Raw genomic sequence first — 57,671 nt, forward strand, 5'->3', positions numbered from 1 at the left:
AGGTGACCGACGGTCACCGCAGGCTGCCGGCTGCCCGGGCCAGGGTTAGGACTGTCTTACTCGTCTAGGTTCGACGCCCGTAGGTCAGCCGACGAAGGACGATCTCGGCCGGCCCGGCCTGCCCGCGCTTGTCGAGCAGGCTGGCGATCAGCACGGTTGCCAGCCAGGTGCTGACCGCGATGAGGACACCGGTCACCGTGGGGCTGCCGAGGCGCTGGCCCAGGGCGAGCGTGAAGGGGGCCAGGAGGAGAAGCCACGCCACCGACTGGAACAGGTATCCGGACAGGGAACGTCGGCCCAGAGCGCTGAGCGCACCGACGATGGGACCGGGCCGGGTTGCCCGCAGGGCGAGCAGGCCGAAGAGCGCCGCGTAGCCCGGACCGGCGAACATGCCGCTGACACCGTGCAGCATGAGGATCAGGCTGGCGGTCGGCTTGTCGACGTGCAGCCATCCGGCGCTCAACAGGGCGGCCGGCAGACCTCCGGCGACGGCGATGCCGAGCCCCAGGGTGGCGGTCCACCTGAGCAGAGTCCGATGCCGGGCCAGTTCCTCCAGGACGCGGCGGCGGGCGGCCCACATGCCCAGCCAGGCGATGACGATGAAGGGCACGACGGTCAGCGTGTGCATCGGCCATTCGCCGAGACGATCCGCGACGGAGGCGAGGTAGTCGGACGCGGCGAGGGAGTCGACGTGGCCCGCCGGTAGTGGCGCTGATCCGTCTGAACCAGCGATGGCGCTCGCCACGATGGCGCCGAGGATCAGGAACTCGGCCGCCATCAGCGCCCAGAGCACCAGGACGATCCGGTGCAGCTTGTCACCGCGGCGCAGCAGCACGACGGCCATCACGACTCCGACGATGCCGTAGGCGCCGAGGAAGTCGCCGTAGTAAAGCAGTGCGGCATGTGCGAACCCGAAGGCGACGAGCCACAGGTTGCGGCGCAACAGCACCGCGCGGACCTGCCGGGGCGTGGCGCCGGCGGCGTCCTGGCGCCGGGCGAGCTGCACCAGTCCGTAGCCGAACATCACGGCGAAGACCGGGTAGCCGCGTGCGTGGACGAGCTCGAAGAGCAGGAAGTTGAGGCCGCGGTCGATGCCTGCCGGTGTGGCATCCAGACCGGGCTCGCCGGCGAAGACGACCCCGGCGACGTTGGCCAGGGCGATGATCAGCAGCATCGCTCCCCGGGTCAGATCCGGCGCGAGGGCGCGTTCGGCGCGTAGGACCGGCCCTCTCGATGTCCGCCGTGGTGCCGTGTCAACGCTCATGGTCGTCCTCCCCGAAGCTCGCTTTAATATGTCTGAGAAAGTATCACAGGCAAACTAATGCTGTCTGTCATGATGGTGACTGTTTCCCGGTAGGCGAACGAGGGGGCCATGACCAGCGAGGACTTCATTCCGGCTCGGCTGCGCAGGCTGTGGGGCAGGTCGGAGACCTCACGTCTCGGGCGGCCGGCGGGCCTCGACGTCAACCGCGTGGTCACCGCGTCCGTGGAGGTCGCCGACCGCGACGGGCTCGGCGGGGTGACCCTTCCCAAGGTCGCCAAGAACCTCGGCGTCACCGGAATGTCGCTCTACCGGTACGTCGGATCCAAGGACGAACTGCTCGAACTGATGGCCGACGCCGCCCTGGGTGTGCCGCCGAACATCCCCACCGACGACTGGCGTCACGGGCTGCGCGGCTGGGCCTTCGCGCATCGCGCGGTGCTCCAACGTCGCCCCTGGCTGACGCGCGTGCCCACCTCCGGGCCGCCGTCGGGGCCGAACCAGATCGCCTGGATGGAGACCGGGCTGGCGGTCCTGTCCGGCACCCACCTCGACTGGGCGCACAAGATCGGAGTCCTGCAGCTGATCAGCGGCTACGTCACGCAGTCGGTGCGGCAGTACAGCGACCTCGCCGAGGGTAGGGCCGAAGGCCAGGGGCAGGCCGACGCCGAGCGCGACTACGGCCGCGCGCTGGCACGGCTCGTCGAGCCCGAGCGGTTCCCCGAGACTGCCCGGCTGTTCTCCTCGACGCTGTTCGAGGCGCCGCCGTCGGACACTCCCGATGCGGCGATCGCCGACGCGGACTTCACGCTCGGGCTGGACCTGATCCTCGACGGCGTCGCCGTCCGAGTGGGCCGGCCGGCCGAGCGGGCCTGAGTGATCGAGGTCGGGCCGCCGCGCGAGCCGAGCGCGGCCGATGCCGAGCAGCGGCCCGTCGGTGAGGTGCTGTTTCCCGACGTGCCCGCTGCCCGGCTCGGCCCTACCCGGTCAGGCCGGGGTGATGTTGTGGTTGACGCGGAAGGTGTTGGTCGGGTCGTAGCTGCGCTTGATCGCGGCCAGCCGCTCGTACGTCTCCGGCGGGTAGGCCGCCGCGACCCCTTCGGCGTTGGCGTCGCTGGCACCCATCAGGTTGATGAACCGCCTGCCGGTGCTCCACGGCTGGAGGGCCTGGATCAGGTGGGTCAGGTAATCCTGGAACGCCGCGGCCTGGTCGGGGCCACCGATCGCGACGGCGTAGAAGGTGAAGGCGGCGTCTCGCAGGTCGATCGCGTTCGTTGGCTCCGGTCGGCGGTCGAAGGCCCCACCGAGGTGCCGGATCTCCAGCACGGTCAGCGGGCTGCCCGTGCCCGGGCCGGCCTCGGCGATGATCGTGTCGACCAGTTCCGGGGTGAACTCCCGTAGCAGAGCCGAGCGGTCCACGAACGGGATCGGGGTCGGCGGGTCGGCATGGATCGAGCCGACCGCCGTGTACGGCATTTCGGTCACCGAGTCGATCAGGGTCGGGGCGACCGCGCGCAGTGGGGCGATCAGCCGCTCGCCCTCCTCCGCCGTGCCGAGGTAGGCGATCCGTACGTGCGCCACCAGCCGGCCGCGTAGTGGCTCGGGCACCTCGGGAACCGGTGGCAACTGCAGCAACGCAACCGACGAGGTCAGCTCGTCCGGCACGCCGGCGGTCCACCGTCCCCACGCCTTCAGCACCTCGGCCGCCTGCTCACCCGGGAAGAAGAGGCCGCCGCCGTAGATCTGGCTGACCGGGAAGAGGGCGAATTCCAGTGCGGTGACCACGCCGAAGTTGCCCTTGCCGCCCCGCAGCGCCCAGAACAGCTCCGGCTCGTTGGTCGCGGTCACCGTGCGCAGCTCGCCGTCCGCGGTGACGAGCTCGATCAGGTGGACGTGGTCGGCGGCGAAGCCGAAGGTGCGGCCGATCGGGCTCAACCCGCCGCCGAGCGTGTAGCTGACCGCGCCGACTGTCGGAGCCGCTCCGTTGAGCGGCGCCAGCCCGTGCTTGGCCGCCGCGTCGACGACCTGCTGCCACCGTACGCCGGCCTCGATCCGGGCGGTGCGTGCCTCGGCGTCGATGTCTACCGCGTCCATCCGCCGGGTGGTGATCAGGAGCGCGCCGGCCGAGGGGAGCGCGGAGTGACCGGTGGCGAGCACCGCGACCGGTAGGCCCTGCTCGGCGGCGAAGCGGACAGCGGCTTGCACGTCGGCGGCGTTGACGGCGCCGACCACGATCGCCGGTTGCTGCGGGATGGCGAGGTTGTACGACGCGCACTCGACGTCGTACCCCTCGTTACCGGGGAGTAGTACCGGTCCGACCGTTTGGGCGGCGAGCCGTGCTGCGACATCCTCCGTGATCGGAGCGCCGTTGTGGGTCGGATGGTGAATGGGGTGCATCGAGCTTTGCCTTCCGCAGGGACGTGTGACCGTATCCGGAGGCAATGGTGCGCCGATTAGTGTGGAAATTCGGGTTGTATGAGAGTTGTTTCACGCTGCCGGCAGCCGCATCGACCACATATCGAGACAGGGGGCGGCCGGTGGTGACGCCACTTTCGGCGACGACCTGGTCACCTGTCGACCGCCCTGACCATCCGATGGGGACCCCTGCGTTGACCAGCGATTTTCGATGAATCGATCGCATTCGCCCGGCGGTGGATATCTGCCAAAGGAAATGGTGGATCGATCAGGTTCCACCGCGCAGCAGCGGCAGAAGCTGCTCGCCCTGGCGCTGGATTTCCGGCAGGTAGGGCGTGTCGGAGAGCACGAAGTGGTTGATGCCGATGCCCTCGTATTTGCGCAGCGATCTCGCCACGTCCTCGGCCGAACCGACCAACCAGGTCGTGCCGGCCCCGCCGCCGCCGAACCTGCCGGGTGCGGTGTAGAGGTTGTCGTCGAGCACGTCTCCGCGTGCGGTGAGGTCGAGCAGCCGCCGCTGGCCGACGGCAGCCTGCCAGTGCGGGTTGCGTTCGATGCCGCCGGTACGGTGCGCCAGCTGGGCGACCTTCGCCTCGGCGTCGGCCCACGCCTGGTCGGTGGTGTCCCTGACCAGGGTGGTGACCCGTAACCCGAACTCCAACGGGGCATGCTCGCGCCCCAGCTTCTCGCTGAGTTGCCTCAGCCGCTCGATCCGCTCGGCCACGTCGTCGAGTGGCTCGCCCCAGAAGAGTTGGACGTCGGCCTCGGTGGCTGCCACCTCCTCGGCGGCGGCCGAGGCGCCGCCGAAGTACAGCGGCGGGTGTTTCCGCTCGCCGCGGACGACCGGTCGGGCCGCCAGGGTGGAGTCGGTGACGCTGAAGTGCTCGCCACGGTAGGTGACGGTGTCGTCGGTCCACAACCTGCGAACGATCTGGAGGAACTCTCTGGTCCGGGCGTAGCGGGCGGCCTGGTCGCCGTCGGTGTCGCCGTACGCCGCCAGGTTGTCCTTGCCGGACACGATGTTGACGAGCACCCGCCCCCCGCTGAGGTGGTCCAACGTCGCGGCGGCGGAGGCGAAGTTGGCCGGACGCCAGTAGCCGGGCCGGATCGCGATCAGCGGTTGGAATGTTGTCGTGCGGGCGGCCAGCGCGGTGGCGACAGTGAAGGTGTCGGGGCGTCCCCAGCCGGTGCCGATGAGCGCGCCGGACCACCCGTGCCGCTCCACCGCCTGGGCGTGACCGGTGAGGGTGTCGAGACTGTTGTGGTGCTGGACGACGTCGTCGCCGCGGTGACCAGGTTCGACCTGGTTGGGGATGTACCAGAGATACTCGGAACTCATCAGAGGCTCTTTCTGTTCGGTCGGGGGAGCCGGTGTGGTGGCGGCACCCGCCGGTCGCGGAGGCTGGCCGGTCATGCCCGTGCGGTCGGGTGGAACGCGAGAGCGTGGGCATGCTCGTCGGCCCAGTGCGCGGCGACCTCGTCCGTCCGCGCCAACTGCGACTCCCGCACGGCGAGCGGCGGGGCCGGGACCCGCGCGCCCAGTTCGACAAGGACGTCGCGCAGGGCCGCCGCCGCCGCGTCCGCGTGCGTCGGCGAGGCGGCCACGGCGACCGGTACGGCGGTGACGCCGGCCAACTGTCGATGGTCGAACTGGTCGAGGAAGACCTTCAGGAGCCCGGTGTAGCTGCCCTTGTAGGCCGGAGTCGCGACAACGAGCAGCCGAGCCGACCGCACCGTCTCGAACGGATCGGGACCGTCCGTGGCCCCGTACGCCGGTGCCGGCCCGAAGGACACCCCGACGATCTCCGCCAGCTCCAACACCTGGGCGCTGCCGGGCGGCTCGCCGGTCCGGCCGAGCAACGCCCTGGCCACGGCCTCGGCGACCGCGCGGGTACGCGATCCGGCGCGTGGGTTCCCGACCAGCACGACCACGTCGGCGTGCGCCAACCGTCCGCCGGTCACTGAACCACCTCGGCGAGGTGTGGTGACGGCGCACCTCGACGCCGGCCCGCCGGGTCGGCCAGCGACGGCGGCTGGTATCCGGCGTCGGCGGGGTTCAGCGTGGTGCCGGGCGCAACGATGGCGTCGATGCGGTCCAGCACGTCCCGGGACAGCGTCACCTTGGCGGCGCCGAGCTGTGACTCCAGGTGGGCCATCGTGCGCGGCCCGATGATCGCCGACGTGACGGCCGGGTGCTCCAGGACGAACGCGATGGCCAGGTGGATCAGCGACAGCCCGGCCTCGTCGGCGAGGGCGGCCAGCTTGTCGACGGCAGCGAGTTTGGCGGTGTTGGCGGGTCGCGTCGGGTCGAACCGGGCGGGGAGCCGGTCGGCCCGGCGGGAGATCGGGGCGTCGAGCCCGGCGTGGTAGCGCCCGGAGAGCCAACCTCCGGCCAGTGGGCTCCACGGGATCACCGCCAGCCCGTAGCGCTGCGCCACGGGCAGCACCTCGCGTTCGATCTCGCGGGCCAGGATCGAGTACGGCGGTTGCTCGCTGACCACCCGCTCCCGGCCGCGCCGCTGTGCGAGCCACTGGCCCTCCACGATGGCCGACGGCTCGAACGTGGAGGTGCCGATGTAGCGGATCTTGCCCTGACGCACCAGGTCGGTGAGCGCGCCCAGGGTCTCGTCGAAGTCGGTGTCCGGCTCCGGCCGGTGCGCCTGGTACAGGTCGATCCAGTCGGTGCCGAGCCGGCGCAGGCTGTTCTCCACCGCCCGGACGATCCAGCGGCGGGAGTTGCCCCGGTGCTGCGGGTTGTCGCCCACCTGGCCGTGGAACTTGGTGGCGAGGAAGACGTCGTCCCGACGCCCGCCGGCGAGGGCCTTGCCGACGATCTCCTCCGACTCGCCATGTGAGTAGACGTCGGCGGTGTCGATGGCGTTGATGCCGCTGTCAAGCGCCCGGTGGATGATCCGGATGCCGTCCTCGTGGTCGGGGTTGCCCCGTTGGCCGAAGTTCATCGCACCCAGCGTCAGCGAGCTGATCCGTACGCCGGTGCGCCCGAAGGGTCGTTGCTCGACCATGGTTCGTCCTCTCAGGTGGTCAGTGGGAAGCGGCGGCGAGCCGCCGCGCGGACTGGTTGACCGGGCGGGGCAGCCCGTAGTGGTCGCGCAGGGTGGTCCCGGTGTACTCGGTGCGGAAGAGACCCCGGCGTTGGAGGATCGGCACGACGTGGTCGACGAACGTCTCCAGCCCGGACGGCAGGACCGGTGGCATGATGTTGAAGCCGTCGGCGGCACCGCTGCGGTACCACTCCTCGATGGCGTCGGCGACCTGCTCCGGCGTACCGGCGAAGGTCCGGTGCCCGCGTCCGCCACCGAGCCGGCCGATGAGCTGGCGTACGGTCAGCCGTTCCCGCCGGGCCAGGGTGACGATCAGCGTGTACCTGCTCTTGGCGCCCTCGATCTCGTCCTCGCTGGGCAGGTCGGCGGGCAGTTCCCGGTCCAGGTCGAGGTCTTCCGGGGCGACCCGCAGCGTGGTGGCGAGCTGAGCCCGGGCGTACTCCGGTTTGATCAGCCGATCCAGCTCTTCCTCCAGCTTGCGGGCCTCCGCCTCGGTGGCGCCGACCGCCGGCACGATGCCGGGCAGGATCTTGACGCTGTCCGGGTCGCGGCCGAACTGCGCGGCACGCCGCTTGAGGTCGCGGTAGAACGCCTGCGCCTCGGCGAGCGTCTGCTGCGCGGTGAAGACGGCCTCGGCGTACCGGGCGGCCAACTCCTTGCCGTCGTCGGACGATCCGGCCTGCACCAGCAGCGGGTAGCCCTGCGGCGAGCGGGGGACGTTGAGTGGGCCGGCCACCCGGAAGTGCCGTCCGACGTGGCGGGGCGGGTAGATCAGGTCGTCGTCGCCCCACCGGCCGGCGTCCTTGTCGCCGAGTGGCGCTTCGTCGTCCCAGCTGTCCCAGAGCTTCAGCGAGACCTCCAGGAACTCGGCGGCTCGCTCGTACCGGTCCCGGTGGGCGGGCAACTCGTCCAGGTTGAAGTTCCGGGCCGCATCCACGCCGGCCGTGGTGACGATGTTCCAGCCGGCCCGGCCGCCGCTGACGTGGTCCAGCGACGCGAACCGGCGGGCCAGGTTGAACGGCTCGTTGTACGTCGTCGAGGCGGTCGCGATGAGCCCGATGTGATTGGTCGCGCCGGCCAGGGCGGTGAGCAGCACTGTCGGTTCGAGTGTGCCGGCCGGCCGTCGGCCGATGCTGTTCCAGAGGACCGGGCTGTCGGCGAGGAAGAGCGAGTCGAGCTTGCCCCGCTCGGCGATGCGGGCCAGGCGCGTGAAGTGCTCGACGTCGGTCTGCGCGAACGGGTCGCTCTCCGGCAGCCGCCAGGCCGCCTCGTGGTGGCCGACGCCCATCAGGAACGCGTTGAGGTGCAACATGTCATGCCTCCGTCGGGTCGACGCCGAGCGCGCGCAGCAGGGTTTCCCGGTACGCGAGGAATTGCGACTGCCGGTGTGAGCGCGGCGCCGGCAGGTCGATGGCGACGTCGACCGCGATGCGGCCGGCGTCGAGGAGCAGTACCCGGTCGGCCAGCGTGATCGCCTCGTCGACGTCGTGGGTGACGAGGAGGACTGTCGGCCGGTGCCGGGCGCACAGTTCACGCAGCAGGCCGTGCATGCGGAGTCGGGTCAGCGCGTCCAGCGCACCGAACGGCTCGTCGGCGAGCAGCAGTTCCGGCTCGGACACCAGCGCCCGGGCCAGCGCCACCCGTTGCTGCTCGCCGCCGGACAGCTCGTTCGGCCAGGCCCGTTCCCGGCCCGCCAGGCCGACCTCGGCGAGCGCCGCGAGGCCGCGCTGGGGGGCGTCCGGCCCGCGCAGGCCGAGGAGGACGTTGTCCAGCACGCGCTGCCAGGGCAGCAGCCGGGCGTCCTGGAAGACGACCGACGAGTTCTCCGGCACGTCGACCAGGCCGGAGCCCTGGACGTCGCCGTCCAGGCCGGCGAGCGCGCGCAGCAGGGTGCTCTTGCCCGAGCCACTGCGGCCCAGCAGCGCCACGAACTCGCCCGCGCCGATCTCCAGGTCGAAGCCGTCCAGAACGGCCCGTTCGCCGAAGCGGCGCAGCAACCCCTGGACACGGACGGTACGGGTGGCGGTCAGTCCGCCATGGTGCGTCGCCACGACAGCGCCCTCCTCTGTGCGAGCCGGACGGCGCCGTCGGACAGCAGCCCGAGCAGTCCGTACAGCACGAGTCCAACGATGATCACGTCGGTCTGGCCGTACTCGCGGGCCAGTTCCATCATGTAGCCGATGCCGCTCGTCGAGTTGATCTGCTCGACGACGACCAGGGACAGCCACGCCCCGACGACCGCGAACCGCATACCGAGCAGGAAGCCGGGCAGCGCGCCGGGCAGCACGATCCGGCGGATGAAGTCGGTCCGCCGCAGGCGCAGCGACTCGCCCAGTTCGACGTAGCGGGTGTCGATGGTGCGCAGCCCGTTGTGGGTGTGTATGTAGACGGGGACGAACACACCCAACGTGATGGTGATGACCTTCATCTGCTCGCCGATGCCGAACCAGAGGACGAGTAGCGGGATCAGGGCGAGGGCCGGGATGGCCCGCTTGATCTGGATCGGGCCGTCGAGGATGGCCTCACCCCACCGGCTCAGGCCCGCGAGCAGGGCCAGCACCGTGCCGATCACGGTGCCGATGACGAGACCCAGGCCGGCCCGTTGGGCCGAGATGGCCAGGTTGTCCTGCAGTCGGCCGTCGGCGATGAGGTCACCCGCCGTCGTCACCACGGTCCAGGGCGCCGACAGGGTACGCGGGTCGAGCCAACCGGCTGCCGAACCGGCCGCCCACACCGCCAGGAGCAGGAGCGGTCCAACCGCCCCTCCGAACGGGATGGGGCGGCCCGGCTTCAGTCGGCGTCGCGGCCGGCCGGCCGGGACGGTGGCGGCCGGCCGGGGCCGGGTCAGCGTCGTGGCGGTCACCTGGTGCCTCCCGCAGCCAGCGCGTCGGCGCCGACGGATTCGTACCGTCGGTCGTACAGGTCCTCGGCCTTGAGGGGCTTGTTGCCCGTCTCCTTGGCCAGCAGGTCTATGGTCTCCTGGTGCCGGCCGATGGCCTCGGTCCAGTCGGCCGGGATGTCGGCCACGCCGCCGTTCTCGACGAGCCACCGGCCGTCGTCGGCGGTCAGGCCCTGGTCCTTGACGTAGTACCGCTCGATCCACTCGTCGGGATTGGCCTCGCGCCACCGCCAGGCCCGTGCCCACGCCTGCACGTACTCGCGGATCGCCGCCGCCTTGGCCGGATCACCGAGGACGGTGACGGGGGCGTACAGGTGACCGGGGTCGTCCCGTAGTCCGTGGGCGATCGCGGTCGCGCCGTCCCGGCCGTACTTGCTCTCGTAGCGTTTGATCTGCACGCCTCCGATCGGCGCCACCTCGACCTGGCGGCTCGCGAGCGCCGTCGCGTAGACGTCGCCGGTGCTCGGCAGCTCGACCAGCTTGACGTCCTTCTTGGCCAGGCCGGCCTTCTTGAGTACCCGCAGCACCAGCGCCCCCTGTGCCTGCCCCGGGCTGTACGCGATCTTCTTCCCACGGAGGTCAGCGAGGGTGGCGACCGTGACGCCGGGTGCGATGCCGAGCCGGTAGATGGCGTGGTTGAGCGGGTCTTGGCGGTACTTCGAGGCGACGATCTTCGTGGGGATGTTCGTCCAGTGCGAGTGGATCGGCGGGATGTCCGCCACCGACCCGACGTCCAGCGCCTTCGCGCGGAATGCCTCCAGGGTCTGTGGGCCGCCGCTGATGTTCGCCCATTCCACGTCGAAGGTCAGCTTCTCCGCCTCTCCGGAGAACTCGATCGCCTTCTGGTGCTCCTTGTCCCCGATGACGAGCCTGGTGCCCTTCGGCACGGCCTGCGGCAGTGGTGCGGTGGCGGCCAGGGCCGCGGCGGGGGTCTCGTCGCCGGCGCAGGCGGTGAGGCCCAGCGTGACCGCGCCGAGGGTCGCGGACAGAAAGGCTCGGCGATCCAGGAGGGATGGTGACGTCACTTACGACTCCTTCGTGGCTGGTTGCAGGGCCGCGTAGCGCCCCATGTGGTAGAGCAGGGGTGCGCCGTCGCTGTGCCCACCGATCAGTGGCTCGGCGAGCACGATCGCGTGGTCACCGGCGGGCACCCGCTGGGTCACGCGACACAGGAGCCAGGCGACCGGCTCGTCCAGTAGCGGCACCCCGTGCCGCCCGTAGCGCCAGCGCGGGTGGGCGAACCGGTCGATGCCGCTGGTGGCGAAATTCCGCGCGACGTTCTCCTGGTCCGCGCCGAGCAGGTGCACCGCGACGTGCTCCGCACCGGCGATCGTCGGCCAACTCGATGACGATCGGGCCAGGCAGAACGACACCAGGGGCGGGCGCAGGGACACCGACGTGAGCGAGGTGACGGTGAACCCGACCGGCGGCTCACCCGCGGCGGTGACCACCGCGACCGAGGCGGCCTGCCGGCGCAGGAGAGCACGGAAGGTGTCCGGGTCGACCGGGGTCACGGGTTCGGCAATGACAGTCATGACGGTCCTCCTGGGTCGACAACGACGGGTACGCGCCGCCACGGGTAGGCATGGACGTGCGGCGGCGCGCGGATCCGATGATCGGTTCGAGGAGACGGCTGCCGGTCGTCGTCGAGCCGGCGGCGCCGCAGGTGGGAGAAGCGGGGGAACGCTCGCTCAGCGGCAACAGCCGCAGGCGGCGGTCCAGCCACGGCAGCATCCCCGCGACACCGCGATGGCGGTGCCCTGAAGCAGGGTGTGCTGGCTGGTCATGGATACGACGCTAACCCACAATTCCTATGTGTCAACTAGGTTTTCATGCGCTGGGACGGGTCCGATCGATGGCGGGGTCGTCGTCCCGGCCCGGAAGGTCCCGCTCGACCCGCTTGACTACGATAGAAATCTGTCGATGTCTTGCGGAGTTGAAGGAGGCACCACCATGCCCACGCCAGGTCGAGGACGCGTACCCGCCCGGGTCCGCCCGGTCCTCGCCGCCGTTGTGTCCGTCCTCGTCGTGGGGGTGCTCGCCAGCCCCGGGCCGGCCAGGGCCGCCGATCCGCCGCCCAGGCTGGACAACCCGTACGTCGACGCTCGGGTCTACGTCAATCCCGAGTGGGCCGAGCGCGCCGCCGCCGAGCCGGGCGGCGAGGCGGTCGCCGGCCAACCGACCGCCGTCTGGCTGGACCGGATCGCGAGGATCGAGGGGGAGGCTGGGGGGATGGGCCTGCGCGAGCATCTGGACGCCGCACTCGCGCAGCACGCCGACCTCATCCAGTTGACGCTCTACGACCTGCCCGCCCGCGACTGCGGTCGACGGGCACCGCCGGGTGAGCTGTCAATCGAGGATTCCGCACGGTACCGGGCGGAGTTCATCGATCCGATTGTCGAGATCCTCGCCGCTCCCCGCTACGCCGACCTGCGGATCGTCACCTTCGTCGAACCGAACTCGCTGCCCAACCTTGTGGTCAACACCGGCTCCCGGTACACCGCCACCCCGGCCTGCGACGAGGTGCAGGCACGCGGCACCTACCAGCAGGGGATCGGATACGCCCTGGCCCGGCTCGGCGCCATCCCCAACGTCTACGCGTACCTGGACATCAGTCACCACGCCGAAGTCGGCTGGCCGGAGGATTCCGGTCCGCTGACCGCGTTGCTGTTCCAGGCCGCGACCGCCGCCGGCAGCACGGTGACGAACGTACACGGCTTCGTCGCCAACACCGCCAACTACTCCGTGCTGCGCGAGGAGTACTTCCGCGCCGACGACGTCATCAACGGCCAGCCGGTGTACCAGTCCAGGTGGGTCGACTGGAACCCGTTCATCGACGAGGTGCCCTACGCGCAGCACCTGCGCGAACTGCTGGCGGGGGCGGGCTTCTCCCCGGAGGCGGGCGTCATCGTCGACACCTCCCGCAACGGCTGGGGCGGCCCGGCCCGACCCACCGGGCCGGTGACCGCGAGTGATGTGAACACGTACGTCGACGGCAGCCGGATCGATCGACGGGCCAGGGTCGGGAACTGGTGCAACCAAAAGGGCGCCGGCCTCGGCCAGCGGCCAGCCGTCGAACCGGAACCGGGCATCGACGCCTACGTGTGGGTCAAGCCGCCCGGCGAGTCCGACGGCGCGAGTGGCAGCCCGAACACCGGCCAACCGTACGAGCCGCTGTGCGACCCGTACTACCAGCCGCCCCGCGGTTCCTCGTATGGCACCGGGGCGATGCCGGACGCCCCGCCGTTCGGAGAGTGGTTCCCGGCGCACTTCCGTCAGTTGCTGGCCAACGCCTGGCCACCGGTCTGACGGTCGCCGAAGCGGGCCGGTGCGGGCGGCGCATGGCCGCCTGCACCCGTCGTGCCCGTCTCAGCTCGACCGCACCGGGGTCGCCCGGTTCAGCGCCGGCGGCCTAATTGATCAACATTGTGTGAACTGCCGTGGTGCTCGACCTGACCATGCATTGACGAGCTCTCGGGATGACCTGAGCCCGTACGACGCGCGAGCCAGGACAATCCTGGTAACGCTGCGACCGTCGCCAGTTACGATAAGTGCCTATTTTTCGTAGTTGATCCACCCTGGACAGGTGCTGACCTTGCCTCACATTTCGGGTGCCGTGCTGCCGGTGCTGTTGGCATTGACGCCGATCGTGCCGGCGTATGCCACTCCGCCGGAGCCGTCGGACTTCACGCTGACCGTCAGCCCCAGCCGGATGGTCGTACCGGCCGACGAGATCGGGCAGCCGCGGCAGTTCACCGTGACCAACGGCGGTCGGTCGGCGATCGACGTGTCCACACGAACGGCGAGCTTCGTGGTGGACTCCACCGGAGAGTTGACGTTCCGGTCGGACGCGGCACGCACGGCGATCGGCTGGGTCACGGTGGGCCCGGAGCATTTTCGGCTCGCTCCCGGCGCGGCCAAGCTGGTGGACCTCCGGATCGCGGTGCCGGCGAGCGCCGAGCCCGGCGAGCATCAGGTGGCGGTGATCTTCTCGACGCCACCGCCGGCCGGTGCCCGTGGGTTGAGCGTGCGCCGCAGCGTCGGGGCGCCGGTCTACGTCACGGTGCCGGGCGACGCGGTCGAAGCGGGTCGAGCGGGGAGCGCGCGGGCGACGGGTGTCGTCCTCCCGTTGCACCTCGTTGGCCCGACGGTGGGTGGCCTCGTACTCCTGCTCCTGCTCGGCTGGATGTTCCGGCGCCGCCGGGTCAGGCCCGCTGCGGTGCCGCCGGCGGCGTCCACGTTGGCCGGCGACGGGGACCATCAGGCGTCGTCGACGTCGGCCCCGGCCCATCGCGGCCGGTAAGCACCGCTCGGTCCGTCCTGATTGGTTCGGCCGCCCCCGCCGAGCGGTTCTCATGATTTGCGGCGGTTTGTCCTTTTTTTGCCAATTTCACACTGAATGCGCCTATTGGCTGTCATACCCTTACTGCGGCTTACGAAGGGTTGACGCATGCACATGGCGATGGTGAATGGCTTTACGGCGAGCCGGGGTCGGAGCGGTGCGGCCGCGACGAACGGTGTGCGTACCGCCGCGACGGTCACGATCGTCGCCGGCTCGGACCCGGTCCGTTGAACGCCCGCACCCCCACCCGCACCCGGCGCGTGTTCAGCCACGGAGGGGTCCGACGCCGGACCGCCTTCGGCGTCGTCAGCACCGTGCTGGCCACTCTGATCGCCGTGCTCAACCCGGTCGTCGCCGAGGCGGCCGGCACCGTCCTGTTCAACCAGCCCTTCCACAACAACACCCCGGACGGGCTCGGTCCGATCGTCCTGCCGGCCCTGCCCGCATCGTCCACCACCTCGAACTTCGCCTGCCTCACCGCCTCCGGCAACGTCAGCACCGGAGCGCTGCACAGCTGTGCGACGCAGACCGACGCGCCCGGCAGCGGCAAGCTGCGACTCACCGACGCCACCATCAACCGGACCGGTGGGCTCTTCGGGGCAACCAGCGTGCCCACCGCGTCCGGCCTGGACATGACCTTCAACCTCTACCAGTACGGCAACACCGGCGGCGCGGACGGGATGACCCTGGTGCTCGCCGCGGTCGATCCCGCCAACCCGGCCGCGCCGGCCACCATCGGCCAGTCCGGGGGAGGGCTGGGCTACACCGGTACGAGGACACTGCCGGGTCTGGCCAACGGCTACCTGGGCATCGGGTTCGACGTCTTCGGCAACTACAGCACCACCACCTACCAGGGGAGCGGCTGTACCGACCCAGCCTTCGTCACCGCCTCCAGGATTCCGGGTCAGGTGCTCGTCCGGGGACCCGGTCGGGGCACGGTCGGCTACTGCGGGCTGAACAGCACCGCCACCAACGGGTCGTCGCCAGTGGTCCCACTGCGGGCGAACAACCGCGCCGCCTCGGTCGTACCGGTCGAGGTGGTCATCAACCCGACCACCTCGTCGTTCACCACCGACTCCGGTCTGGTGGTGGCGGCCGGACGCTACATGGTGGTCTTCCGGCCGGTCGGCGCGAGCGTCTCGCGGGTCCTGGAGGGGCCGCTTCCCGCGGTCGCCGCCGGCCTCTACCCCTCGCCGACCTGGCTGAACAGCAACGGCATCCCGCGCCAACTCGCCTTCGGCTGGGTTGCCTCCACCGGCTCCGTGGTGGACAACCACGAGGTCGACAACACCAATGTCGTGACCTTCAACCCGGTGCCCGACCTGAACGTCACGCAGACGAGCTACACCGGCCCGAACCCCCAACCCGGTGATCCGGTCAACTACACGGTGGTTCCCTCGGTCGCCGTCGGCGCCAACGAGACCGCCCCGGTCTCGATGACCGCGACCACGCCGACGGGTGTGGTGCCGGTGGGCGCGTTCGGTAGCGGTTGGGTCTGCGCGGCTCCAACGGGGCAGACCGTCACCTGCACCAACAGCAACGGACCCTTCGCCAACGGGACATCGCTGCCACCGATCTCAGTGGTCGCCATCGTCACCGGGTCCGCCGTCACACCGTCGATCATCCAAACCCAGTCGACAGTCACCGCCTCGTCCATCGACGCCAATCCCGCAATCTCCACCACCACGGTCGTGGGCACGCCGCCGGCGACGCCGAGCGGGATCACCGTCTCGCCCGCGACGAGCACGATTGCCGGTGGCGTCGCGGTGACGGTCGGCGGGACGGACATCGCCGGGGCGACCGCCATCGAGATCGGCACCACGGCGCAGCAGCAGGCCGGCACGCCGGTCGTCCTCCTGCCCTGCCCGTCCGGCCCGGCCGCCGGCTGCTTCACCGTGAACGGCGACGGGACGTTGAGCATCTCGTCCATGCCCGCGCGCAGCAGTGCCGCCACGGTGAACGTCACAGTGGTCACCCGGGGTGTCGCCGCCGCCGCCAGCTATGTCTACACCGACGTACCGGCCACTCCGGCCGCGCCCACCGCGACCGCTGGCCTGGCCAGCGCCACGGTGAACTGGACGGCACCGGCGAGCAACGGCAGCCCGATCACCAGCTACGTCGTCACCCCGATCCGGAACGGGGTGGCACAGACCCCGATCACCTACGACACTTCCACCACCAGCCGGGTCATCTCCGGGCTGACCCTCGGAGCGAGCTACACGTTCACCGTCGCGGCGGTCAACTCGATCGGCACCAGCGCGACGAGTCCGGCGTCGAACGCGGTGGTGCCGTACGCGGTGCCCGGCGCACCCACCATCACGGCAGCCAGCGCTGGCGACTCGTCGGCCCGGCTGACCTGGACCGCACCCAGCACCGGCGGCAGCCCGATCACCTCCTACGTCATCACCCCGTACATCGGCGGGGTGGCGCAGACCCCGCAGACCTTCGCCAGCGCGGCAACCACCCAGACGGTGACCGGGTTGACGCCGGGCACGGCGTACACCTTCACGGTGACGGCCCGCAACGCGGGCGGTGCCGGACCACCGTCGGCGCAGTCCGCGCCGGTCATCCCGAACCAGTCGCCCAGCCTCACCAACCCCGCGCCGCCCGCCGGTGAGGTCAGCGTCCCCTACAGCAACCAGCTCACCGTCAACGGTGGTACGGCACCGTTCGCCTGGTCGATCAGTGCGGGCAGCCTGCCGCCCGGGGTGACCATCAACGCGAGCACCGGTCTGCTCTCCGGCACCCCCACGGCCGCCGGGACCTTCGACTTCACCGTCCGGGTGCTCGACGCCAGCAGCCAGGCGGCCACCCAGGCGCTGAGCATCGTCATCGCGCCGCTGCCCACGCTGACCTTCCCGCCGCCGCCGCAGGGGCAGGTCGGCATCGCCTACAGCACCCAGCTCACGGTGAACGGGGGCACCGGCCCGTTCGTCTGGTCGGTGAGCGCGGGCAGCCTGCCGCCCGGGGTGACCCTGAACCCGAGCACCGGTCTGCTCTCCGGCACCCCCACCGTCGGCGGCAACTTCTCGTTCACCGTCCGGGTGGTCGACTCCTTCGGCCAGGCCGCCACCAGGACGGTCGCCCTCGGCATCACCGCCTCACCGACGCTGACGTTCCCGCCGCCACCGCCCGGCCAGGTCGGTGTCCCGTACAGCACCCAGCTCACGGTGAACGGCGGAACCGCACCGTTCGTGTGGTCGGTCAGCGCGGGCACGCTGCCGCCGGGTCTGACCCTGAACCCCAGCACCGGTCTGCTCTCCGGCACCCCCACCACCGAGGGCAGTTCCAGCTTCACGGTGCGGGTCGTCGACGCCGCCGGCCAGCAGGCGACCGCACCGGTCACCCTGGTGATCACCACCGGACCGCTGGTCGTGACGAAGACCTCGAACGTGAACACCGTGGCGGCCGGCGGGACGGTGAACTACACGATCAGCGTGACCAACACCGCCGCTGTCGCGCTCAGCGGCGTCACCATCACCGACCCGCTCGGCGGGGTGCTCGACGACGCGGTCTACAACGCCGACGCGACCGCCACCTCGGGCACCGTGTCGTTCGTCAGCCCGACCCTGAGCTGGACCGGCAACCTGGCCGCCGGCGCGGCCGTGACCATCAGCTACTCGGTCACCGTGGCCAGCCCGCCGACCGGCGACCTGATGTTGACCAACACGGTCACCTCGCCCACGCTCGGCACCAACTGCGGCACCGGCAGTCTCGACGCCCGGTGCACGGTCAACGTTCCGGTCTCCGCGCTCACCATCGTCAAGACGGCGAACAGGACCACCGCGACGCCCGGCGACGTGGTCAGTTACACCATCGCGGTCACCAACACCGGGCAGGCCACCTACCCGGCCGCCAGCCTCACCGACGCGATGGGCGCGGCACTCGACGACGCGGTCTACAACAACGACGCGGCGGCGACGACCGGTGCGGTCTCCTTCAGCTCGCCGAACCTGACCTGGACCGGCGCCCTGGCGGTCGGCGCCAGCGCCACCATCACCTACACGATGACCGTTCGCGTTCCGGACCCCGGCGACAAGGTCATGACCAACACGGTCAGTTCCGGCAGCCTCGGCAGCAACTGCCCGGCCGCCGCCAACGACTCCCGTTGCACCGCGACCGTCACCGTGCTGGTGCCCGGCCTGGTCCTGACCAACACCGCGAGCACCGCGAACACGACACCCAACTCCACCGTCGGCTACACGGTCACCATCACCAACAGTGGGCAGACCGCGTACACGGGGATCAGTGTCGCCACCTCGCTGGCCGGGGTGCTCGGCCGGGCCACGTACAACAACGACGCGACCACCACCGCCGGGGCGCTCTCGTACACCAGCCCGACCCTGACCTGGACCGGTGACCTCGCGGTCGGCGCGACGGTGACCGTGACGTTCAGCGTGACGGTCAGCCCGGCGACCACCGGCGACCCGGTGCTGACCAGCGTGGTCTCGTCCTCGGCGGTCGGCAACAACTGCGCCCCCGGCAGCATCGACCCGCGGTGCAGGGCGTCGGTGACCATCCTCATCCCCGGGCTGACGCTGCTCAAGACGGCGAGCGTGCCGAGCGCGACGCCCGGCGCGGTGGTGGCCTACGAGATCGTGGTGACCAACACCGGCCAGTCCGCCTACCTCGGGGCGAGCTTCACCGACTCGCTGGCCGGGGTGCTCGACGATGCCGCCTACAACGGCGACGCCACCGCCACCTCCGGGACCGTCAGCTACATTAACCCGACCCTTTCCTGGAGCGGTGACCTTGCCGTCGGCGCATCCGCCACGATCACGTACTCGGTGACCGTCGGCAATCCCGTCACCGGTGACCGGTCGATGGTCAACCAGTTGGTCTCTCCGACACCGGGTGCCAACTGCGCCACCGGCAGCGTCGACACCCGCTGCTCGGCGACGGTCGCCGTGCTGCTGCCCGGGCTGACCCTGACCAACACCCCGAGCGCGGCCACCGCCACGCCCGGCGACACCGTCGGCTACACCATCACCATCGCCAACACCGGGGAGACGGCGTACCCGGCGACGACAAGTGTCACGAACCCGCTGGCCGGCGTGCTCGACGATGCCGTCTACAACTCGGACGCCACGGCCGACAGCGGGACCGTCGACGTGTCCGGGTCGGTGCTGACCTGGACCGGCGCGCTCGCGGTGGGAGCGACAGCCACCGTTCGCTTCTCCGTGACCGTGCAGAACCCCGACACCGGAAACCGGGTGCTGACCTCGACGCTCAGCTCGACGGCGGTCGGCAACAACTGCCCGGCCGGCACGCCCGCCGCGGCCTGCACGGCCACCGTCACGGTGTTGCTGCCCGGGCTGACCATCGTCAAGACCGCGGACAGCGCCACCACCGTCCCCGGTGGCGTGGTCACCTACACCATCACCGTGACGAACACCGGTGAGACGGCGTACGCGGCGGCGGCGTTCACCGACTCGTTGGCCAACCCGCTCAACGACGCCACCTACAACGGTGACGCGACCGCCTCGTCCGGCACGGTCAGCTACGCCTCGCCCAACCTGAGCTGGGTGGGCGCACTGGGCATCGGCGCCGCCGCGACCATCACCTACTCGATGACGATCCTCGACCCGGACCCGGGCGACAAGTCGATGGTCAACACGGTGGTCTCCACCACCCCGGGCAGCAACTGCGCGACGGGCAGCAGCGACGCGCGGTGCACCGCCACCGTGCAGGTGCTCGTGCCGGCACTGACCATCACCAAGGCGGCCAGCGTGCCGACCACCACACCGGGTGCGACCGTCGGCTACACCGTCACCATCAGCAACACCGGGCAGACCGCGTACCCGACGGCGACCGTCACCGACGCGCTGACCGGCGTGCTCGACGACGCGGCCTACAACAACGACGTGGTGGCCTCCGCCGGCACGGTCGGCTTCGTCAGCCCCAACCTGACCTGGACTGGACCCCTGGCCATCGGCGGATCGGTGACGATCACCTACTCGGTGACGGTGCACGACCCGGTCGCCGGTGACCTGATCCTGACCAATCACGTCAGCTCGACAGCAGCGGGCAGCAACTGCCCGACCGTCGGCGGCAGCGACGCCCGCTGCACGGTCAGCGTGCCGGTGGCCCGGCTGCTGATCACCCTCACCCCCGACGTGGTCACCACCACACCGGGTGGAGTGATCCGGATCGACGCCACCTACACCAATACCGGCAAGGTCCCCTATCAGGGCGTCAGCGTGGAATTCGACGGCAGTGGCTTCGCCCCCGACGTCGTCGGCAACGGCGACCAGACCGCGTCCTCCGGCACGCTCACCGTCGGCACGACCGGCTCGGTCTGGACCGGTGACATCCCGATCGGCGCGACCATCTCGCTGAGCGGCAGCCTCACGGTGCTCAACCCCGACCCAGGCGACCTGTTGCTGACCGGTGTGACATTTTCGGACGCCCCGGGCAACAACTGCCCGGTGGGCAGCACCGATCCACGGTGCTCGGTCAGCATCGCCGTGCTGGTGCCGGGCCTCGCGCTGGACGTCGTCGCGGACACGACGACCGCCGTACCGGGGCAGACCGTCGGTTACACCGTGACGATCAGCAACTCCGGGACCTCGCCGTACACCGGCATCAGTGTGGCCAACTCGCTGGCGGCGGTGCTGGACGACGCGACGTACAACGGTGACGCGGTCGCCAGCGCGGGAAGTCTGGCCTTCGCTGACTCCACCCTCACCTGGATTGGCGACCTGGCGGTCGGCGCGGCCGTCACGATCACTTACTCCGTGGTGGTGCTCTCACCCGATCCGGGCAACAAGGTCATGGTCAACGTCCTGCAGTCCACGGCCGTGGGCAGTTCCTGTACCGCGACGGCCCAGGCGTCCGGGTGTAGCTCGACAGTGCTCGTCCTCACCCCGGCGTTGACCATCGCCAAGTCGACGACTGCCACGACGGCACTGCCGGGCAGTGTGGTGCCCTACACGCTGACCATCACCAACTCCGGGCAGGTCGACTACACCGCGACCAGCGTCCTCGACGACCTGACCGGCGTCCTCGACGACGCCTCCTACAACGCCGACGCGAGCGCCTCGGCCGGTACGGTCTCCTACGCCGAACCGGCACTCACCTGGACCGGTGACCTGGCCGTCGGCGCCACGGTGACGGTCACCTACACCGTGACCGTCGACAATCCAGCCCTCGGCGACGACGTGCTCACCAACGTCGCCAGCTCCGCCGCGGCGGGCGCCAACTGCCCGGTGGGCGGCACCGACCCCACCTGCACGGTCACCGTCGCGGTCGTCGAAGCGTCCCAACTGACGTTCGCCAAGACCGCCAGCGTGGCCTCGGCCACCGTCGGATCGGTGGTCACGTACACGGTGGTGGTGTCGAACGCCGCGGGCAGCCCGTACCTCGGCGCGACCTTCGATGACTCGCTTGCCGACGTGCTCGGCAACGCCGTCTACAACAACGACGCCTCGGCCGGCGGGGTCGGCACCATCGCCTACACCGCCCCGGTGCTCTCCTGGACCGGTGACGTGCCGGCGGTCGGGTCGGTGACCATCACCTACAGCGTGACGGTGCAGCCGGTCACCGGTGACAACCTGATGGTCAACACCCTGGTCTCCGACTCCGACGGCGGTAACTGTGCCGCCGGCAGCGTCGATCCGAGGTGCACCACGCGGGTCACCGTGTCGCAGGTGACCATCCTGAACACCGCCGACATGGCCACCGTGCTGCCGGGCGGCACGGTCGTCCTCACCACCACCATCACCAACGACGGCGGCACCGCCTACTTCGGCGCGGCCGTCAACCTGGGCGGCGCCAACCTGCTCGACGACGCCGTGCCGATCGGCGACACGGTGACCTCCGGCGCTCTCGTGGTCGGCCCGGCCGGTCTCACGTGGACCGGTGACCTGCCGGTCGGCGGCGTGGTGACCATCGCCAGCACCTTCCAGGTCCGGAATCCGGACCTGGGCGACAAGATCATCACAAGTACGGCCAGCTCGGCGATCCAGGGCAACAACTGCCCGGTCGACGGCACCGATCCGCGCTGCACCGTCCGGGTCGACGTGCTGGTGCCGGCCCTGAGCATCGTCAAGGTCGCCAACACGCCCGTCAGCACGCCCGGCGGCATCGTCAGCTACACCATCACCATCAGCAACACCGGCACCGCGCCGTACCTGGGCGCCGTGGTCACCGACGACATGAGCGGTGCGCTGGACGACGCGACGTTCGGTGGCGACGCTCTGGCCACCGTCGGCGGTCTGTCGTACACGGCGCCGACGTTGACATGGACCGGGGATCTCGCGGCCGGGACGAGCGCGGTCGTCACGTACACCATGACGGTGAACAACCCCGACACGGGCGACAAGTTGATGGTGAACACTGCTGCCTCGACGGTGGTCGGCAGCACCTGCCCGCCGGCCAGCTCCAACCCGGACTGTTCGGTGCTGGTGCCTGTGCTCACCCCGGGTCTGGGCATCACCATCACCGCCGGCACGGCCAGCACGGCGCCCGGCGCGCAGGTGGGCTACACCATCGCCATCGTCAACACAGGGCAGACCGCGCAGACGGGCGTCACGGTGACCAACTCGTTGGCCGGGCTGCTGGACGACGCGACCTACAACGGCGACGCCGTCGCGAGCACCGGCACGGTCACCTTCACCAGCCCGAACCTACAGTGGTCCGGCACCCTCGCCCCGGGGGCGACGGCCACGGTCACCTACTCCGTGTCGGTAGCCAACCCGGACGGCGGCGATCGGCTCCTGACCAGCCGGGTCAGCTCCGCGGCGGCCGGTAGTAGCTGCGTCGTCGACAGCACCAACCCGGCGTGTACGGCCACCGTGACGGTTTCGGTGCTCAGCATCGTCAACAGCGTGGCCCCGTCGAGCGCGGTGCCCGGCGGCACGGTCCGATTCACCACCACGGCGACCAACACCGGGACGACCCCGTTGACCGCGATCGAGATCATGGCCGACTTCGCCGGCTCGGTCGACGACGCCACCTATACCGGCGACGCGGCGGCCTCGACCGGCACTCTGGTCCTGGTGCCGGGTACGGCATCGATCCGGTGGACCGGTGACCTGGCGGTCGGTGCGGTGCTCACTGTCACCGGCTCCTTCACGGTGAACAACCCGGACCTGGGCAACCGGATCATGACCTCGGTCGTCAGCTCCGCCGTACCCGGTAACAACTGCCCGCCCGGCGGCACCGACCCGTTGTGTACGGCGACGACCACGATCCTCATCCCGGCGCTGACCGTTTCGAAGACCGCGGACCGGGCCAGCACCGTCCCCGGTGGCATCGTCGGCTACACGATCACCGTCACCAACACCGGCGAGACCCCGTACACCGGTGCCACCGTCACCGACGACCTGGCCAACCTGCTCGGCGACGCCACCTACAACGGCGACGCCGTCGCCAGCTCGGGTGTCGTCACCTACGCCGCGTCGACCCTCAGCTGGACCGGTGACCTGCCGATCGACGGATCGGTCACGATCACCTACACCATCACCGCCGACGATCCGCAGACCGGCGGCCGCGTCCTGGTCAACACGGTCAGCTCCACCGCCGCGGGCAACAACTGCCCGCCCGGAGGCTCGGATCCGGCCTGCACGGCGACCGTCCAGGTGCTGCTGCCGGCCCTGAGCATCAACAAGCACGCCAACGTCGGCACCACCACCCCGGGCGGCACGGTGGGCTACACCATCACCGTCACCAACAGCGGGCAGACCGACTACACCGGGGCCACCCTGAGCGACAGCCTCGCCGCCGTGCTCGACGACGCCACCTTCAACAACGACGCGGTCGCCACCGGCGGCGTGGTGTCGTACGCCGCGCCGACCCTGACCTGGACCGGTGACCTCGCTGTCGGCGGCAGCGCCGTGATCACCTACTCGGTGGCGGTGCACAACCCCTCCGACGGTGACCGGAGCATGACCAACGCCGTCACCTCCACCACGCCGGGCAGCAACTGCCCGGCCGGGGGAACCGACCCGGGCTGCACCGTCACCGTCACCGTGCTCATCCCGGCGCTCACCATCACCAACGTCGCCGACGTGGCCACCACCACGCCCGGCAGCGTCGTCCGGTTCACTGTCACCCTGACCAACACCGGGCCCACCCCGTACGTCGGCATCCAGGGGACGACCAACCTCGCGAACCGCTTTGACGACTCCCGGCCCAATGGGGACCAGGTCGCCAGCTCCGGCACGTTGACCGTGGTCGGCACGGTCGTCACCTGGACCGGCGACATCCCGATCGGCGGGGAAGTCGTCATCACCGGCACGGTCACGGTCAACAACCCGGACACCGGCAACCGGGTCATGGCCAACACCGTCACCAGCAACGCGCCCGGTAGCAACTGCCCGCCCGCGGCACCCGCTCCCGCCTGCACCGTCAGTGTCGCCGTGCTGCTGCCCGGCCTCGCCATCGACAAGACCGCCGACAACCCCACCGTCACGCCGGGCGGCACCGTCACGTACACCATCACCGCCACGAACACCGGGGAGACGGGGTACGTCGACACGACGATCACCGACTCGCTCGCCGGCCTGCTCGGTGACGCGGCCTACAACGCCGACGCCACCGCCAGTTCCGGGGTGGTCTCCTACACGGCGCCGGTGCTGACCTGGCGCGGTGACCTGCCGATCGGCACCGCCGTGACGATCACCTACACCCTGACGGTCAGCGACAGCCAGGTCGCTGGTCGCACCCTCGTCAACACGGTCACCTCCGGCGCGCAGGCCAACAACTGCGGGGTCGGCAGCACCGACCCGAGGTGCAGCGCCCAGGTCGCCATCCTGATCCCGGGGCTGGGCATCACCAAGGCCGCGGACACCGCCACGGTCACCGCCGGCGGCACGGTCACGTACACGATCACGGTCACCAACACCGGGCAGTCGCCGTACACCGGTGCGACAGTCGCGGACTCGCTCACCGGTGTGCTCGACGACGCCGTCTACAACGCGGACGCCACCGCCAGTTCCGGTGTGGTCTCGTACGCGACGCCGGTGCTGACCTGGACCGGTGATCTCCCGGTCGCGGCGGTCGCGGTGATCACCTACTCGGTCACGGTGAACTTCCCGAACAACGGGGACCGGACTCTGGTGAACACCGTCAGTTCAAGCACCGTGGGCGCCGACTGCCCGGGATCGTCGGCCTGCACCACCACTGTCGCGGTCCGGATCCCCGAACTGAGCATCACCAAGACCGCCGACACCGGCACGGTCGTCGCTGGTGGGACCGTGCGGTACTCGGTGCTGATCACCAACAGTGGGCAGGCGCCCTACAGTGGCGCCACCGTCACCGACTCGCTCGTCGACGTCCTCGACGACGCCGTCTACGTCGGCGACGCCGTGACCTCCACGGGCGTGCTGTCCTACGCGGCCCCGGTGCTCACCTGGACCGGTGACCTGCCGGTCGGCGCCACCGCCGCGATCACCTACAGCGTCGCCGTCAACCAGCCGGTGTCCGGCGACGGAAACCTGGTCAACACCGTGGCCTCCACCACCCTCGGCAGCACCTGCCCGGCGGGTGGGGGCAACGCGGAATGCACAGCGACGGTCGTCGTGGCCGCCCAGTCGATCACCCTGTCCGGTCTGCCGGCCGGATTCACCCTGACCGGTCGGCCTCAGCAGGTGGTCGGCCAGCAGGGAGCGGTCACCATGACCGTCACCACCAACAGCCCCACGGGGTACGCCGTGACGGTGCGCGGGCTGACGCCCGAACTGGTGGGGGCGAATCCCGTGAACCCGTACACGATCCCGATCGAGAACCTGCGGGTGCGGGAGAGCGGCACCAGCGTCTTCCGGGATCTCTCCGATGTGACGCCGGTGGTGGTGCACCGCCAGTCCGGGCCCTCGGCACCCGGCGGGGACGCGATCAGCAACGACTACGAGGTCAGCATCCCCGCGGTCGTAGCCGACGAGTACTCCACGACGTTGGAGTACGTGGCGATTACCGAGTAACAGCCTGAGGAGCATCATGCGAAGGATTCCTGTCCTGGCGACCGTACTGGCCGCCTGGGTGCTGGCCGGGCCGGCGATCTCCCCGGCGCACGCGTCGGCCCCGACGCCGAGGTCTCTCGCGTCGGCCCCGACGCCGTGGTCTCTCGCGTCGGCCCCGACGCCGAAACCGTCCGCGGTGGCCTCGCCGGACGGGCCGTTGCTCAGCATCACGGTGGACGACGGTCGGACCGAGGTCGCCGCCGGCGACGAGTTGACCTACCGACTCACCGTGCGCAATCTCGGCGCCAGCAAGGTGGCCGACATCAAGGTCTCACAGAGCCTGCCGACCGGGTTGACTCTCGTCTCCGCCGACCGTGGGGGCAAAGCCCGCGACGGCGCGGTCACCTGGGCCACCGATCTCAAGGTGGGTCAGGAGTCGACCTTCACCACCGTGGCCCGGGTCGGTGAAACGCCGAAGGAGGTGCTGCGACTCGCCACGGTCGCCTGTGCCACCGCCAAGGGCGGTACGAAGCCACTCGTCTGCGCGACCCACTCCGACCTGCTTCCGGCCGGCGCGGTCGCCCCGCCCGCCAAGGACGCCGGCGTCTCCTGGCTCTGGTCCGCGGGTGCGGCGGTGGCGCTGCTCGGCATCGGTCTGGGTGCGTTCGTCCTGCTCCGCCGCTACCGCCGGCGCCCGGTCGTACCCGCACACGCCCACTCGGCGTCCCGCCCGGCCGAGAGCACCGACCGGATGGCCGACGCGGTCAGTATGGATTGAGCGAGCATGTGCCCGGTGGCCGCCGAGGTGCGGTCACCGGGCCGGGGCCTGGCGTACGGGGCCGATCAGGCGACCGAGTGGGTGACCGTTCCGGTGTAGTCACCGACCACCGTCGACGGTGACAGCTCGAACGTCAGGGTGGGGTTCCAACTGGCGCTGTTCAGCCCGTCACCGGTGGTCCTGCTGAACGCCGTCTGCCGTACGGCGAGTGACACCGCCTCGGCCGCGGTGGGTTGACCCGGCACGAGGACGCCCGTGCCGACGTTCTGGGTGGGTGGCCCCGACCAGTAGTCGATCGCGCTGGCCGGGATCGTCTCTTCCGGCGTCGCGCCGCCGGTGGTGAAGTCGGTCGCGGTCACGGTCGCCACCCAGGTCGCCGCGAGCTGGGCGCGATCGTCGATGACGGTGACCGTGCCGAGTTGACCGGTGATGCCCTCGTCGGGTGAACCCTGACCGAGATCCGCGCTCGCCGGCACGATGATGGAGAGTTCGCCGCCGGCGACGACGACAGTGGCCGTGACGTCGCCGGTGCTGTCGGCCCGGGCGGGCGTGGGAAGGCCCGCCAGACACGCCGCACCGATCGCCACGGTCAGTTCGAATGACCTACGCATAGCCATCCCCGCGATCACGTTAGATTCCCTGTCTCTGCTCGCACCGAGCGTAACGGCCGTGCACGCTCCGCACTCGCAAAGCGGGCATAACGGTCTATTCGCCACCCAGCGGGGGCGGTGAATTTTAAGTCGCCGGTAAGAAATCGGCTTCCCGGCGCATTCCCAGGTGACAGGACCCCTTCACTAAGGACGGCTCATCAGTGGCAGACCCTGAGACTGCGCAGGAGTTCACCGCGCTGTACGCCGACAACCGCGGGCGCGTCTACGCCTACGCCGTCGCTCGCGCCGGCAGGTCGCTCGCGGACGAGGTCGTGGCCGAGACGTTTCTCGTCGCTTGGCGGCGTTTCGCGCAGATGCCCAGAGGAGCGGCACTGCCGTGGCTGCTCGGCGTCGCGCGCAACGTGATCCGGGAGCGATATCGCGACGAGGATCGGCAACGAGCCATCGCCGCCGAGATGCTGGCGTGGGTGGCCGACGCACCCGACGTCGCCGACGGCGTCGCCGAACGATCGGCGCTCCTGACGGCGCTCGCCGCGCTGTCCGAGAACGACCGGGAAGTGTTGACCCTGACCGCCTGGGACGGGCTCTCGCCCCGTGCGGCGGCCCGAGTCGTGAACTGTTCCGCCCCGGCGTTCCTCGTGCGCCTACACCGGGCCCGCAACCGCCTCACCCGTGCCGTCGCGGCCGCCGGGGAGCCGGCGGCCGCCGAGTCACGTTTCACGAAGCCGACCATCACCGCGCCGGCCGTCACGAAGCCGGTCGTCACCAGGGAGCCGAGCCGATGAAAAACCACACCGACCTCATGAAGTCTCTCGCCGACGCGCGGCCGGCGCGGTTGGATCCGCCCGGGGCAGCACCACTGCCCTTCGTCCTGACCGACGTGAGTGCCCCCGCCGGCCGTACCCGGCGTTTCCGGGCCGCCGCCCTGATCCCGGCCGGGGGACTCGCGGTAGCGGCCGTCGCCGCGGTCGCCGTGGTCGCGGTCGACCCGGGCGGCTCGACGCCGACGCCCGGCGGGCCCGCGACGTCCGCCGAGGCGGTACGCCCGCTCACCGCGTCCGAGATCCTGCTGGCGGCCGCCGAGCGCAGCAGCGAGGATGCTTCCGGCACCGGCAGGTATCTGGTCGTCCGGGCGGAGAGCGGGTCGGTGCTCACCGTCAGTTCCGGCACCTCGACGTACGAGATGACGACCAGGTCGTCGGACGAGAGCTGGTTGTCCCGTTCGGGGCGCGAACCCAACCGGGTGATCTCGCAGAACCTCGGCATGACTCCGCTGACGCCCGCAGATGCCGCCGCCTGGCGTGCCGCCGGATCGCCCGAGCAGGTGATGGTCGGCAAGCCGCTGCCGACCGGCGAGTTCGGCCCCGGCTCACCCATCAGCATCTCCGGTGGGCCGCGGCGCAGCTCCTCATCGGACGGCGCGGGCATCTACGCCTTCGGCACCACCAACGTCTCCGTACGCGATCTCGAGAAGCTCCCGACGGACCCGGCGACCCTGCGGACCTCGTTGTTGAAGCACTTCGACGGCGGCGGTGGTGACCTGCCCACCGACCGGGAGCAGTGGTTGCTGCGCGTCGCGTCCAGCCTGATCGCCGACATCCCGGTCAGCGGTCCCGTGCGCGCGGCGGCGTTCCGCCTGCTCGCCACCCTGCCCGGTGTGCGCTCGCTGGGCGCCGTGGCCGACCAGCGCGGGCGCATGGGCCAGGGCTTCGCGTTCACCTCGGTGAGCGCCGCCACCGGCTCGATCGAGCATCGCTTCGTGGTCGACGCCGCGACCGGGCGGGCGCTCGGCGAGGAGTCGCGCGTGCTCCGCCCGGCGGGCACGACCGCCAGGCTCGAACCCGGCAGCCTCCTCGGCTACAACGTCGTCCTGGAGCAGAAGACCACCGACGAGACGCCGCCGAACTAGCGTGTCGACCTCCCGAGAGGCGGAGGCGGGCGGGCAACCGCCCCTCGCTCCGCCGGTCGGTCGTCGCGGGCCGCGAGGTTGGTGGCGGTCACCGTCGTGGTCGTAGCGGCGGTCGACGCGCATCCGTTCGGGCCGCCGGCGAGCTGCGCGACCCCGGATGGTGCGAGGCTGGAGGCGGTCGCCGTCGCCGGAGGCGGCGCCCGCGGTGGGGGGTGCGATGGCCGAGCCACGGACCGGGGCCTCGTCGGGCGGCGCGCAGGCGCACGGCCGGCACGCCAACCGGCGCAGTTACCACGACGGCGTGTTGGTCAACGGGTACGTCGACGACCCGTACCACCGGGTGCGCCGGGCGGTCGCGGCCCGGCTGATGGTCGACGACGTCCTCGGGGACGGGCCGGTGTTGGAGCTGGGCTGCGGCCCGTGCAGCATGGTCGACCCGGCCGAGCTGCCCGGGCCGCTCGTGGTGGCGGACATGGCCGAGGCCGCGCTGGGCGCGGCCCGCCGGGCCGCCGCCGGTCAGGCGCTACCGGTCTGCCTGGACGCCACCCGCGGTCTGCCGTTTCGCGCCGGCAGCTTCGCCGGGCTGCTGACCGGTGAGCTGATCGAACACGTCTTCGACCCGGTGGCGCTGCTGCGGGAGTGTCACCGGGTGCTCGCCCCGGGTGGGTTGCTGGTGCTCACCACCCCGAACCTGGCGACCGTCCAGGACCGGCTGACGTTCCTCGCGGGCCGCGCGCCCCGCCAGGTGGATCCGCTGCACCCGTACCTCTGGTTGCACATCCGGCCGTTCACCGCGTCGCTGCTGCGACGGGTGCTGCGCCGAGCCGGGTTCGCGCCGCTGGCGCTGCGTTCCAACCACGTGGGGTGGCGGCTGCCCGGCGGACGCTGGGTCACGTCCCGGTTGCTCGCCCGGGTCGCGCCGGGGCTCGGCGGCTCGCTGATCTGCGCCGCTCGGCGGCTGGGCGAACCTTATTCGTCGCAGGATGCGGGGTTCCGGAACAACGCGTAATCATGATATTGACATAGGGCTATCATGGAGGTTCCGTCATCCACGGGGGAATGTCATGGCCCGCCTCTTGACCTGGGTCCTCAAGAACCTCGACGCGTTCATCGGGCTGCTCCTGGCGTTGACCGTCGCGATCCTCGGGCTCAACAACGGCGTCAGCCAGGACGTGGTCAACAGCGCCATCCTGCTCATCCTCGGTCTGCTCGCCCAGGCACTGCTGCGCGACCGGCTGCGCCGCGAGACCGCCGAGCGCGAGGTACGCCAGGTGGTCCGGGACACCCGCGATCGGCTCACCGAGCTCGTGCCGCAGATGCAGGAGATCATCGGCCCGGAGGGCGTGCTGAACCGGACTCGGGAGGCAATCGACAGCGTCTCCATGGTCCGCGTCCTGCACGGCAGCGAGGTCGGGTTGGCCCTGACCGAGGCCCGCCGGCACACCGATCGGTGGGACTTCAAGGGCGGCACCGGCACCTACACCCGGGCGGTCACCCTCCCCGAGTGTCTGGAGCACGCCCGTCGGCGCAACGCCACCCTGCACTTCTCCATCGAGATCATCGACCCGACCGACGAGGAGGTCTGCGAGCGGTACGCACGGTTCCGGCGCAGCCTCGCTCCGGACGGGCCGGGCGAGCAGTGGACCGTCGACCGCACCCGCAAGGAGTCCTACGCGACGGTGCTGGCCGCCTGCTGGCACCGGCAGCGCTCCGGTCTGCTCACCATCGACGTCCGCGTCTCCGCGCAGATGACCACCTTCCGGTACGACCTCTCCTCGAGCTGCGTCATCATCACCCAGGAGAATCCGCAGACCCCGGCGCTGCGCATCGACAACCAGGAGCTCTACTACAACCGTTACAACATCGAGCTGCAGTACAGCCGTGAGCAGAGCCGACGAGTGCCGGTCGAGGCTGCTGGGCAGGTCAAGCTCGACGACGAGCCCTCCGTGGAGCAGGTACGTCGACTGTTCACCGCGCTGGGGCTGCCGCTACCCCGGTCCTTCGGCGACCGCGACGTCGCCGACATCGTGAGCCGGGCCATCCAGGCGAGGAACCCGTACGCATGATGAGCTACGCCGACCTCGAACGCGAGATCGACCGGGGCGCCCGGCCGGAGCTGCTCCGGGACTGGGTGCTGGCCGTCCTCGACGACGTCGCCGGAGGGCGGCGGCCGTTGCTGGCCGTACGGCACCCGCTCGGCTTCACCTGCCTGCCGGTGAACCGCAGCGGCCCCGACGGGATCTGCGTGCACGCGTGGCCGGCCGAACCACCGGCCGTTCAGCCGACCACCTCCACCGTGCACTCGCACAGCTGGGATCTGCTCAGCCACGTGCTGCACGGGCAGGTCCGCAACGAGCTGATCGAGGTGACCGAAGCGCCCGCCGACCCCGCCTGGCGGGTGTACGAGGTGCACAGCCGGGGCGACGTCGACGAGATGGTGGCCACCGACCGGTTGGTCACGGCGGCAACCGCTGCCGTGGAGACGCACTCCGCGGGCAACTCGTACGCGCTGCGCGCCGGTGGCTTCCACACCTCCGAGGTGGACTCGGGACAGCCGGCGGTGACCGTGGCGCTGGGCCGGACCACGCCCGGCCTGTCCGACCTGAGCCTCGGGGCGGTAAACGGGCGCAGCCACCGGACCCACCGGGAACGCTGCGACGCGGCGGAGACCGCTCGGATGGCACGGGAGATCGCGCAACTGCTGGCACGGGGCTGAGGGCTGGAGGAAGCATGGACGTGGTGCCGAGCAGAACCGGGCCGGACCTGCGTGACGCGCACCGGTTCGCGGTGGAGGCCGCCCAGGCTGCCGGGCGGCTGTTGCGCCGGGGCACCCAGGGCGAGATGCACGTCCGGGCCAAGAACGACTCCGGTGACGTGGTCACCGACCTGGACCTGGCCGCCGAAGAGCTGATCGTCGGGCGGATCCGGGCTCGCTGGCCGGAGCACGGGGTGATCGCCGAGGAGGGCGGCGAGTACGCCGCCGATGACTCCTGGCTGTGGCTGGTGGACCCGCTCGACGGCACCAACAACGTGGCGATCGGCCTGCCCGCGTACGTGGTCGGGATCGCGCTCTGCGACCGGGGGTCGCCGGTGCTCGGGGTGGTGCACGACCCGGTCTCCGATCGGACCTGGTCGGCCATCCGTGGCCAGGGTGCCTTCGTACACGTGGGCGGCCTGGCCGGCCAACCGCTGCGCACGCTGCACCGGCCGGTGCCGGCCGCCCCGGTGCTGGCCTGGACCCAGGGGCACGAGGTACGCCGGGACGACAGCACCGCCCGCGCGCTGAAGGTGGTGCTCGACTCCACCGCCCGGCGCGTGCTGCAACTGTGGGCGCCGTTGCTGTCCTGGGTGATGCTGGCCCGGGGCGACATCGACGGCATCGTCGGCTACCGCCCGGAGGCGGTCGACCTGCCGGCTGGGATGCTGCTGGCTGCCGAGGCCGGCATGGTGGTCCGGGCCCTCGACGGTGGCTGCTTCGACGATCGGTACGGGTGCCCGGCTGACCGGCGCAGCTTCGTCGCCGCCCCGCCGGAGACGATCGACCGGCTGGTCAAGCTGGTGACGGCGGCACAGTGGATCGAACCGCAGGTCCGCCAGCTCACCCCGATCAGCCTGACGGATGTCGGCTGGTGAACGGCCACCGCGAATCGTGACTGCCGTCGGCTTGAGGAGCTCAAGCTGACGGGGTGACCAGCAGGGCGGCGACGGTGGCGGCGGTGCCCAGAGCGGCGAGGACAGCGCTGGTGGCGATGAACCGGCCCAGCGGGATCGCGACCCCGGCGGCCCGGCAGCGCTCGTACCAGATCAGCGTGGCCAGCGACGCCCACGGGGTGGCGAGCGGGCCGACGTTGGCGCCCACCAGCAGGGCCAGTAGTTGGGTGTGGTGGCCCGCGGAGATGACCGCCTCCCCGGCCACGTACGCGGGCAGGTTGTTGACCGCGTTGGAGAAGAGCGCGCCGACGGCACCGGCCCGCATTGCGCCCTCGGCACCGGGGTCGTTGCCGATCAACGCGCCCATCAGCGTGTCCAGCCCGTGCTGACCGATGGTCTGCACCACCAGGAACAACCCGGTGACGAAGAGCAGCAGCCGCCAGGGGATCAGCTGGAGTTTCAGGCTGCTCCGGGCGCGGACCGCGAACCCGGCGACCAGGATCGCGGCGGCCACCCCCGAGGCGAGCCCGATCTCGACCTCGGCGAGAATCCCGGCGACGAACAGCAGGCAGGCCACGAGCGCGGTGCGGTAGAGCACGGGGTCGGGTGGCACGTGTGGTGGCGGTGGCACGAACGGATCCGCGGTGGCCCGCGCCGGCCGCCAGTACCACCACCAGAGCAGCAGCATGGTGATCGCGATGGCGACCAATTGCGGCCACCACATCCGGGCCGCCCACGACACCGGCGCCAGCCCGATCCGGTCGCTGGCCAGAATGTTGGTCAGATTGGACACCGGCAGCAGCAGGCTCGCGGTGTTGGCCAGCCAGACCGTGGTCATCGCCAGCGGGGTCGGCGGTATCCCCAGCGTACGGGCCAGGGCGATCATAACAGGGGTGAGCAGGACTGCGGTGGTGTCCAGGTTGAGCGCGATCGTGGTCACCGAGGCGAACCCGACGCAGAGCCAGAACAGTGCGCGGAAACTGCCTCGCGCGGTGATCGCCACCCGGGCGGCGAGCGCGTCGAAGACCCCGGCCACGGCGGTCAGCTCGGCCAGCACCACCACGGTGCCGAGGAAGATCAGGATCGGCAGGATCCGACGTATGGTGGCCTCGGCGTCAGCGCGGGGGAGGAGTCCGGTGAGGACGCAGAGGACGCCGCCGGTGACCAGCGCGATCGCGATCCAGTCCAGGACGTGCAGCCGGCCCCAACGGGATCGGTCCGGCGCGGTCGACGGTGGGTCGCCGATAGTCTCCACAAGGCACGATCCTCGCACACCAGGGCTCGCTCACCCGGGCCGGATCTCACGGGTTGATCGCGTATGGTGGCGACGGATTGACGGTGGGTGGCCATAATGGCCAGGTGGCTGTAGGCACGCAACCGACCCGGTCCGACCGCCCCATCGACTTCTTCATCAGCTACTCGCCGGCAGACGAGCGTTGGGCGACGTGGTTGGCGTGGGAGTTCGAGGCTGCCGGCTACCGCACCCTGCTGCAGGCGTGGGACTTCGTGGCCGGCACCAACTTCATCGACTTCATGGACCGCGGGGTCCGCGAGGCCGCGGTCGTGGTGGCGGTCCTGTCCGAACGCTACCTGCACTCCACGTACGGCAAGCTGGAGTGGCAGGCCGCGCTGCGCGCCGACCCGGACGGCACCGGCAGCAAGCTGGTCACCGTCCGGGTGGAAGACTGCCCGATCGACGGCCTGCTCGCCACCATCACCTACGTCGACCTGGTCGGGGTCACCGACCCCACGCGGGCGCGTTCCCGGGTGCTGGACCGGCTCCGGGAAGCGCTCGACGGTCGCGCGAAGCCGGTGCGGCAACCCGCCTTCCCGCACCATCCCGCCGACCCGGCCGGGGTGCTCTCCGCACCCGTCGTCGGCCCGCCCGCGCCGCGGCGGGCCCGCCGTACGCCGATCAACCCGCCACCGTTCCCGCCCGCGTCGGCGGCCGTGCCGACCGTGCGGACGGCGCTGACTGTGCTGCAGGTGGCCGGGCCGCGGTTCGGTCGGGGCATGATCGAGCGAGGCGCCCCGGTCACTCCGGGCGAGCTCCAGGAACACCTGATGGGCGACCTCACCCTGCTGCTGAACGACGGGGTGCCCCGACCCGACCTGCTGGTGGTGGCGGGCAACCTGACCGAGTCCGGCAGCCCTCGCGAGTTCTCCAGCGCGCTGAGTTTCCTCACCGGGCTGCGGGTGCTGCTCGGGTTGGAACCGCACCGTCTGATCGTGGTGCCCGGTCCGCGCGACGTGACCATGGCCGCCAGCCGCGCGTACTTCGCCACCTGCGAGGCGGACGACGTCGACCCGCAGCCGCCGTACTGGCCGAAGTGGCGGCACTACGCGCGGCTCTTCGACGACCTCTACCAGGGTCTCGACGACCGGATCTTCGACAGCGAGCAACCCTGGACGCTGTTCCCGGTGCCGGACCTGCGGTTGGTGGTGGCCGGGTTGAACTCCACCATCGCCGTCACCCACCGCGAGGAGGACCGGTACGGCTTCCTCGGCGAGGCCCAGTCCACCTGGTTCGCCCAGCGGCTGCGCCACTACCAGCAGTCCGGTTGGCTACGGCTGGGCGCGATGGCGCACGCCCCCGGCCCGCGCACGCCGTACGCCGACGAGGCGGCGGTCTCGGACGGGGTGACGCTGCGCGACCGGGGATCGTTCAACCGCCTGCTCGGGCCGATGCTCAACCTGCAACTCACCGACGCCGCACCGAGCGGTGTCCGGGTCGACTCGGTGGTGCCGCTGGTCGCCGCGTCCCACAACGGCCGGGCGCAGGTGCTCCGGCTCGCCGCCGACGGGATGACCCGTTGGGTGCTCGGCCGTGACGACCGGCACGAGGTGGGCGAGCCGACGGCCATCCGGTGGTCGCGCACCGAGGCGACGTTCGGGGCGGCCGGGCCGGCCCAGGTGCCCGATCCGCGGCTGCCGACCGCCGTCGAGGGACTCACTCAGGATGCGGCGGCCAGCACGCCGACGGTGCTGCCGGTGGCGCCGCTGGACCGGCTGCTCGACCGGTTGGCCGAGGTCTGCCAGGCACGCCACGACCGGGTGCTGGTCCGCAGGGTCGCGGCGGAGCCGCCGCACCTGTTCGTCACCTACCGCGCCGACGGTGTGGTCCGGCAGCAGCGGGTCGGGGCGCACATCGGCACCCCGACCGCCACGGATCTCGACAACTTCGCCCGGCGGGTGCACGCAACCGACCCGGACATCGCGTCCGAGCTGGTCTACGACGGCGACCGGGTCCCGCGCGGGCTGGCCGAGGAGGCACAGCGGCGCGGCGTACGGGTGCTGCACCTGACCGAGTTCCAGGGGCTGCTCGACCTGCGCGACTACGTCGCCGCGCAGACCGCGCGGCTGCAGGCCGACCGGCTCTACCCACCCGGCCAGTACGTGCCGCAGCGCTACCGCCACCTGGTCGGCATCGACCAGCAGGTCCGCGAGGACGTGGTGGACGAGTTGCTCGAGCTCGTCTCCGCGCCGGATGGTCGGTTCGTGCTGGTGCTCGGCGACTTCGGCCGGGGCAAGACGTTCGCGATGCGCGAGGTCGCCCGCCGGCTCCCGACCGCCGCTCCCGACCTGATCCCGATCCTGGTGGAGCTGGGTTCGCTGGACAAGGCACACTCGGTCGACGGGCTGGTCGCCGCGCACCTGGCGAACCACGGCGAGCAGGTGATCGACCTCAAGGCGTTCCGTTACATGCTTCGGCAGGGGCGGATCGTGCTGCTCTTCGACGGCTTCGACGAGTTGGTGGCCCGGGTCACCTACGACCGGGCCGCGGACCACCTGGAGACGTTGCTCCAGGCGGCCGAGGGCAACGCCAAGGTCGTCGTGAGCAGCCGTACCCAGCACTTCAAGACCAACTCGCAGGTGCTCACCGCCCTCGGCGAGCGGGTGGGCATGCTGCCGCACCGGCGGGTGCTGGCCATCGAGGACTTCACCTCCGGGCAGATCAAGGACTTCCTGCGGCACCGCTACGGCGGGGACGAGCGGGCCGCTCGGGAGCGGATGGAGCTGCTCGGCGGGGTGAAGGACCTGCTCGGCCTCTCCCGTAACCCGCGCATGCTCGGTTTCATCGCCGGCCTCGACGAGGGACGGCTGACCGCCGTCGCGGGTGCGGGCGGCACGTTCAGCGCGGCCGCGCTCTACCGGGAGATCCTGGAATCCTGGCTGGACTTCGAGGAGCGACGGACCCAGGGGGTGCCGGGCGCGTCGGTCGGCCTTCGCCGCCCCGAACTCTGGCACGCGGTGAGCCGACTGGCGTTCCAGCTCTGGGAGAGCGGGGAGTCGTACCTGCGTCTGGCCGAGCTGGCCGAGACCGCCGAGCAGCTTGCCGGGCTGGTCGAGTCCCGGCTCTCCGCATCGCAGGCGACGCACGCGGTGGGCGCGGGCAGCCTGCTCGTCCGCACCGACGACGGCCTGTTCGGGTTCATCCACACCTCCGTCATGGAGTGGCTGGTCGCCGAGGGGATCGCCACCCAGCTTAACCAGGGCGAGGAACCGTCGGCCCTGGCGGCGCGTCCCCTGTCGGCGTTGGCTGTGGAGTTCCTCGGCGACCTCGCGGACTCGGCTCGCAGCACCGCCTGGGCGATGCGGGTGCTCGGCGACGAGACGGCCGGCGAGACCGTGCGGGCCAATGCGTTGCGGCTCAGCGCCTGGCTGCGGCTGCCCGACCGGGCCGACCTGCGTGGCGCGGTGCTCCGCGGTGAGGATTTGTCCCACCGGGAGTTGGCCGAGGCGGATCTGACCGGCGCGGATCTGACCGACACCCGCCTGGTTGCCACCAACCTGACCGGGGCTCGGCTGGTACACGCCCGGTTACGCGGCGCCCGCCTGGACCAGGCTCGCCTCACCGGGGCCGACCTGCGCTCTGCCGACCTGGCCGGGGCCCGTCTGTTCCGGGCCGACCTGCGCAACGCGCAGGTCGCCGGCAGCAGTTGGCGGCGGGCCGCGCTGATCGACGTGAACGCCGACGCCGCGCTGCTGCGGGCACCGGAGCTGCGCGGCGCGGTGGTCGCCCCGGGCCGTCCGGTGACGCCGGGCCTGGCCCCGCCCGCAGTCGGCGTCTCGTACGGCTTCGAGGTGGGGCGGCTGCCGGTGCCGGCGGCCTACAGCCCCGACGGCACGGTGCTGGCCGTGGGCAGCGACGACGGCGGTGTGCTGATCTGCGACACGGCCAGCGGCCTGCCGGTACGGACCCTGCAGGGTCACCGGGGTCGGGTGTACGCGGTCCGTTTCGACGCCGCCTCGCACCACCTGGTCACCGGCGCGGACGACCTCACGGTGCGGTTGTGGGACGCCGATCACGGGGACGTGCGGCACGTCATCGAGAATGTCTTCGCCGGCTGGGTGTGGCCGCTGCTCACCGACGGCGCGCGGGGTCGGCTGGTGGTGGGCGACGCGGCCGGTGTGGTCCGGCTCTACGACACGAGCACCGCCCGGCTGCGCCACGCTTGGCCCGGGCATGCCGCGCCCATCTGGGGCACCTCGTTCAGCCCGGACGGCCGGCGGGTCGTGGTCGTGGACAGTGCGGGCGTGCTCCGCGGCTGGGACATCAGCTCGGGCGAGCTGGCCTTCGAGGTGCGGGCGCCGGAGGTGGTCTACCGGGTGGTGCACACCCCGGACGGCCGGTCGCTGGTCGCCGTCGGCCAGCACGGCCGGGTGTGGATCCGCCGGGCCACCGACGGGGAGTTGCTCAGCCAGCCGCGCGGCCACGAGGCCGACGTGTACGCCCTCGACGTGCACCCCGACGGCGGGTTGATGGCCACCGGCGACACGCATGGTGCGGTACGACTGTGGGACGTCGAGACCGGCCGTCCGGTCCGGGTGCTGAGCCGACAGCGTGGCGCGATCTACAGCGTCCGGTTCAACGGCGACGGCACCACCCTCGCCACGGCTGCCAGCGACGGCGCGATCCAGCTCTTTGACACCGCGGACGGCCAGCTTCGGCACGAGTTGACCCGGCACCGCGGCTCGGTCTGGCCGGTGGTCTTCCGACCCGACCAGGCTCAGGTGGCGACCAGCAGCAACGACGGCACCACTCGGCTCTGGGACGCGCGGACCGGGCAGCTTCAGCACACCCTGCGCGGACACGGGCGGCGGATCACGTCGCTGTCCTTCCGGGACGACGGCGAGATGCTGGCCGCCTGCGGCAACGACGGTGTGGTGCGGCTGTGGGAGCCGCGTACCGGGCGGCTGGTCCGACAGCTCGCCAGTCCAGCCGACCGGCTGCTCGCCGCCGTGTTCTGTCCGGGCGACCCGCTGGTCGCCACGCCGAGCGGCGACGGGGGAGTACACCTGTGGAACTCCGAAACCGGCGCCCACGAACGCGAGCTGAACGTGGACACCGACCATGTCTGGGCGGCGGCGTTCAGCCCGGACGGCGACGCGCTGGCCACCGCAAACGACGACGACACGGTCCGCTTGTGGTACAGGCGTACCGGTCGGCACTTCGCCACTCTCGCCCCGCACCGGGGCCGGGTCCGGGCGGTGGCGTTCAGCCCGGACGGCGAGGTCATCGCCACCGGCTGCGACGACCACCTCGTCCGGCTCTGGGATGCGGCCACCGCGACCTGTCGCCACACCCTGGAGCAGCACACCGACCGGGTGTACGCGGTGTGCTTCAACAACGAGGGGACGTTGCTCGTCAGCGCCAGCAACGACGGCACCGCGGTCGTGTGGGACGCCCCTACCGGCGAGCGCCGCAGCGTGCTCACCGCGCACACCGGCCGGCTCTGGTCCTGCGCGTTCAGCCCGAACGGCGCACTGCTCGCCACCGCCGGGGACGATCTGAACATCCGGCTGTGGGATCCGGGCACCGGCCGGCTGCACGGCACCCTGGCCGCACACACCCGGCGGGTCTGGTCGGTGGCGTTCAGCCCGGACAGCAGCTTGCTCGCCAGCGCCGGTGACGACGGCACCGTGCGGCTCTGGGACGTCGCGGATCCGGAGCACGCGCAGCTGCGCTCCACCCTGATCGGTCTGCCGGACGGCTGGGCCGCGGTCAGCCCGGACGGGCGCTACAAGCTCGACGGTGACCCGGCCAACCAGTTCTGGCACGTCATCGGCACCTGCCGGTTCGAGGTGGGGGAGCTGGACCCGTACCTGACGCAGGTGCGCCGGCTGGCGGTGGACGCCCCGTTCTGAGGGCCGGCCGGGCGGTGCGATCCTCACGGACTGACCGCCGACGCTGACGCCGGCCGTGGTTCGTCGGCCGGCGCCGGGCGCTCGCCGTCCACCGGCTGCGGCGCCGGTCCGTCCGGTGCGTCCTCGGCCGGCAGGCGCAGCAGGGTGGCGAGGAACAGGGCCACCAGCAGTACGCCGCAGCCGACCGCGAAGATCGTGTCCAGGCCGGCCAGGTACGCGTGCGCCGCCGGTAGGCGCAGCTCTGGCGCCACCTGGGGCAGCCCGCCCACCGTCTCGCCCGGCATAGACCCGGGCCAGTACGCTGCCGGAGATCGCCGCACCGAGCGCACCGCCAAGGTTCTGGAAGAACCGGACCGACGTGGTGGCCACCCCGAGTTGGGTGGGCGGTGCCGCCTGCTGCACAGCCGCGATGAGTAGCCCGAGCAGTTGCCCGAAGCCGGCTCCGAGCAGGAACAGGTCGGCGCGGATCAGCCACAGCGAGGTGTCGGCGCCGAGGGTGGCCAGGAAGCCCAGCGCGGCGGCCGCGGTGGCCGTACCGGAGACCAGGAAGGTCTTCGTGGACCAGCCCCGGGCGGTGAGCCAGCCGGAGACGATGCCGACGAAGCTCAGCCCCAGGGCCATCGGCACGAGGAACAGCGCCGCACTGCTGGCGGCCAGCCCGCGGAGCACCTGCAGGTAGACCATCAGGTAGATCAGGGCGCCCATCATCGCCGCGCCGACCAGGCCCTGGATCGCGAAGCTGAGCCGCAGGGTCGGGATCCGGAACATCGACAGGGGCAGGATCGGCTCGGCCGCCGTGGCCTGCCGCCAGAGGAAGAGCCCGAACAGGGCCACCGCCGCGCCGACCAGGGACAGCATGACGGGGGAGGCCCAGGCGTACCGGTCGCCGCCCCACTCGGTGGCCAGCAGCAGCACCACCGCGAAGGCCGCGGCCATCGCGGCGCCGGCGAAGTCGATGCGACGGCGCTCGGTCTGCCGGGGCAGCCGGAGTACGACGGTGGCCGTGACCAGGACCAGCAGGCCGAGCGGCAGGTTGAGATAGAAAATCCACCGCCAGCTGGTGTGGTCGACGATGAGCCCGCCCAGCAGCGGGCCGATGGCCATGCCGAAGCCGCCGATGAGCCCGCCGAGGTTGCCCCCCTGCTGTCGGCGGTCGACCAGGTGCGCCATCACGACCATGGTCACGCTCATCAGGCCGCCGGCTCCGATCCCCTGGACGGCCCGGAAGGCGATGAGTTGGGTCATGCCCTGCGCGACGCCGCAGAGCGCGGACCCGGCCAGGAAGGTGGCCACCGCGCCGAGGTAGACCGGCTTCGCGCCGAGGACGTCGCAGAGTTTGCCGTAGAGCGGCAGGGCGGCGGTGGCCGCCAGTGCGAACGCGCTGACCAGCCAGGGCAGCCGGGCCACGCCGTGCACGGGATCGAGCTCCCGCACGATCGGCACGGCGGCGGCGGAGACGATGTTCGAGTCCAGCAGCGCCAGGACGATCGTCAGCAGGCACATCGCCATGCCGAGCCGCCGCTGGTTCTGCGTCATCGGGGGTCTCTCGGTCGCCGTTCGCATGTGTCCTCCTGAGGTGCCGTGGTCGTGTCACCGCAGCCTGACAAGAAACTTATACCAAGTCAACATTTGAGTTGGGTCCAATTATCGGCCTGGTACATTCTGTGGGTGGTTGCACAGGAGTTGAGCCTTCGGGAGCGCAAGAAGCAGCAGACCCGCAGCCGGCTGTGGCGTACGGCGATCGAGCTGTTCGGCGAGCGCGGCTTCGACCAGGTCTCGGTCGCCGAGATCGCCGCCGCGGCCGAGGTCTCCAAGATGACCGTCTTCAACTACTTCGCCACGAAGGAGGACCTGGTCCTCGGCCCGATGCAGGAGCACGTCGGTGACCTGGCCCGGATCGTGCGCGAGCGTGGCCCGGGCGAGTCCGTCGTCGAAGCGCTACGCCGGCAGTACCTCGACCGGCTCGCCGCCCGTGACCCGTCGGTGGGCCTCAACGACGACCCCACCGTGCTGCGGGTGCAGCGCCTGGTCCAGAGCACGCCCGCGCTGCTGAAGGGCGCCTACGACTTCCTCGTTCGCAGCCAGGACCTGCTCGCCCGCGAACTGGCCACGATGGCGGCGCAGAACCGGCCGGATGCGGGTGGCGGCACTGCTGTCTCCGAATTCACGGCTCGCGCGGCCGCCGCGCAGATCGCCGCCGTACGCAACACGCTGTTCGTGGAGATCATCGGCCGCCTGCTGGCGGGTGAGTCGGCGGACGAGATCTACCCCGATACGGTGCGGCTCGTCGAGCAGAGCTTTGACCTGCTGGAACACGGGCTGCGCGGATTCGGTGGCCCGTCCGACCCGGCCTCGGCGGCTCCCGCCGCCGGATGAGCGGCGAGCCGACGGCGGTTCAGCCGCGTTCCCGCTGGCGTGGCCGGGCGGACCGGCTCAGAGCCAGGCGATGCCCAGCCAGGCCGTCACGGCGGCGGTCGCGAGGAGAACGATGTTGAGCCCGATCTGCCGTGCCTCGCCCCGGGACAGGTGCAGAGCGGCGCCACCGACCTGGACCAGGACGAGACCGATCGCTGCCGCGACGGCGAGCCAGGTCGCGATTCCGGTCAGCGGGGGCAGGATCAGGCCAGCCGCGCCGAGGATCTCCAGCACCCCGATGGTCCGGACCAGCGGCATGGGGACGGTGTCGACCCAGCCCATCATGGGCTGGAGTTGCTCCCGGCTCTGGGTGACCTTCTTTCCCCCGGCGTAAAGGTAGAACACGGCAAGCAGCCCGGACAGGAGGCCGTGGCAGGGGGCCAGTTCGCCCCGTTGCCACGGCCTCCTGGTTGTCAGTTGCCTGGGCCGACCTCGATGGCCGGCGCCCACTTGGTGGCACCTGATGCGGTGCCGGGGAAGAGCAGCAGTTTGCCGGTGGCGTCGTCCACCAGGAGCAGGTCGTTGTGGTTGTCGCGGGTGAACGGGCCGCTGAGCAACTCGCTGCGGGTGGCCCAGGTGTCTCCGGTGATTTCGACCCGGTCACCCCAGGTGGTGCCGGCGGCGGTGCCGGGGTAGAGCCACAGTTTGCCGGTGGCCTGTTCGACGGCGAGCAGGTCGTCATACTCGTCCGGGTTGAACCGTCCGACGAGCAGTTCCCCCATCGCGGCCCAGCCACCGGTGCCGGCCAGGACCCGGTCACCCCAGGTGGTGCCGGCGGCGGTGCCGGGGTAGAGCCACAGTTTGCCGGTGGCCTGTTCGACGGCGAGCAGGTCGTCGAAGGCGTCCCGGTTGAACCGGCCGCTGACGAGTTTGCTCATCGCGTTCCAGCCGCTGCTGCCGGACTCGACCCGGGTACCCGGCTTGCCGCCGGCGGCGGTGCCGGGGTAGAGCCACAGTTTGCCGGTGGCCAACTCGACGGCGAGCAGGTCATCGTAGTTGTCGCGGTTGAACCGGCCCTTGACCGACTTGGCCATGGTCTGCCAGCCGGTCCCGATCTGGATTCGGGTGCCCCAGGTGAGGCCGGTGGCGGTGCCCGGGTAGAGGAAGTGTCGGCCGGTGAGCTTCTCCACCCCGATCAGGTCCTGGTAGGCGTCCCGGTTGAACTCACCGACGACGAGTTGGCTGAGCCCGTACGGTTGCGGAGTCGGCTTGCGGCCGGCGGGTGGGACCGGGGTGCCCCAGGTGACTCCCGCGGCGATGCCCGGGTAGAGCCACGACTGGCCGCTGGCCGCTTCGACCGCGAGCAGGTCGTCGTGGGCGTCGGTGTTGAACCGGCCGACCGTGATGCCGCTCATCGCGTTCCAGCCACTGTTACCGGCCAGGACCGGGGTGCCCCAGGTGGTCCCTGCGGCGGTGCCCGGGTAGAGCCAGAGCTTCCCGGTCGCGGATTCCAGCGCGAGCAGGTCGTCGTAGGTGTCGCCCCGGTTGAGTTGCCCGCTGGCGAGTTTGCTCATCGCGTTCCAGCCACTGTTGCCGGATACGACCCGGGTACCCAGATTGCCGCCGGCGGCCGTCCCCGGGTAGAGCCAGAGCTTCCCGGTCGAGATCTCCACGGCGATCACGTCGTCGTAGCTGTCCCGGTTGAATCGGCCGCTGACGAGCTTGCTCATCGTCTGCCAGCCGGTCCCGATCTGGATCCGGGTGCCCCAGGCGATGCCGGTGGCGGTCCCCGGATAGAGGAACTGCAGCCCGGTGCTGCTCTCCACGGCGATCAGATCGTCGACGGCATCCCGGTTGAACCGGCCGACCACCAGATTCGTCATCCGGTTCCAGTCCGTGGCCCCGGTGTCGACCAGGACCCGCGCGCCCCACGTGCCAGGAGTGGCCGTGCCGGGATACAACCAGAGCTTGCCAGTCGCCGGATCGACCCCGATCAGATCCTCGTAGGCGTCCCGGTTGAATTCACCCACCACCGGAGAAGTCAGGTCGGACGGCTGCTGGAGACGAACCTGGGCGAGCCAGTCGGCGACGTCGTCCACCCGGGTTTCGGTCGCCCCGGTGCGGGTCTCCGTCTCGCCGAGGCAACCATGCTGCCAGGACGTGTGGTTGATCGCGACCAGCTCGATCTGCCCGCCGACCTCCCGAAAGGCGGGCCCGCCGGCGTCACCCTTGCAGATGGTCGCCTCGGTCGAGGTGCCCACCATGTCGAGCGTGGTGGCGGCGACCGCGTCGACGATGAACGTGGCGGTACGGAGTTGATCGGGGATCCACTCGGTGGCGGTCCGCCCGTAGCCGCCCACCCGCAGTATCTCGCCAGCAACGGGAGGGGTGCCCAGTTTGGGCACGGGAACGTCGGTGACCGGGGCGGCCAATTCGACCAGAGCCAGATTGCGGTCCGGGTGCGGCTCCACCCGGGTGACTGCCACGACGTGCCCACCTGCCGCAGCCAGGTCGGGACGGCCGACGGTCACCGTGGTCGGCCGGGTAGGTGCCCCGGCGGTGACCGCCTGCCCACCCTGGACGAAGCACCCCTTCGCCGTGACCACCCAGCCGGGGTCGATCAACGCGCCGCTGCAACTCTGCACGCCACCGAAGTCGACCTTGGCCACGAACCCGTAGCCCCCGTCGGCGGGCACAGCGCCACCACCGACCGCATAGGCCGAGGCGCTGGTCAGTGAACCAACGGCGAGGCCGAGCGTGACCAAAGCAGCCGTCCATCCGATCCGGCTGTGTCTACCAGGCAAGACTTACTCCCCAGGATGTGAAGATCGCGGCTGCGGCGATATCGCTCTCCGGCCACAGTAGAAGACAAAGGCCGACCGGTGTGTCCTTCACCGGCGCGCCGGGGAGTGGTACCGCCGGGCGGCGGACGATCTCCACCGCGGCGGGGACGACGACGGGCACACCGCAGCGACGTTCCTCGATTATTCTCGATGCTGGATCATCGAATTCCACACGGGAGGGCGCCCGATGGCCGCGGATGAGGTAGCACCCCCTGGCGTTGACATCTCCACCCCGAGCATCGCCCGGGTCTACGACTTCATGGTCGGCGGCAAGGACAATTTCGCGGTCGACCGGATGGTCGCCCAGCGCGCGCTGGAGATCGCGCCCGACGGCCTGGAGGCGGGGCGCGCGTGCCGGGCCCTCCTGCGCCGGGCGGTGCGTTACCTGGCGGCCGAGGCCGGCATCCGGCAGTTTCTCGACATCGGTTCGGGGCTGCCCACTGAGACCAACGTGCACCAGGTCGCGCACGAGGTCGATCCGGCGGCGCGGGTCGTCTACGTCGACAACGATCCGTCGGTGCTGGTGCACGGGCGCGCGCTGCTCGCCGGCGACGGCACGACTGCGCTGATCGAGGCGGACATCCGTTCCCCCGAGACGATTCTCGAGCACCCCGTGGTGCGGGAGAAGCTCGACTTCACCCAGCCGATCGGTCTGCTGCTCTTCTCGGTCCTGCACCACCTCAACGACCCCGAGGACCCGGGCGGCGTCGCGGCGACCCTGCGGGACGCGCTGCCGCCCGGCAGCCACCTGGCGATCACGCATTTCTGGGATCCGGCCGAGGAGCATCCGGAGACGTCCGCGAGGGTGCGCGAGTCCGAGCGGGTGTTCAACGAGAGCCTGGGCACCGGGCGCTGGCGCCGCCGTACGGAAATCGAGGCCTTCGTCGGCGACTTCGAGCTGATCGAGCCGGGGCTGGTGCCGCTGGCCGAGTGGCGACCCGACGGCGAGGCCGTGGCCGAGCAGAAGGAGACCTACTACACCATGCTCGCCGGGGTGGCCCGCAAACGCTGACAGCTGCGGGCCGCTGGCTACGCTGGCGGCTCGACCGCCTCGACGAGAACTTCGAGCACGTGTCGGTATGGCTGCCCGGTGGCCCGGCTCATGCCCATCTCGCAGGTGCGGTTGCAGGAGGCGTACGCGTCGTACCCGCGCTGGTTGACCTCTGCGGCCTGAGCTGCGGTGGCGCTGGCGGTGACCTCGGGATGCAGGAGCCCTCGGTCGCCGGCGAAGGCGCAGCACCCCCAGCTGTCCGGCACGGTCACGGTGTCGGCGACCGCCCAGGCCACCGTGCGCAGGTCGTCGATGCCGCCGAGGTGCACGGTGGAGCAGGTGGGGTGCAGGGCCAACGAGCCCACCCGCCGGGGCTCCGGCAGGGCCGGCAGGAGGTGTTCGGCGGTGAAGGTCACGCTGTCGACGAAGCGCAGAGCGCCGTAACGTGTCCGGTCCTCCTCGGCCAGCGCGTCGGTCAACTGGGACAGCCCGTGCGTGCAGGATGACGCGTCGCACACGACGGGCAGGCGACCCTGGTCGCTGGCCGCCCAGAGCGCCGCCAGGGTCCGCTCGGCCATCTCGCGGTGGCCGGCGGGGTAGCCCTTGGACTGCCATGGCGTTCCGCAGCACAGGCCAGCGGTGCCGGTTGGTACGACGATCGGCACTCCTGCCAGTTCGCACAGGCGCAGGAACGCCGCCGCCGAACCGTCGGACGCGCCGTCCTCCGGGGCGAAGATGCTGCCGATACAGGCCGCGAAGAACACGGCCTGGGCGTCCGGTGCGCTGCGGGGTGCGGGGCGGGGAGCACCGGCGCGCGGGATGTCGTCGCTCCACAGGGGTACGAGTTCGGTGGCGCCGAGCCCACGGATCGCCTGAGTGGCGGCGCGGGTCAGTGGGGTCGGTACGGTGTGTGCCGCGTTCAGTCCCACCCGGACGCCAGCCACGGCGGTCTTCCAGTGCTGGGCGGCACCGCGGGCGGTGTGCTGGGCGAGAGGGCTGTGCCGCTCGGCGCGCAGCCGTTTCATCGCTGCGCCGGTGTCGATGCCGACCGGGCAGGCGGTGACGCAGAGGCTGTCCGCGGCGCAGCTGTCCACCGCGCTGTACGCATAGTCGCTGGTCAGTTCCCGGCGGCGCTCCTCGTCGCCGGCGGCGGTGGCGAGGGCGATCTGCCGTTGCAGGACGATGCGCTGCCGGGGCGTGGTGGTGACGTCGGCGGTGGGGCAGACCGGCTCGCAGTAGCCACACTCGACGCAGGCGTCCAACTTGGGGTCGACCGTCGGGACGGCCTTGAGCTGCTGCAGGTGCACGGTCGGGTCGTCGTTGAGCAGCACCCCGGGGTTGAGCAGGCCGCTCGGGTCGCACAACCGCTTGAGCTCGCGCATCACGTCGTACAACTCGTCGCCGTACTGGCGGCGGACGAAGGGGGCCATGGCCCGGCCGGTGCCGTGCTCCGCCTTGAGTGTTCCGCCCTCGGCCAGCACGAGATCGACCATGTCGTCGGTGAACCGGGCGTAGCGATCGATCTCGGCCGGTGTGTCGAAGGACTGGGTCAGCATGAAGTGCAGGTTGCCGTCGCGAGCGTGTCCGAAGATCACCGCGTCCGGATAGCCGTGCCGGTCGAACAGGCGGATCAGACCGTCGCACGTGCCGGTCAGGCGCGACATCGGCACCGCGATGTCCTCCAGCAGGGCCGTGGTGCCGGGCGTGCGGGCGCCGGCGACCGCGGTGTATAGACCCTTGCGCAGGTGCCAGAGCCTGGCCCGTTCGCGCGGGTCGTGGGTCAGTTCGGTGCCGGTGACGGCGGGCAGGCGGTCGAGCGCGGGCCGGGCGTCGGCCAGCGTCGCGGCCAGCCGCTCGGCGCTGTCCTCGGTGAACTCCACCAGCAGCGCGGCGTGCCCGGTGACCGTCAGCCCGCGCAGGGCCCGGCTGGCGTCCGGGTCGCGCTGGCTGACCCGCAGGGCGGCCGCGTCGAGCAGTTCGGCGGTACGGGCACCGGCGGCGAGCAGGGCCGGCAGTGCGTCGGTGGCGTCGGTGAGGCGGGGCAGGATCAGCAGGCCGGTGGCGGCATGTTCGTGGATCTCGACGGTACGGAAGACGGCCTCGGCCACGAAGCCGAGCGTGCCTTCGCTGCCGATCATCAGGTGGGCGAGCATGTCGACCGGGCTGTCGTGGTCGAGCAGGGAGTTCAGCCCGTACCCCATGGTGTTCTTCATCGCGAACAGCCGCTCGATGGTGGCGCGCGACCCCGGTGTCGCGCGCACCCGGTCGCGCAGTCGCAGCAGCCCGGCGTGCAGCTCGGGCTCGTCGGCGCGCAGCCGGTCGTCGGCGTCGCGCGCGGCGGAGTCGACGACGGACCCGGATGGGAGGACGAAGCGCAGCGACTCCATGGTGCGGTACGCGTTGTCGGTGGTGCCGCAGGTCATCCCGCTGGAGTTGTTGGCCACCATGCCACCCACCGTGCAGGCGGCTTCGCTGGCCGGGTCCGGGCCGAGCCGGCGGCGGTAGCGGGCCAGTCGAGCGTTGGCCTGCCGGATCGTCAGGCCCGGTTGGAGCCGGATGCGACGGCCGTCGTCGAGCACCTCGGCCTGCCGCCAGTCGGCGCGGACGTCCACCAGCACGCCCGCGCCGCCGGCCTGCCCGGCGAGGCTGGTGCCGCCGCCGCGCAGGGTCAACGGCACGCCGGCCTCCCGGGCCCCGACCATCAGCGCCCCCACCTCGGCCGCCGATGCGGCGCGAACCACGGCCTGCGGCTCGAACAGGTACGGCGAGGCGTCGTGCGCCGCCGCCAGCCGCCGGGGCAGCTCGGTGCTGGCCCGGGCCGGATCCTCCAAGCGGGCGCGCAGCAGCTCGGCGACCTCGCGGGCGTGGACGTCGGCCGCGGTCGGCGCGGGTACTCCTACGACGGGTCTCATCGGCGGGTCCTCCCTGAAGGGGTGGTCAGTCGGCCACCGGCGACGCGACGATCCGCAACCGGTGCGGAGCGGTGCCGACCGGGTCCGGCAGCCGCAGCGGCTGACGGCCGGGAGTGATGCTGCCGAGCACGGAGGCGTGCCGCGCGCCGGTGCCCGAGGGCAGGGCGCCCGGCAGCCCGTGCACGGTCAGGTAGCCCAGCAGCGCGAAGGCCAGCGCCTCCTTGGCGTCCGATGCGACGCCAAGGTCGTCGCTGGACGACAGGTGGACGCCCGGCAGCTCGTCGGCGATCATGCGCATCAAGGTCGGGTTGTGTGCGCCGCCGCCGGAGACGACGAGCCGGGTGACGCCGTGGTCGCGGCAGGCGCCCGCGACCGTGACCGCCGTCAGTCGGGTGAGCGTGGCCAGCACGTCCTGCGGATCCGGCGTGGGCGCGTCGGCGAGGGCGGCGAGCAGGTAGGGCAGGTGGAACAACTCCTTCCCGGTGCTCTTCGGGCCAGGCAGCCGGTAGTACGGCTCGTCGAGCAGCCGCCGCAGCAGGACCGGGTTCACCTGCCCGGCAGCCGCGCCGCGCCCGTCCCGGTCGTACTCCTCGGTGCCTCCGCTGAAGTGGCGCACAGCGGCGTCGAGGAGTGCGTTGGCCGGCCCGGTGTCGAACGCGAGGGGGTCCGCGTCCGGCGCGACGACGGTGATGTTGGCGATGCCGCCCAGGTTCAGGGCGGCGGGGACGCCGGGTAGGCCACGTAGCAGCAGCGCGTCGAAGAGGGCGACCAGGGGAGCGCCCTGGCCGCCGGCGGCGACGTCGCGGCTGCGTAGGTCGGCCACGACCGGAAGGCCGGTGGCCTCCGCGATCCAGGCCGGCTGACCCAGCTGGAGAGTGCCACGGACCACCCCGTCCTCGACCCAGTGGTGCATGGTCTGGCCGTGCGAGACGACCAGGTCGGCGTGGCCGCCACACAGTTGGGCGAGAGCCCGCACACCGGCGTCGGCGAAGGCCTGGCCGATGCCGGTGTCCAGCACGCAGATCGCCTCGGTGGTGGTCGGGGCCGGCGGTAGGGCGGCGGCGATCCCGCTGCGCAACCGCTCGGGGTACGGGTGGCTGAGCCGGCCCAGCGGTCGCATCCGCAGGGTGTCGCCGTTCAGGTCGAACTCGGCCGCGGCGGCTTCGATGCCGTCGTAGGAGGTTCCGGACATCAGGCCGATCACGCGCATCAGGTCCTCCTTCACGCCCGTCCGGCGGGCGTCGCCGCCGGTTCTTCGGCCTCGTCGGTGCGCCGGTGGTCGTACGGCGTCGCCGGGGCCGCGTGGAACCGGCTCGACACCGCGCCGACGAGCAGGGTGATCAGGACACCGATCGGCACCAGCCACTGCGCGGCGATGGCGGTGGCGGTGGTGGTCCCGGCCGTCGTCACATCGATCTTCACGTAGCGGACGATGTATGTCATCACCGCCACGGTGACGAGGAAGGCGATCACCGCGTCGACCTGGTTGGCCCGCTGGACGAGACGGCCGAGCAGGAACGCCCCGAGCAGTGCCCCGTAGGTGTAGCCAGCGATGGTCAGGCCGGTCAGGTACACGTTTCCGGTGCTCGAGCTGAAGGCGCAGGCGAAGATCGCCATCAGCACCGCCCAGACCAGGGTCATCACCCGGGCGAGCCGGAGCATCACGTCATCCGACGGGACCGTCCGGAAGAAGCTGTGGATGAAGTCGGCGACGGTGGAGTTCGACATCGAGTTCAGCGCCGACGACAGCGAACCCATCGCGGCGCCGAGGATGCCGGCCACCAGTAGACCCGAGATGCCCACCGGCAGGGCGTGCAGGATGAAGCTCGGGTAGAGGTTGTCGCTGCTGGCCAGGCCGAGTTCCTTGAAGGTCTGACCCTTGTTGTACGACCACAGCAGCGCGCCGACCAGGGAGAATGCCGCGAACTGGATGACCACGAAGATGCCCGAGGAGATCATCGCCTTCTGCCCCTCGCGAAGCGTGCGGGTGGACAGGATGCGCTGGACGATCAGCTGGTCCGACCCGTGGCTGGCCATCGCGAAGATCGCGCCGCCGATGATCGCGGTCGGCAGGGCGAACGGGCTGGTGAGCACGTGCGCGAGCGTGAAGTCGGTGTCGAAGAGCTGGAACTTGCCGGCGTCCAGCGCCTGCGAGTAGCCGTCGAAGCCGACGGCGTGGCTGAGCACCGCGATGGCCAGGATCGCCCCGCCCAGGTAGAGCCCCATCTGGATGGCGTCGGTCCAGATGACCGCCTTGATGCCGCCGAGGTAGGTGTAGACCACCGTGATGAGCGTCAGAACGATGATGATGGCCTGGTAGCCGACCTGAAGGCCGAGCTCGTCGAGGAGCAGCTTGATGGGGATGGCCGAGGCGAACAGCCGTACGCCCTCGGCGAGCAGGCGGGTGAAGACGAACGTGACGGACGCCAGGCCCTGGAGTTTCAGGCCGAACCGTTCACCGAGGTACTGGTAGGCGCTGACGAAGCCGCCCCGCTTGTAGAGGGGGATGAGCACCGCGGCCACGACGACGCGACCGATGACGTAACCCAGGGCCAGCTCGACGTTACCGAATCCCTGGCCGCTGTAGGCGCCACCGGGCACGCTGATCACGGTCAGGACGCTGGTCTCGGTGGCGACCACGGAGAACGAGACGGTCCACCACGGCAGCCGACCCTCGCCCACGAAGTAGTCCTTGGCGGATTTCTGCTTGCCGGACAGCCGCAGTCCGACGAAGGCGATCACCACGAGGTACAGCACGATTACGACAAGGTCGAGTTGACGCACAGCTCACTCCCAACCAGCGGTTGTCAATAAGTGACGTGGGACCAGGGTAACGCGAAACTTTTTGCCACTGCCGGTCCGGGCTGGCTACGCTGTGGTCCCAGCCTGCTGATATGGGGGAAAGGGTGGCCCAGCAGAACGTGCCCGGCGGCCGGGAGCCGGCACCGGACGCGGCCCGCAGCGACATCTCGGGCACACACCATCACACCGTGCCGCCGAGGCTGGCACGGTCGAAACGGCGCGTTGTCGGCGTAGTTCTGGCGAACCGCCGACGCCCGTCCCCACCTGCCCTCAGCCTGGCCGCCGCGAGCACGCGCTCGACGTCGACCGCACCGGCGAGGCACCACCCGCCGGCCGGCGACTGAACACCAGCGAGAGGAACGAACAACCCGTGGACCTCAGCACCCTCGGCACCGAAACCCGCAACGAGAAGACCACCGACCTCGACCGGATGTCTCCCACCGAACTGCTCCTCGCGATGAACGACGAGGACCACTCGGTCGCGCAGGCTGTCCGTCGGGCCGTGCCGGACATCGCGGCGGCCGTCGACGTCGTCGTGGCGTCACTGCGTCAGGGCGGGCGACTGATCTATCTCGGTGCCGGCACCAGCGGCCGGATCGGCATGCTCGACGCCGTCGAGATCCCACCCACCTTCGGTACGCCGCCCGGCCGAGTCGTCGGCCTGCTCGCCGGCGGGGCGGGAGCCTTCGGCGTCGCCGTCGAGGGCGCGGAGGACGACCCGGCCGGTGCCGTCGCCGACCTCGACGCGATCGGCCTGACCGCCCGCGACACGGTGGTCGGGCTCGCCGCCAGCGGCCGGACCCCGTATGTGGTCGGCGGGTTGGCGCACGCCCGCGTGCTCGGAGCGGCGACCGTCTCCGTCGCCTGCAACTCCGACGCGGTGATCAGTCGGTACGCCGACGTCGCCGTCGAGGTGCCCACCGGCCCCGAGGTGCTCACCGGCTCCACCCGGCTCAAGGCCGGCACCGCCGAGAAGCTCGTCTGCAACATGCTCTCGACCGCCACGATGGCCCGGCTCGGCAAGGTCTACGGCAACCTGATGGTGGACATGAACGCCACCAACGAGAAGCTCGTCGACCGGGCGCGTCGGATCGTCGCCGAAGCCGCCGACACCGATCTCGACACCGCCACGCGGGCGCTCGCAGCGGCGCACGGGCACGCCAAGACGGCCATCGTGCTGCTGCTGGCCAACTGCACCGCCGAGGAGGCCGCAGCGCGCCTGCGCGACGCCGACGACGACGTCCGGGCGGCCGTCGCGGCCTGACGCAGGAAGGCCGCCGTGGGTACCGCGGCCTGACGCAGGAAGGCCGCCGTGGGTACCGCGGCCTGACGCAGAAGGGGCGCCGTGGGTACCGCGGCCTGACGCAGGAAGGCCGCCGCGCCGGTGGTCATGACCAACCGCAGAGGGCCTTGTCCAGGAACGCATCGACGGCGTCGTCGGGGTTACCCTGGAAGTCGGGCGTGAGCATGACTGTTACCTGCCGGCGTCTGTCTTCCGTCGAGTACGACCAGGACTGGTAAGCGAGGGCATCGCCGTCGTTGCCGTACACGCGAACCCCACACGAGGTGTCCCGCCACCACGCCAGCCCGAGTCCGTACCTGCCGCTCTCGACACCCGGTGTCTTCATCTCGGTGAGCAGGTGATCCGGCAGGAGGCGTCCACCGAGCAGCGCGGCGAAGAATCGGTTGAGATCGCTCGTCGTGGAGATCATCTCCCCGCCCGCGCCGAACACCGAGGGGTTCATCTTCGTGTAGTCGAGGAGGTCGCCGTTCCGACTTGTCGGCAGGTAGCCGTGCGGATGTGGACCGGGAATGTGCGGGGATGCCCCCGGTACCGACGTGCCGCGCAACCGCATCGGTCGGATGACCCGGCGCTCGATCTCGTCGCCGTACGACTGGCCGGTCACCCTCTCGACGAGCTGACCGAGCAGGAGGTAGGCAGTGTTCGAGTACGCGAAAGCCGAACCTGGCGGTTCGAAGGTCGGCGGGTTGGCCACCGCTCGCTGAACGAGCTCGGCAGCGCGCCAGGTCCGCCAGCGGTTGGCGAAGAAATCCGGCTCGGGTGGCATCGGTAGCGTGCCCACATAGTCGTACAAGCCGCTGGTGTGGTTCAGCAGTTGACGCACGGTCATCCGGTGACCGTCGGGGACGACTCCCGGCAGCCAGAGTTCGGCCGGGTCGTCCAACCGCAGTGGACCCTCGTCGACGAGTTGCAGGACGACGACGGCGATGAACGTCTTCGTGATGCTGCCGACCCGGAATCGACCATCCACCGGGGCCGGGCGCGGCTTGCCCAGCGTGGCGACACCGCTGCTGCCTCGCCACACGCCGTGCTCGTCACGCACCTCCGCCACGGCGCCCACCGCGCCGGCGGCGACGACGTCGTCCAGCCGTGTCTGCAGCCCGACGCGATTCGCTCCCGGAGATGCCGCAGTGGCAACTGTCGGCGTCGCGATCACCGCCAGAGCTGTCGTCGCAGCCAACACCGCCCGATGCACCCGTCTCATCCCGACCTCCCCGCGAGCAGTTCGTCGAGATTGAGCCTGACCGAGTTGGTGCGACGGGCATATCCGGGAACACCCGGGGTCTCCCCGGACACCCATCGGGGGTCGGCCGCTCCGCCGTACCGTCGGGCTGTTCACACCCGTGCTTCGGCAGGTGCCGGGGCGGGGTCGAGCGGCAGGTCACGCATCCGGCGGATCGGGGTCGACAGATAGATGATCGGGGAGAGCGCGGTGAGCGTGCCGAAGATCAGCAGGGTCGTGCGGGCGCTGAGCGGCCCGGCCAGGACGCCGGCGAGCAGACCGCCGAGCGGAATGGCGCCCCAGGAGACGAACTTGACCGTGGCGATCACCCGCGACAGGAGTTCTGGCGGGCTGGCGAGCATCCGGTACGTGCGGGTGGTCACGCTGAGCACCACCGTGGAGCCGGCGAAGATGAGGTTCCCGACGGCGAAGGCGAGATAGGCGGCGGTGCCGGTGCCCAGCGGGATGATGAGCGCGCCGACCACGCCGACGAAGGCCGCGATGATCAGACCACGTGCGGTGCCGAACCGGTCGGTGAAGCGGGTGGTCAGTGCGGCGCCGATGAGCGTGCCGAGACCGTCGGCGGCGATCAGCACTCCGACCAGGAGCGGCGATGCGTGCAGCTCGCGGAACAGATAGAACGGAAAGAGAGCCAGCATGGCGCCGTTGACGAAGTTCGTCGCGGTGGCATCCCACATGGCCGGCCCGATGATCGGGTGTCGCAGCACGTAGTGCCAGCCCTCGCGGATCATCGTGACCATCGGTGGCCGCTCGTCCGGTCGCTGCACCCGCCGGGCGGGCAGGGTACGCAGCAGCACGGCGGAGACCAGGTAACTGACGGCGTCCACGAGCAGCGTCGGCACCGCACCCAACACCTGCACCGCGAGCCCGCCCAGGGACGGCCCGCCCAGTTGGGTGGCGGCGTGCGTGCCGGAGGTGAGGCTGTTGCGCGCCTGCAACTGGGCGGCCGGCACGATCTCCGGTAGGAAGGTCTGGTTCGCCACGTCGAACAGCACGTTGGCGAAGCTCACGACCAGGGCGACGGCGACCAGTTGGGCCACCGTCAGGGTGTCGTACCACCACGCCAGGGGGACGGACGCGATGGCGAGGGCCCGGATCAGATCCAGGGCGACCTGCATGCCGCGCAGCGGCATGCGCTGCACGATCACCCCCGCCGGCAGACTGATCAAGAGGTACGCGAGATAGCCGGCCGCCGTGATCAGTCCCATTTCGAAGGCCGACGCCTGCAGCACGACCAGCGCGGTCAGTGGCAGGGCCAGCCCGCCGACCGCCGAGCCGAGGTGACTGGTCGTGCCGGCCACCCACCAACGCCAGAACGCGGTAAGTTCCATAATGGAACTCAATATAGCGGTGGAGGGGTGGACGGTCGACCCTGCCTGATCACTCGTGGCGGCACCGGTTGCGAGCGGATCTCGGCGGCGTTACGTTGAGATCTCATCGATGAACGTCTACGCCGCAAGGTACGGGGGCTCGCATGTCCACGTCTGTCACTCGTCGCACCGTTCTGGCCGGTGGGGCCGGTGCCGCCATCGGCCTGGCCCTGCCCGGCCTCGCCGCCCACGCCGGTGGCCACCACCCCACCAGCGTGCGCTTCACCCTCGACGCGAGAACGCTCGACGGCGGCGAGCAGGTCGCCTCGGTCACCCTCGACACCAGCCGGCTCGGGCCGATCGACCCGGCCGGGCTGACCCCCGGCACGTTCAGCGTGCACGCCAAGGCCACCAGCCCGATCCCGATCGCTACCGGCGATCAGATCTTCAGCGAGTACGACCTGGACCGTACGGTGACCGCGGCCCGGCTCGATCGGCACGGCAACATCGTGCTGGAGCTGAGCCACGCCGAAGGTCAACCCGGCGGCGGCACGCTCGGCTACATCCTGAGCAGGGGCCGCAACGTCCGGCTGGACCTCGTCTACACCATCACGCAGAACACCCCGATCGCCCGGCGTAACGGCTCGCCGCTCACCATCACGCGCTTCGTGCAGGGACGGCTGTCGAACCCCGAGGTGGACGCCTTCAGCTACCACGTCTCGGGCTCCGGCCTGAAGTACCGGCTGTACTCTCCCGACCACGCGCCCCGGCACGGTCGGCGGCCGTTGATCGTCTGGCTGCACGGCGGCGGCGAGGGCGCCTCGCTGCCCGACGACTACTACGACAACGAGACCACACTGCGCGCCAACCGCGGAGCGCTCGGCTTCGCCACCCCGCAGGCTCAGCAGATCTTCTCCGGCGCGTACGTCGTCGCTCCGCAGAGCACCTCCTACTGGATGGAGGACGGCCCCCGGTTCGCCCCGCTGATCCGCGAGATCGTTCAGGACCTGGTACGCCGCAAGCGTGTCGACCCCGACCGGATCTACGTTGTCGGTTGCAGCAACGGCGGCTACATGTCCCTGGAGATGACCGTTGCCTACCCCGACCTGTTCGCCGCGTCGGTGCCGATCTGTGGTGTCGTCGAGCCGCTCGGCGGGGGAGGCCCGCCGCTGATCACCGATGCGGGGCTGGCAAGGATCCAGACCCCGACCTGGCTGGTCACCTCGCGCGACGACGACACCGTGCCACCCGAGACCAACACGATCCACGCCCATGACCTCATCCCGGGATCGCTGATCAGCCTGTACGACCATGTGGTCTGGGACGGCTACCAGTTCCCCGGCCACTGGTCCTGGATCTACGTGGCCCGCAACGACCCGAGCCTCAACGGCGTCCACATCTGGCAGTGGATGGCCCGCCGTCGTCGGTGATCTGCGGTCGGGTCCAACTCACGGGCCTTGATCCGGGCCCGGCCGTGACCGGGAGAAAAGAGCGGCCGCCCGAGCCCAGGTGGCCGCTCTTTCTCGGGCCAACACCAGGTCAGCGTTGAGTTGACCCGCGTGACGTTGCTGATCGTGTTGTTCGCCCCACCGCAGGGGCTCTGGGTGATGTTGGTGCCGCTGACGGTCAGATTCTGGAACCGGATGCTGGAGGAGATCGGGAACTCGGGTCGGTTCCGGGGAGTGGCAGCGGCATCTGTCCTCCGTGAGGTTCGTGAGCGACCGTTGGTCGGTACGGCAGCGCCGGCGGCGCGCCGTGGCCGGGCCCACAGCGTCGCCGGCGACGTGAATTGCTTCAGTGGCGGCGGTTCGTGGTTGCGGCGGACAGCAGCGTGGGCCAGTCCTGGGCGGCGGCCCAGTCGGCGAAGCTGTGCCAGCCGACCTCCGGGTAGTCGCGGTGCAGCACGGCAACGTCCACGTCCAGGCCGACGGTAGT

At 70.8% G+C, this 57,671-nt stretch carries 37 protein-coding genes and 1 pseudogene (1 of these 38 only partly in view); 16 read left to right on the forward strand and 22 right to left on the reverse strand.

Translation table 11 applies throughout. The features are described 5' to 3' along the window. Positions 1-64: 64 nt before the first annotated feature. Positions 65-1,264, reverse strand: coding sequence for a DUF418 domain-containing protein (locus C7C45_RS23430; protein WP_110565855.1), 1,200 nt, complete (start codon positions 1,262-1,264; stop codon positions 65-67). Positions 1,265-1,372: 108 nt separating this feature from the next. Between C7C45_RS23430 and C7C45_RS23435 the strand changes: the two genes are divergently transcribed. Then, positions 1,373-2,137 carry a TetR/AcrR family transcriptional regulator gene (locus C7C45_RS23435; RefSeq protein WP_110565856.1) on the forward strand — a complete coding sequence of 255 codons (765 nt, stop codon included), beginning with the start codon at positions 1,373-1,375 and terminating at the stop codon, positions 2,135-2,137. Positions 2,138-2,248: 111 nt separating this feature from the next. Here C7C45_RS23435 and C7C45_RS23440 read toward each other — a convergent pair whose 3' ends face one another. The 9 genes from C7C45_RS23440 to C7C45_RS23480 form a co-directional block, all read right to left on the reverse strand. Then, positions 2,249-3,658, reverse strand: coding sequence for an FAD-binding oxidoreductase (locus C7C45_RS23440; protein WP_110565857.1), 1,410 nt, complete (start codon positions 3,656-3,658; stop codon positions 2,249-2,251). Positions 3,659-3,944: 286 nt separating this feature from the next. Continuing rightward, positions 3,945-5,015, reverse strand: coding sequence for an LLM class flavin-dependent oxidoreductase (locus tag C7C45_RS23445; protein WP_110565858.1), 1,071 nt, complete (start codon positions 5,013-5,015; stop codon positions 3,945-3,947). A 71-nt stretch (positions 5,016-5,086) separates the two neighbouring features. After that, positions 5,087-5,638 carry an NAD(P)H-dependent oxidoreductase gene (locus C7C45_RS23450; protein WP_244200523.1) on the reverse strand — a complete coding sequence of 184 codons (552 nt, stop codon included), beginning with the start codon at positions 5,636-5,638 and terminating at the stop codon, positions 5,087-5,089. Then, complete coding sequence (locus C7C45_RS23455) at positions 5,635-6,699, reverse strand: aldo/keto reductase (RefSeq protein ID WP_110565859.1); 1,065 nt, start codon at positions 6,697-6,699, stop codon at positions 5,635-5,637. The genes C7C45_RS23450 and C7C45_RS23455 overlap by 4 nt, the downstream gene beginning before the upstream one ends. Positions 6,700-6,718: 19 nt before the next feature. After that, entirely contained in the window at positions 6,719-8,050 is a 1,332-nt protein-coding gene (locus C7C45_RS23460) for an LLM class flavin-dependent oxidoreductase (RefSeq protein WP_110565860.1), read from the reverse strand. Between the two features lies 1 nt (position 8,051). Continuing rightward, positions 8,052-8,789 carry an ABC transporter ATP-binding protein gene (locus C7C45_RS23465; RefSeq protein ID WP_110565861.1) on the reverse strand — a complete coding sequence of 246 codons (738 nt, stop codon included), beginning with the start codon at positions 8,787-8,789 and terminating at the stop codon, positions 8,052-8,054. Beyond that, a complete protein-coding gene (locus tag C7C45_RS23470; protein ID WP_208641270.1) occupies positions 8,765-9,601 on the reverse strand; it encodes an ABC transporter permease in 837 nt (278 codons plus the stop codon). Before C7C45_RS23470 ends, C7C45_RS23465 begins: the two co-directional genes overlap by 25 nt. Then, positions 9,598-10,662 (reverse strand): ABC transporter substrate-binding protein, encoded by a 1,065-nt coding sequence (locus tag C7C45_RS23475; protein WP_110565862.1) that lies wholly within the window; start codon positions 10,660-10,662, stop codon positions 9,598-9,600. The genes C7C45_RS23470 and C7C45_RS23475 overlap by 4 nt, the downstream gene beginning before the upstream one ends. Next, the gene (locus C7C45_RS23480; RefSeq protein WP_110565863.1) at positions 10,663-11,172 is read right to left on the reverse strand and encodes a flavin reductase family protein; all 510 of its coding nucleotides are present in this window, start codon (positions 11,170-11,172) and stop codon (positions 10,663-10,665) included. A 418-nt stretch (positions 11,173-11,590) separates the two neighbouring features. Here C7C45_RS23480 and C7C45_RS23485 point away from each other — a divergent pair, with 418 nt between their 5' ends. The 4 genes from C7C45_RS23485 to C7C45_RS23500 all read left to right on the forward strand — a co-directional run bounded on the left by C7C45_RS23485 (position 11,591) and on the right by C7C45_RS23500 (position 26,657). Further along, positions 11,591-12,946, forward strand: coding sequence for a glycoside hydrolase family 6 protein (locus C7C45_RS23485; RefSeq protein WP_110565864.1), 1,356 nt, complete (start codon positions 11,591-11,593; stop codon positions 12,944-12,946). A 277-nt stretch (positions 12,947-13,223) separates the two neighbouring features. Next, complete coding sequence (locus C7C45_RS23490; protein ID WP_110565865.1) at positions 13,224-13,940, forward strand: COG1361 family protein; 717 nt, start codon at positions 13,224-13,226, stop codon at positions 13,938-13,940. A 266-nt stretch (positions 13,941-14,206) separates the two neighbouring features. Further along, positions 14,207-25,900 carry a DUF7927 domain-containing protein gene (locus C7C45_RS23495; protein ID WP_110565866.1) on the forward strand — a complete coding sequence of 3,898 codons (11,694 nt, stop codon included), beginning with the start codon at positions 14,207-14,209 and terminating at the stop codon, positions 25,898-25,900. 16 nt (positions 25,901-25,916) lie between these two features. Next, positions 25,917-26,657, forward strand: a complete 741-nt coding sequence (locus C7C45_RS23500; RefSeq protein ID WP_146247389.1) for a DUF11 domain-containing protein — start codon at positions 25,917-25,919, stop codon at positions 26,655-26,657. Positions 26,658-26,722: 65 nt separating this feature from the next. Here the strand turns inward: C7C45_RS23500 and C7C45_RS23505 are convergent, their stop codons facing one another. After that, complete coding sequence (locus C7C45_RS23505) at positions 26,723-27,268, reverse strand: hypothetical protein (RefSeq protein ID WP_146247390.1); 546 nt, start codon at positions 27,266-27,268, stop codon at positions 26,723-26,725. A gap of 200 nt (positions 27,269-27,468) precedes the next feature. Here C7C45_RS23505 and C7C45_RS23510 point away from each other — a divergent pair, with 200 nt between their 5' ends. From C7C45_RS23510 to C7C45_RS23535, 6 genes are all read left to right on the forward strand, one after another. After that, a complete protein-coding gene (locus tag C7C45_RS23510) occupies positions 27,469-28,053 on the forward strand; it encodes an RNA polymerase sigma factor (protein ID WP_208641271.1) in 585 nt (194 codons plus the stop codon). Beyond that, positions 28,050-29,177: a CU044_5270 family protein gene (locus tag C7C45_RS23515; protein WP_110565869.1), complete on the forward strand. Its 1,128-nt coding sequence runs from the start codon at positions 28,050-28,052 to the stop codon at positions 29,175-29,177. Before C7C45_RS23510 ends, C7C45_RS23515 begins: the two co-directional genes overlap by 4 nt. 217 nt (positions 29,178-29,394) lie before the next feature. Then, a complete protein-coding gene (locus C7C45_RS23520) occupies positions 29,395-30,186 on the forward strand; it encodes a class I SAM-dependent methyltransferase (protein WP_110565870.1) in 792 nt (263 codons plus the stop codon). A gap of 55 nt (positions 30,187-30,241) precedes the next feature. Then, on the forward strand, positions 30,242-31,243 hold the full coding sequence (locus C7C45_RS23525) for a hypothetical protein (RefSeq protein ID WP_110565871.1): 1,002 nt from the start codon (positions 30,242-30,244) through the stop codon (positions 31,241-31,243). After that, on the forward strand, positions 31,240-31,893 hold the full coding sequence (locus tag C7C45_RS23530; RefSeq protein ID WP_110565872.1) for a hypothetical protein: 654 nt from the start codon (positions 31,240-31,242) through the stop codon (positions 31,891-31,893). Before C7C45_RS23525 ends, C7C45_RS23530 begins: the two co-directional genes overlap by 4 nt. A gap of 14 nt (positions 31,894-31,907) precedes the next feature. Further along, positions 31,908-32,810, forward strand: a complete 903-nt coding sequence (locus C7C45_RS23535; protein WP_110565873.1) for an inositol monophosphatase family protein — start codon at positions 31,908-31,910, stop codon at positions 32,808-32,810. Positions 32,811-32,850: 40 nt separating this feature from the next. On the opposite strand, the gene C7C45_RS23540 is transcribed toward C7C45_RS23535, so the two are convergent. Continuing rightward, positions 32,851-34,083: an ArsB/NhaD family transporter gene (locus tag C7C45_RS23540; RefSeq protein ID WP_110565874.1), complete on the reverse strand. Its 1,233-nt coding sequence runs from the start codon at positions 34,081-34,083 to the stop codon at positions 32,851-32,853. A 104-nt stretch (positions 34,084-34,187) separates the two neighbouring features. Here C7C45_RS23540 and C7C45_RS23545 point away from each other — a divergent pair, with 104 nt between their 5' ends. Then, positions 34,188-39,977, forward strand: coding sequence for a WD40 domain-containing protein (locus C7C45_RS23545; RefSeq protein ID WP_110565875.1), 5,790 nt, complete (start codon positions 34,188-34,190; stop codon positions 39,975-39,977). A gap of 23 nt (positions 39,978-40,000) precedes the next feature. Here C7C45_RS23545 and C7C45_RS34515 read toward each other — a convergent pair whose 3' ends face one another. Both C7C45_RS34515 and C7C45_RS35895 read right to left on the reverse strand, forming a co-directional pair. Continuing rightward, positions 40,001-40,297 carry a hypothetical protein gene (locus C7C45_RS34515; RefSeq protein ID WP_208641272.1) on the reverse strand — a complete coding sequence of 99 codons (297 nt, stop codon included), beginning with the start codon at positions 40,295-40,297 and terminating at the stop codon, positions 40,001-40,003. A gap of 55 nt (positions 40,298-40,352) precedes the next feature. Beyond that, a pseudogene (locus C7C45_RS35895) lies at positions 40,353-41,540 on the reverse strand (MFS transporter); the annotation flags it as partial. Positions 41,541-41,645: 105 nt separating this feature from the next. On the opposite strand from C7C45_RS35895, the gene C7C45_RS23555 reads away from it, so the two are divergent. Further along, complete coding sequence (locus C7C45_RS23555; RefSeq protein WP_110565876.1) at positions 41,646-42,353, forward strand: TetR/AcrR family transcriptional regulator; 708 nt, start codon at positions 41,646-41,648, stop codon at positions 42,351-42,353. 57 nt (positions 42,354-42,410) lie between these two features. Here C7C45_RS23555 and C7C45_RS23560 read toward each other — a convergent pair whose 3' ends face one another. After that, on the reverse strand, positions 42,411-42,809 hold the full coding sequence (locus C7C45_RS23560; protein ID WP_341866505.1) for a DoxX family protein: 399 nt from the start codon (positions 42,807-42,809) through the stop codon (positions 42,411-42,413). Next, positions 42,806-45,136, reverse strand: a complete 2,331-nt coding sequence (locus C7C45_RS23565) for a S1 family peptidase (RefSeq protein ID WP_244200526.1) — start codon at positions 45,134-45,136, stop codon at positions 42,806-42,808. The genes C7C45_RS23560 and C7C45_RS23565 overlap by 4 nt, the downstream gene beginning before the upstream one ends. Positions 45,137-45,362: 226 nt before the next feature. On the opposite strand from C7C45_RS23565, the gene C7C45_RS23570 reads away from it, so the two are divergent. After that, entirely contained in the window at positions 45,363-46,187 is an 825-nt protein-coding gene (locus tag C7C45_RS23570) for an SAM-dependent methyltransferase (protein ID WP_110565877.1), read from the forward strand. A 17-nt stretch (positions 46,188-46,204) separates the two neighbouring features. Here C7C45_RS23570 and C7C45_RS23575 read toward each other — a convergent pair whose 3' ends face one another. The 3 genes from C7C45_RS23575 to C7C45_RS23585 are packed head-to-tail and all read right to left on the reverse strand — an operon-like array spanning position 46,205 to position 51,862. Next, positions 46,205-49,078 (reverse strand): FAD-binding and (Fe-S)-binding domain-containing protein, encoded by a 2,874-nt coding sequence (locus C7C45_RS23575; protein WP_110565878.1) that lies wholly within the window; start codon positions 49,076-49,078, stop codon positions 46,205-46,207. A 25-nt stretch (positions 49,079-49,103) separates the two neighbouring features. Further along, entirely contained in the window at positions 49,104-50,288 is a 1,185-nt protein-coding gene (locus C7C45_RS23580) for an anhydro-N-acetylmuramic acid kinase (protein WP_110565933.1), read from the reverse strand. Positions 50,289-50,299: 11 nt separating this feature from the next. Beyond that, positions 50,300-51,862, reverse strand: coding sequence for a sodium:solute symporter (locus C7C45_RS23585; protein WP_110565879.1), 1,563 nt, complete (start codon positions 51,860-51,862; stop codon positions 50,300-50,302). Between the two features lie 388 nt (positions 51,863-52,250). On the opposite strand from C7C45_RS23585, the gene murQ reads away from it, so the two are divergent. Further along, a complete protein-coding gene (gene murQ, locus C7C45_RS23590; RefSeq protein ID WP_110565880.1) occupies positions 52,251-53,144 on the forward strand; it encodes an N-acetylmuramic acid 6-phosphate etherase in 894 nt (297 codons plus the stop codon). A 124-nt stretch (positions 53,145-53,268) separates the two neighbouring features. On the opposite strand, the gene C7C45_RS23595 is transcribed toward murQ, so the two are convergent. Together C7C45_RS23595 and C7C45_RS23600 are read right to left on the reverse strand one after the other, a co-directional pair. Then, positions 53,269-54,387, reverse strand: coding sequence for a serine hydrolase domain-containing protein (locus C7C45_RS23595; protein ID WP_110565881.1), 1,119 nt, complete (start codon positions 54,385-54,387; stop codon positions 53,269-53,271). A gap of 131 nt (positions 54,388-54,518) precedes the next feature. After that, positions 54,519-55,757 carry an MFS transporter gene (locus tag C7C45_RS23600; RefSeq protein WP_110565882.1) on the reverse strand — a complete coding sequence of 413 codons (1,239 nt, stop codon included), beginning with the start codon at positions 55,755-55,757 and terminating at the stop codon, positions 54,519-54,521. 143 nt (positions 55,758-55,900) lie between these two features. Between C7C45_RS23600 and C7C45_RS23605 the strand changes: the two genes are divergently transcribed. Continuing rightward, positions 55,901-57,166 (forward strand): prolyl oligopeptidase family serine peptidase, encoded by a 1,266-nt coding sequence (locus C7C45_RS23605; protein ID WP_110565883.1) that lies wholly within the window; start codon positions 55,901-55,903, stop codon positions 57,164-57,166. Between the two features lie 364 nt (positions 57,167-57,530). Here C7C45_RS23605 and C7C45_RS23610 read toward each other — a convergent pair whose 3' ends face one another. Further along, on the reverse strand, positions 57,531-57,671 hold the final stretch of the coding sequence (locus tag C7C45_RS23610; RefSeq protein ID WP_110565884.1) for an NmrA/HSCARG family protein. The gene runs 747 nt beyond the window's last position; only the last 141 of its 888 coding nucleotides appear in the window; its start codon lies off the right edge, out of view; the stop codon is at positions 57,531-57,533.

The sequence above is a fragment of the Micromonospora arborensis genome (genome assembly GCF_003205615.1).
Classification (GTDB): domain Bacteria; phylum Actinomycetota; class Actinomycetes; order Mycobacteriales; family Micromonosporaceae; genus Micromonospora; species Micromonospora arborensis.

Bases quoted from the DNA above. Each gene is read 5' to 3' on its own strand.
- C7C45_RS23505 (WP_146247390.1), bottom strand. From the start codon at position 27,268: ATGCGTAGGTCATTCGAACTGACCGTGGCGATCGGTGCGGCGTGTCTG.
- C7C45_RS23435 (WP_110565856.1), top strand. From the start codon at position 1,373: ATGACCAGCGAGGACTTCATTCCGGCTCGGCTGCGCAGGCTGTGGGGC.
- C7C45_RS23515 (WP_110565869.1), top strand. From the start codon at position 28,050: ATGAAAAACCACACCGACCTCATGAAGTCTCTCGCCGACGCGCGGCCG.
- C7C45_RS23445 (WP_110565858.1), bottom strand. From the start codon at position 5,015: ATGAGTTCCGAGTATCTCTGGTACATCCCCAACCAGGTCGAACCTGGT.
- C7C45_RS23605 (WP_110565883.1), top strand. From the start codon at position 55,901: ATGTCCACGTCTGTCACTCGTCGCACCGTTCTGGCCGGTGGGGCCGGT.
- C7C45_RS23575 (WP_110565878.1), bottom strand. From the start codon at position 49,078: ATGAGACCCGTCGTAGGAGTACCCGCGCCGACCGCGGCCGACGTCCAC.
- C7C45_RS23440 (WP_110565857.1), bottom strand. From the start codon at position 3,658: ATGCACCCCATTCACCATCCGACCCACAACGGCGCTCCGATCACGGAG.
- C7C45_RS23520 (WP_110565870.1), top strand. From the start codon at position 29,395: ATGGCCGAGCCACGGACCGGGGCCTCGTCGGGCGGCGCGCAGGCGCAC.
- C7C45_RS23595 (WP_110565881.1), bottom strand. From the start codon at position 54,387: ATGAGACGGGTGCATCGGGCGGTGTTGGCTGCGACGACAGCTCTGGCG.
- C7C45_RS23535 (WP_110565873.1), top strand. From the start codon at position 31,908: ATGGACGTGGTGCCGAGCAGAACCGGGCCGGACCTGCGTGACGCGCAC.
- C7C45_RS23485 (WP_110565864.1), top strand. From the start codon at position 11,591: ATGCCCACGCCAGGTCGAGGACGCGTACCCGCCCGGGTCCGCCCGGTC.
- C7C45_RS23455 (WP_110565859.1), bottom strand. From the start codon at position 6,699: ATGGTCGAGCAACGACCCTTCGGGCGCACCGGCGTACGGATCAGCTCG.
- C7C45_RS23500 (WP_146247389.1), top strand. From the start codon at position 25,917: ATGCGAAGGATTCCTGTCCTGGCGACCGTACTGGCCGCCTGGGTGCTG.
- C7C45_RS23525 (WP_110565871.1), top strand. From the start codon at position 30,242: ATGGCCCGCCTCTTGACCTGGGTCCTCAAGAACCTCGACGCGTTCATC.
- C7C45_RS23530 (WP_110565872.1), top strand. From the start codon at position 31,240: ATGATGAGCTACGCCGACCTCGAACGCGAGATCGACCGGGGCGCCCGG.
- C7C45_RS23460 (WP_110565860.1), bottom strand. From the start codon at position 8,050: ATGTTGCACCTCAACGCGTTCCTGATGGGCGTCGGCCACCACGAGGCG.
- C7C45_RS23480 (WP_110565863.1), bottom strand. From the start codon at position 11,172: ATGACTGTCATTGCCGAACCCGTGACCCCGGTCGACCCGGACACCTTC.
- C7C45_RS23600 (WP_110565882.1), bottom strand. From the start codon at position 55,757: ATGGAACTTACCGCGTTCTGGCGTTGGTGGGTGGCCGGCACGACCAGT.
- C7C45_RS23570 (WP_110565877.1), top strand. From the start codon at position 45,363: ATGGCCGCGGATGAGGTAGCACCCCCTGGCGTTGACATCTCCACCCCG.
- C7C45_RS23430 (WP_110565855.1), bottom strand. From the start codon at position 1,264: ATGAGCGTTGACACGGCACCACGGCGGACATCGAGAGGGCCGGTCCTA.
- C7C45_RS23580 (WP_110565933.1), bottom strand. From the start codon at position 50,288: ATGCGCGTGATCGGCCTGATGTCCGGAACCTCCTACGACGGCATCGAA.